Genomic DNA, 48,328 nt, shown 5'->3' with positions numbered 1-48,328 from the left:
AAACCGCAAGCTTAAGCAGATGTTTGCCGAACTGAGCTTAAAATCCCAGCTGCAGGAAGAAATAATAAAAAAGCTTTAGTGCCCGCAAAGGCACGTAAAACGTGGGCACAGCAACTACAACAAAATCATTCAGTTACTATTGCTATGAGTTGTGCCATTGTTGGCTTAAGCCGTTGTGCTTACTATTATCAACCTAAGTTACAGGATGATTCGGTGATTGTTTCGGTATTGAATGCTATCACAGACCGGCATTTACGCTGGGGCTTTCCTAAATGTTTTAATCGTATCAAAAAGCTCGGCTATAAATGGAATCATAAACGGGTGTATCGGGTGTATTGCCAATTAAAGCTTAATCTCAGGATAAAGCGTAAACAGCGCATTCCTCCACGAAGCCCAGAAAGACTATCAGCACCCAATAAACAAGGTGAATGTTGGTCAATGGATTTTATGAGTGACAGTAGTCGTAATCAGCGTCGCTTTAGGACATTCAATGTTATCGATGACTTTAATCGTGAGGCGTTAGGGATTGATATTGCAGTAAGCTTACCAGCAGGAAGGATTACCCGTTACTTAGATAAACTGGCCGAATATCATGGGTATCCATTAAAAATACGGGTCGATAATGGGCCAGAATTTACAGGAAAAACCTTTATAAACTGGGCTAAATCACATAATATAACCATTGATTATATCCAGCCCGGTAGTCCTTATCAAAATGGCTATATTGAACGATTTAATCGTACCTATCGTACTGAAGTACTCGATTTATATCTTTTTAACAATTTAGCACAAGCAAGGAGAATAACTGAAGAATGGTTAATGATTTATAATACCGAAAGACCACATGAGGCATTAAATAACATGACACCGATTGAGTATAAAACACTAAAACAAGCAGCATGATTTTCTACGTGAGTTGTGTACTAAGTTTGGGGTATTTACATTAGTCCTCTCTCTTTGAGAAATTCCTCCACTACAGGAATGACCTTTTCTTCCAGTAATTCTTTTGAAATCCCTGAAATAATAAAGTCGTCTGCATACCTAACCATGTACGTTTTATGTTGCCTGATTTTCCTGCTCGCTTTCTCACCAAAGTGATTGGCTAGCTCTTTTTCCAAGCCGTCTAACGCCATGTTGGCTAGCGTTGGCGAGATAATCCCACCTTGCGGTGTGCCCGCCTCAGTCATCTTCACCTGCCCCATGTCAACAACACCCGATTTTAACCACTTCGTTAATATCCGTTTATTCATTGGAATATTCGCTATTAACCAATCATGGCTAATGTGGTCAAAACAGCCCTTGATATCTGCATCTAATACCCACTGCGCAGGTTGGTTAGTTTTCCGCCCCTTGTGTGAGAATATTCGATGTATATGGGTTATCGCATCGACCGTTGAACGATTAATACGAAAACCATAAGAGCCTTTGTCCGCCGTTGTCTCCGAAACAGGCTGTAGGGCAAATAAATAGAGTGCTTGCATTGCCCTGTCTTTTATGGTCGGAATACCCAAAGGGCGTTTCTTCCCGTCAGACTTAGGAATATAAACCCGCCTTAATGGTTGCGGTTTATATCCTTTATTTGTTAACGTTGCAATCGCTTTCCATTTTGCCTCAGCGGTGCTCCAAGTTACCTTATCAACACCTGCCGTCCTTTTACCTCTATTTTCAGTCACTCGCCTTACCGCTAATTGCTTAGCATAAGTTGAGCGTGTCAATAATCTTTGCAAGCGTTTAACCTTGCGCCAATCATTTTCAAGTGTCGCTTTCGCAATCCGACTCTGCAATCCTTTAACATGCCTTGTTGCTTTGACCCAATCGATATTGTGCCATTGCTTCGCCATGTCAGAGGCCGCTGGAGCTAGACCACGTGCTACTTTTTTGCTATCATGATTTTGCTCTTTCATACTTACCTCTTGATACAAGAAGTAGCAGAAATTACTTGATTCTGGTTGAATAACCGCCAACGTAGCTACCCACGCTACTGGTGGCAGTTATTCAGTAAATCAAATAACTCTACCACTCTGTAACACGGTTAATGTTTGAGTTTTGAGCTTGGCGAATGTTCACAGGTGGACTATTTTCCCGATAGCCACAACTGCTCAGCATTTCGCTAGCTCATCCCTCGCCTAAAATAATTCCATTAGAAATTACCCACCAAAGGATTAGCCTAACATCTTGCGACGAAAGACCAGTTAGAAGTCTGCACCCTTTCGAGTTAGGTCATATTTCATACCCTATATCAGCCATTACAGCCAATCATTCGCTTTCTCTAACCTCCTTTACCTGCACGTTTAACAGCATTACTTACGCTCTGCCTGCCAATCCCCAATTTTGCGCTCTATATAATACGATTGCTGAATTGTGGACGGCAAACGTACAGGCTTACCAAGTTCCGTTATTATCACACGAGTAGTTAAGATGTAGACTGTTCGCCGATAGTCATATTGATGACGTATTCCCACGTTAAACGAGAATATCCGACTATATTACCTTTTGGTCAAAGCCTATCAGTAGTTTTGGCTTTTTCAGCCTTACGACGTTTATCATCTATTCACTTTACGTTCATCTGTCTACCCAGTCTAGCCCCTCATGGCATACTACTTGCCATTACTTAATGTTACCTCACGATAATCATTAACCTTGCTATTCCTCAAGGGGGTACATTGTCAGTAAGCTCCGCACCAGACCGTCGCCAGTCTCGCACTATCCCTAGACTACTGTTAGCCATATAACAGGTTGAACTCTCATTCTTGCTTATACTACTGCAATCCTGATTCAACAATGATAATAACAGCTTTTGCACTTATCACTACACACACTTCATCAATTTCAGCTTAAACTATATGCTGATTGGATTCTCTCCTCTCCTTCTACGATTACAATAATATCTATTGCATCCTGTTGGAAAGTACCAGAATTTATCAGATATGATTAATTGAAATGTCTAAAGAGAGTTAGTTCTCTATAATAGTTGAGGTATCTCAACTAGATTTTATTACCAACTGTACCTTTGGAGGGTTATATACACAGCATCCTTTCGGACACTATATATAATGTCCTACTTAGATACTGTGTAGAGACACTTAGGGCTTTTGACCCTAAGTATCCACCTAAAATATTGATAAAAATCAATAAGTTAGGCGTGGTAAGCACGACCTTGTCGCACCTAACGTTTGCTGAATTGAGGACGACGACGAGCTTTGCGTAGACCCACTTTTTTACGTTCAACTTGACGTGCATCACGAGTAACAAAACCTGCTTGACGTAACGCAGAACGTAAAGTTTCATCATATTCCATTAACGCACGAGTAATACCGTGACGAATCGCACCAGCCTGACCTGAAATACCACCACCTTTAACAGTGATATAAAGATCAAGTTTGTCAGTCATTTCAACTAACTCTAACGGTTGCATAACAACCATACGAGCTGTATCACGACCAAAGTATTGCTCTAAAGAACGCTTGTTAATAACGATGTTACCACTACCTGGTTTGATAAATACACGAGCAGCAGAACTTTTGCGGCGACCTGTACCGTAATATTGATTATCAGCCATCTTTTATCCCCTTAAATATCTAATACTTGCGGTTGTTGTGCCGCATGATTGTGCTCACTACCAGCATAAACTTTTAGTTTACGGTACATTGCACGACCAAGAGGACCTTTCGGTAACATGCCTTTTACAGCAATTTCGATGACTTGTTCAGGATGGCGCTCAATCATCTCTTTAAAAGTCGCTTCTTTAAGTCCACCGATGTAGCCAGTATGACGATAATAGATCTTATCAGTGCGTTTTTTGCCTGTTACAGCAACTTTTTCTGCATTGATAACGATAATATAATCACCTGTATCAACATGTGGTGTGTATTCTGCTTTGTGTTTACCACGCAAACGGCTTGCGATTTCAGTAGCTAAACGACCTAACGTTTTACCTGCTGCATCAACAACATACCAGTCGCGTTTAACTGTTTCTGGTTTAGCTGAAAAAGTACTCATTCGTAATTATCCAATTTTTAATTAATCTCACGTTAATAAATTATTTGATTTATTTACACTTTTTGATTGTTACCATTAATTAACTCACCCCTTCGAGTGGTTATACTAATATTGACAACCGAAAACAACGTTGGGAAGAACGTTGTCGTAACGTGGGTGGCAATATTATACAGAAATTTTATAAAAGCGCTAGAGTAAAAATAAAAAATCATAGCGAGAAGGAACGCTTACTGATAAACTAAAATCAACATTAAATAACAAAATATTTAAATAAATGAGCAATACAATTCAACTTTCAATAGAAGATTATATTAGCAGAGGATTGCACCGAAAATGTTATCGTCATCCAAATGATCCCAATAAGTGTATCAAAGTGAATTATAATGTTGGTGCTGAAGAAGAAACTAATCGAGAAATTTCTTATTATAAACATCTAATTAGACGTAATGTTTCATTCGATGCAATAGCAAAATATTACGGTCCAGTTTCAACTAATTATGGCAAAGGCCATGTTTTCCAACTCATCCGAGATTATACCGGTGAAGTAGCTATACCACTTGAAAAATACCTCGCTGATAAAAAATTAACTAAGCAATATTATGATGATTTAGTTACTTCATTAAGAAATTTAAAATCAGCCCTATTAAAAGATCGTATTATTACAATGACAATAAAAAGCAAAAATATTTTGTTTCAACACTTAAGTGCAGATAAAAGTCGCTTAATTATTATCGATAATATCGGTAATTCAACTCTTATTCCTATTGCCAATTACATTCCTTTTTTTGCTAAAGCCAAAATTGAACGAACTTGGCAACGTTTTTTAACATCCATTATTAAAGAAAATAGCAACAATAAATTAATCACTCGTTTAGTTGACGAAGTGAATCAGTAATCCTCAATTGTGCAATAGCACCTTTTACATTATTAGGTCTATTTTTTAAGGTAAATAGACCTTGATGTAATTTAGCAATACGGTTGACTATACTTAAACCAAGCCCAATACCATTATGCTTGCGATCCATACGAAAAAAGGCTTGGGTCAGTTTTTCGCTTTTAGACTCATCAATGCCATTACCTTCATCTTCTACAGTAATAATGATATCTTTTTTAATTTTGTAACAACTTACCACAATTTTAGTGTTCTCAGGACTGTAGCGATAACTATTTTCAACTAAATTACGTACTAATAGTCTTATTAAGGTTGCATCACCATTAAAAATAAGGTCTTTATCAGTCAAATACCATTCAAGCTGTTGCTGTTTTTGTGAAGTCAATTCTGTTAGTTCATCAGACAGTGGAATCATAATATCATTATAAAAATTAATATGTTGATACTGTCCTACAGTAAACTTTTGACTAGCTCGAGCAAGCATTAATAGCTGTTCTACAGTACTGACTAATCGATCTATACGATCAATTAACTCTGTGCAATCAATGTTATTGTTATTTTCTAACAATTCTAGATGTAAACGAATGCCTGCTAAAGGTGTCCTCATTTCATGCGCTACGTCGGCGGTAAAAAGACGTTCTTGAGATAATGTTGTACTCAGCCTAATAAAAAGATTATTCAATACAGATGTAATCGATTTAATTTCACGCATATTGCTAATTGGCGCAATGGGTTTTAGGTTCTCTTCAGTACGTTGATTAAGATCTTTCTCTAAAATTTCCAACGGTTTTGTGATCCACTTGATCGCTTTGTACGCTAAAAATAGTGTTACTGCCATCATAGAAAAGGCTGAACAAAACAAAACAAAAATCGCTTCTAATTCTTCTTCTTCAACAACTTCATCAATTTTATTTTGACTTAGAGTCAAATTAACCAATACATCTATTTGTTCTTTACTTTCGTGCCATAACCAAAGGACAGTAATAATCTGACAAACCAACATGATAGAACCCAAAGTAAAAAATAGGTTCCAACGAATACTGTGGCGTATATTACTAAGTGATTCTGAAATCATAATTTAATTATCTAATTTAAATTAATCGAGTTATCAACATCCATCATTAAGTTGATAACCATAACCTCGTACTGTACGAATAAAATTTTTACCCAATTTATTACGTAACCCGTGAATATACACTTCCAAAACATTTGAGCTAGGGTCACTCTGCCAATCATAAAGATCATTTTGCAATAAGTCACGGTGGACCTTTTCGCCAGCTTTTAGCATTAATCGAGATAATACAATAAACTCTTTTGGTGTTAACACTACTTCTTGGTTATTAACAGTCGCTTTTTGTTGTTTTATATCAATAGTAATAGGACCATAACTGATAAGATTATCTGCGGTACCTTGATCTCGACGAATTAACGCTCTTACTCTAGCTAATAATTCAGTTAAAGCAAAAGGTTTAATCAAATAATCGTCGGCACCATTATCTAAACCTTCTACTCTATCTTCTATGGTATCGCGTGCAGTTAAAATCAAAACTGGCGTTGAAATATGATTTTTTCGCCAGCGAATCAGTAAGTCAAGTCCATCACAATCAGGTAATCCTAAATCGAGTATAATTAAACTAAACTGCCCAAATTGAATATAATCTTCAGCTTGTTTACCATTTGTAGCAACTTCACAAACATAACCATTTGACGTTATACCATCGTATAAACCTTTCTGTAGCAAGCTATCATCTTCAACAATTAATATTTTCATTGATGATTTACCTTATATAAATGTTGGAATCACTAAGAATTCTCAATCGTATAATTATCAGTAATTATATACTTCACGTTACATATCTAAAGCTATTAATTGCGCTCAATAAGAACATACTTATTAAGAAACTTGTTAATACTTATCCAATTTTTATTAATTAAATACGCCGATAATATACTTAAAATAAATCCGACAATAATATCTAATGGCCAATGAATCCCTAGATATATACGACTCCAACATACAAGTACAGCAATTAAAGCCAATAAATATAGATCTGTTCTAAAGCGATATGCATTATCAAAAAAAACAGCAAAAAACATCGTCCACACAAATACCGCATGTTGGCTCGGTAAAGAACTTGTTTTGTCATGAAAAAGATAATTAGTACCAACTTTAACCTCAAAAGGGCGTGGAGAATAAAAACAATAACGAATAACAAAAGTAACTAATAATGCTAACCCTAAACTAAATACTATTTTTAAAATTAATTGCCTATAAATAGGCCGAATACACCAACCGATTACCATAATAATAACAGATAGGTAAACCAAATATTTAGCACAAAAAATAGCAAAAAAGACAAATGATTTAGATGCATGATCTGAAGCGTTTATTAATAAAAAAATTTGCGTATTAAAATCATGCCACATAAGCTATCTCTCTAGATTCACCCAAATTATTAATAATTTAACGTATAAACCTTAAGAGAACCTTAATATAAACTTATTCAGTAATCAGATAAATGTAAAATTTGATGTACTTTTAGATTTAAATTCGTCATTTAAATAAAGTGTAGGAAAACGCAGAGTTTTTTACACTTCATGGTTAAAATAATCCTCTAAAAACTCATAAGGCGTTTTCCCTGAAATCGCTTTATGTGGTTTAACGGTATTATAAAAATTAATAAATCGTTTAAGCTTTTGTTTTCTATCTTTTGAATTACTAAATATATGCTGATTATGCCACATCGCAATTCAAAGTTCGTATCACTCTTTTGAGCTTTCCCATTCGTTTGTGGACAGACTAGTTTCGTGAATTCTTGATGGATACGATGGTTGTTACACGTTTTAACAAATAGGTGTTCGCTGGTGCCTTGATATTCACGTCCATTATCGGAATAAATACATTCAATGGTATAAGGACATTGGGCTAATATATCATTTTGTAAAAACTGTGCCGAGCTAAATTGGGATTTATCAGGGTAAATACCCGCATAAAGCTCACGTGAAAAATCATCAATACCGACAAATAAATATTCTCTAGTTTGCTGTTTCGTTTCATTTTTAAGTAAAGGTAAACGTTTGGTATCAACGTGTAGCATTTCTCCCGGATAGGTTTTGTTATAGCGTTTAGCTTGCCGTCTTAATTTATCTTCAATCGATTTTTCGACTTTAACCAGACGTTTAATTCCATAACGAATGGTTTTATAACGTTCATTCTTACTGGTTAAAGGCACAAAAAGCTTCAATCGGGCTTTCTTTAGTACATTATAAATGGTAGGCCGACTGACCATAAAGCGTTTTGCCAAATCAGTGACCGTTATTTTTTCTTTATGATATAAGCGCCATATCTCTTGTCTGTAATAAGGCGTTAGTTTTTTATGTATATTCAATACAGTACTGTATCAAATTACTGTAAACAATGCGAAAAATCCTCACATTGCTATCACATTTCTAGCTACTGAAGCCGATATTATTGATCTAGATAACAAATATCGGTCTTGTGCACAAGATAGATCAGTTGGTTTATTATAAAATTTGGTGACAGAATTAACTGTCACCTTTAACTATTAAATATACAAAATTTAGGATAGGTCTGGTGGCCTATCCAGTCTTTTCCTACAACTAATTAAAAACGCGATTAATAAGCTTATTAACAACTCCACCAACAATAACCGAGGTTACAAAACTAGCTAATACTCGCCCTTCTGTTTTTATTGATTTAAGATCTTCATCTTCTTCACACGCTTTTGCTATTTTATCTTGCGCAGTATATACTGCTGCTGTTGTTAAAAGAAGCCCAGAACCCACACTAATTAATTTAAAAATTGACATGTATAACTCCTTATTGTTTTATAGCTAAATAGATAAGCACAACTTTAATTAGAAAAATAAAAAACTTTTGTTAAAGATATTTTCCCATCATTTTTTTAAGATCTATATTATTTTTTAATATATGATTCGTTATTTTTGCATCATTGTATTTTTTTCTTAAGGTTGCTATATATAAACAAGCTGGAATTGTTACACGATAAGCTGGTCCTGTAACATTAAATAGTAACCATAAATGGTTTATTGCCAAACAAATAGATAATACTAATTCCTGATATCGCCTCGGATAAGGTCTTGGTAACATTACTGTCATTATATTTCCTGATTTAAAACCAAAATTGTTTAAAATGCTAAATATTAAATAATTTGAAATTAAAGAAGACGAAGTCATAAAATTTTGAATCCCCATCATTACCGTGGATGGTGTAACTTTAGAATTAACATTACCCAATTCTGCTGCTATCTTTTTAAGGTCTTTTTGACTTATATTTTCTAATGATTGCTTGAGAAGTGAATTTAATAAAGCATCTTCAATTTTCTCAATAAAAAAAGATGATGGTTCATTCAATATTGTGTTAGTTTTATTGCATACATCTATTAATATTTCACGATAACATACCCCTTTACCTTGCCTTAATAAATTCATTCCTGAATTTGCACCAAATGTTTGAAGCTCTGCAGCTATAGATTTCCAATATAATTGATGGTTAGGATAATGTCGTTTATAACTTGCATCGCTTGTTAATGTTTCGGTAAACCGAAGGGTATTATCCTTAGGATCAACAGTCAATATAGAAACCAATAATTCTAAATCTTCATTAGTACATTGTTTTAAAAAAACTAGGTCTGAATCATCTCTATAAATAGCCATTTATACTCCCCTTATTAATTATTAATTATGATTACAACACTATAGCAATCAGAATTTCCTTCATGAGGAATTTAAGGTGTTTTCGTTCTAATTTTTTATTACTGGTTCATTTGTTATTTTGAATTCAAAATTTTGCATGCAATAGTGTTTATCTCGATAAACTCAGCCCAACTATATTTATTTTTATAATTGAGCTGATATTGTTTATCTACACGGCAGATATCTGGCCTTGTTTCATAAATGGTACATAATTTTGTTTGATGGTCATAATAGCGACATACCCCATTACCACTATCAAGAAATAGCGTTTCTTTCGAGCGATTAACATTGCAACAACAAGCTCCACATTGATAACAAGGAAACTGGGGGGAATTACTCATAATGATTTTAACCATGAATTTACTGACTCAAGATTACCAGCTTCAAATGGTAATTTAATGCCACGACGAGTTACTTCTTCTTTTAACAGAAAGCTACGTTCTAGTTCATCATTGGTCGTGGTGAGATGCAATGTAAACGACGCTAATTGTTGCGTATCCATATTGAACTCTAGCCTTGCTAACTCTTTTAAGTAATTATCTAACTCAGTATTTACAGCTTTAAAAAAATCGAGAGTTCTTTCGTATTTATCTTTAAATTTATCCAAAAAAGCCCAAATTTTTTGAGGAAGAGTCCCTTTATCTAGATAGTGATTAAATGCTAATGTTAAAATACCAGTCGCTAGTGCACTACAAAATGCAGATAATTCGGTACCGAATGGAAAAGCAAATAATTGCGAACAGATACTATAAATAGCAGTACCACAAACAACTGAAATTCCAGCGCTAATAATTTTACTTACTTCTTTAACTAATTGACCTAAAGGTAATGAATTAGGGTTGCAAAAGATTAATTTTATAGCTGCCGTAATATGCCCCCACATTTCCCGAATCATTTTTCCAAGCATTTTTTGTGTAGTGAAAAATATATTAGTAACAGTAGTGGTTACACTCGATAATGCACCACTAACAGCACCATCTTTGAAAGAATTAAAAAAATCTTTAAATTTTAATTTTATTCGATCCCATATAGCATTAAATACATTGTTAACATCATTTAAGAAATTTTTTATAGAAAAGTTATATTTATTATTTGCATAAATAGAAGGAAATTGATCGCGTAGTTCAAACCATGCCTCAGCAAGAATAAGCCCTAGCATCTGTCTTGTTCCCATTTTAAAACCAGAAAGGGCTGATTGATAAGCGACATCTTTAGCAAACTTACTGCTAGTATAATAGGCTATATTGACAGTTCTCTCGTATTTAGCCCGTGCTTTTTTGTCTATTTCAAGCATCTTATTGAAGTTTGCTTTTTCTTTATTTTCTAACTTTTCTAATGACTTTTTTTCTTGATCTGTTAACGATTTTTTCTGTTTTAATATAGCTATTTCTTGACGAGTTTGAGTGAGTTCATTTTGAAGTTTGTTTACAAAGTCAGACATTGAACTTGCTTTCTTAGACTTATTTAATGTTTCATTAGTGAAATATAAATTGCTACTGTCATTAGCAAGGTCAGTTCCTGATAATTCAGCTAATATTCGACCTTGATCGTGATGTATTTCATTTGCAGCAATAACGTGATCTAAATTTTTTTTATCATGTTGAGCAAATATTTCCCCTGTGTAAGCATCTTTTAAGGTATTTGCTTGATGAGCGTTTTTTCCTTGTCGATTTGTCTCAATATAATTGGCATGAGAATGATACTCATGTGAATCATATTTTGGATTTTGTTCCTTTCTTATTCTTTCTCTATCAGTTGCGTAAATGTTTTGTCGTGCATTATGAACGGTATCAACATCTCCACCTACATTATCTTTAAATAATAAAAAATCTAATCCAAATGAAGTTACCAAAGATTTGACAACGGTATTATGTAACTCTTCGCCCCAATCCATTTCCTGTTTCATCATTATTTTTAGTCCTCGTTAATATAATCAATAAAACAAAAGCCAAGTATTCTTGGCTTTTATCATTACATTTCCTGAGTAAAATCTTTATATTCTTTTTCTTTGTTAATTAATACATTATCTAATTCTTCTTGATTAAGAATATTGAATCCATCACTATCTTTTTCGACTTCAACAATACTATCTTCGGATACTGTTTTAATTTTAAAAAGTGGGGTTGTAATAATATCGGTCATAATAGCTGCCAATAAATAACCGTTATTAATAACTCTTAAGCTCTTTTCCGAATTATCGCTAATATCTTCTCCCCAACCAAGAACCACTATCTTTTGATGCAACTCTTTTAAAGCAGAAAAGTAATAATTAAAGGTCTGATTGATTTTTTCCAACGATGTATAAATTTTATCCACATAGTTATTTGTATTAGATAAATGTTTATCAATTAAATCCATTTTTGTTATTGCTGTGTCAGCTTCAGAACTTGATTTTTTTGCATTTTCTAATGCTTTTTCAGCGTGGTTTGCATATGCAAAACCAGCAATAGCAATCATTGGCGCAATGGCTGCAGCACCTAAAACCATTGCTCCACCAGCCATTCCCCAACCTCCAGCAGCAAGTGATCCACCTCCAATAGCGGCCATAGTGGCATTATATGCAGCTACGCCAGATAAAGCGGCAATAGGTGTTCCTGTTGAAGCAGCTGCAAAAGCCATCACTCCGCTATATACCGCAAAACTTGCAGCTGCTCCCGCTGCACCAGATGCTGCAACCGTACCTAAAAACCCCACTGTAGAAAAAGAATATTCTTCAATTTTATCCATCTTAACTTTAGGAACAGATAACTTAAGATCTTTATTGTCATTTTGTTTCAATTGTTTTAATAATTCGTCGGAAATTTTTTTAAATTCACCAAATGATTTACCAATATTAAGTTCTAATGTACCTAATCGCTCTAATTTCTGTTCTGAAACTTTGTTTAATACATCCAGTTCATCTTTTCGTTTGTTATATCGGCTTTTGGTTCTTTCCAAGATTTCATCAGCTTCTGATTTTAGTTGATAACCATCGTATGCTTTTTTGCCACCAACTGCTGCAGCGACTGCAGCTGCACCTGCAAGAATAATAGGTAATGCCATTGTTATTTCCTCGTTAAATTTATGTTAATTAAAATATATTATGTTTGTGTTACAACAAACTTAAGATGTGATCATTTTTGCTTGCTCTCCAAACCCTCTAACCCAAGCGTTTAACTCACGTTCACTAGATGTGGTGATAGTAAGAATAATTTCACCATTTTCGATCTCTTCGATTTTTTGTTCGTCGGACCAAATTCTTTCTTTAATATAACCAGCTGCTGATTTGGCAAATTGAATTGAAAAAGTACGAGGTTCATGTTCAGGTAAACCAAACATTGTTTTATTTTCAATTGGATCAGCTATTGATATAGAGGCTTTTTGATTAATAAAATCTAACTTTTGTATTCGGTGAATTGCCAAACAAGTACTGTGTTTTAATTCTGTCGCAACGTTATTTGAAATTGCGCCATAAACGTATAAGGCATGATTCATTGCAATTAATTTTCGCGGAACAAAATAGTGGTTTTTTCCTTGTTGATTACCGTTAGCAATGTAATGAATATGACAAAAAGTCTTATTTTCAATACATTTTAATAGGTCCTCAATAATGTTAACTTTCTCTGAATAATCAATTTTCCCTTTAGTAAAAAAAGCAATAGGTGTACTTGTTGCAAAGTGTTCTCTTGTATCTAACTCTAATAACAACATAGAAAGATGCAATAATGTTTGATCAATACGTTCACCAATCTCGGGGGGAATAAAGGGTTTAGACAATTCGCGGCACAAACTTAGATATCGTAATTCCTGATAATTTAAACCTAGTGTATTTTTATGATTAATCTGCAGACTATACCAACGACGATTTTTTTCCTTGCCAGAGCAGAAACATTCAGGGAAAGATAACTCGATCTGTTCAGCTAGTCGTATTACTGTTTGAGCAGAACAGTTTAGTATTTCAGCTAAATCCGATTGATAATGCGGTTTATTATCTGATAGCAAAATGTGATACATTTTCAACAGTTTTTGTCCTGCACTAACATTTGAATCTTTCTTCCTACCCATCATCTATTTACCTATTGTAACCTTTTCCCTAATTAGAAATATTGCTTTATTTTTAATCAATTATTTTTACAGAATAATATAGCTTTTCTTAACTTAAAGTATTAACTGAATTTACAAATTAAACTTTATGCTTGATCTGAATAAAAATCCGATATCATTTACATTAATAATGTTATATTCTGATTACGCATTAAATTATCAGATTGTTTTTCCTATCTACGGAAAAAGAAATAAAAAGAATTATTTTTTTATTTAATTATTGATGAATAAGAGAAAATTGTCATATCGGAATTTTCGATCAATTAATGATCATTGATCGTTTATTTCGATCAATATTACTCAATTCTATCTTTTTTGTGCTTATTTTGATGTAATTTCAGTAGAGATTAGTTAGCTAGTTTATTAAATATAGCTGAACTCAGTTTTGATAAGACTTTAGACATAAAAAAACCAGCTTTAAGCTGGTGTTCTTTGTGAACTTGGTGCCAGTGGTCGGACTCGAACCGACACGCTTTTAAGGGCGGCGGATTTTGAATCCGCTGCGTCTACCAATTTCGCCACACTGGCATTAAACGTGTAAATAAGTAAACGTTAGCATTATACTAAGCTTTACAATATCTGCAACAGGTATTATCGTAAAGCGTTTTGGTTGCCTAAAAAATCAACTACCACCTACGTTTCCATGCAGGTAATTTTTTAAGGATTATATAAGCAGTTTGTTTAGCTACTGCATTATCAACATTGTGATTTTGAGCATATTGTAATGTAACTTCATGCCATTTTTCATCAAATGTTTTCATTGTGCCATCTTTATGAGCACAATGTTTACAATAGTTTTTAGACATATCGAGCAACGGATAATCGGCAATAGCAGTCATTGGCATGCCACATGCAATACACATTTTCATATTTTAAATTCCAATAATATTAAAAAGGTGACTAAATAATTGCCATCTTTTATGTATAAAAATCCTACTCTGAGTTAAACAAGATTACAATATATATTAAAAATAGATAAATAGATTTAGAAATTGAGATCGAATTGAGGTGTTACTGGATTTAAGTCTTGTTGTTGTCGTTGCTGTTTTGATAATAGATAACGGCGTTTTAATGCCCGTTGTTTACATAAACGCAAAACTTTTTGCTTTTGGCTATCACTCAAGGTTAACCAACTAAATCTTTCTTCTCTTGAGCGATAACAAGTAATACAATAGCCTTGTTTATCAGTTACACAAACTCGTTTACACGGGCTTGGAATATCAAAAAATTCAATCTGATCCAATTTATTCCTCGTTTCTTAAGCAAAACGACATATTGACTAATGTTCTTTTAATCCTAACCCTTTACTTAATACTTTAAAACAGTCATCACAATCATGTGTAGCTGCATGAAGTAATGTTTGAGTCGGTGCGTGGATTAATTTATTGGTTAAGCGATGTGAAAACTCAGCAAAAACATCGTCGATGTTAGCGCCCTGCCTGATGGCATTTAAGGCTTTTATTTGTAACTCGCGCTTAATACTTTCTGCATTACTACGATACTGCTTAACATAAGCAACTGCATGTCTAGTCTTAAGCCAATCAATGAAAAGTTCAGCTTGTTCTTGAATAAGATATTGCGCTTCTTTAGCGGCAATAGCTCTTTGCTCTAAATTACTTTCAACCGTTTTTTGTAAGTCATCAATAGTATAAAGATGCACATTATTGAGTTGACTAACCTCTTCCTCGACATCGCGAGGAACAGCTAAATCAATAAACAGCATTTTACGATAATTTCTAGCTCGTAAAGTGCGCTCAACCATGCCTTTACCTATAATAGGTAAAGGACTCGCTGTTGAGCTGATCACAATATCAACATCTTTAAGTCGATTAGCGATATCAGGTAATGAAATGATTTCTGCATCAATATCAACCGCAAGTTTTAATGCCTTTTCACGGGTTCGATTGGCAATAATAACTTGATTAAATCCATGCGGCTTTAAGTAACGTGAAATAAGCTCTATTGTTTCACCCGCACCAACAAGCATAATATTTAAATTAGAGGTATCACTAAAAAGATGGCGAGCAACTAAACAAGCAGCATAAGCGACAGATGCTGTATTAGTGCCAATATTGGTTTCACTACGGACAATTTTCGCCACATGAAATACTTTTTGAAATAGTTTTTTTAATTGAACAGATAAGCAATTTTGTTCTTGAGCAAAACTATATGCTTGCTTAACTTGCCCTAAAATTTGTGGCTCACCAATGATCATAGAATCTAAACCACTTGCTACCGACATCAAATGTTCAACAGCTTGTTGACCGTCATACCAATAAAATGAATTTTGGTATAGATCAACATCAAGATGATGAAATTGTCCTAACCAACTTTCTACAGAGTGTTTTAATCTTAGATAGTCGGTTTGATGCTCATAACTAAGATAAATTTCTGTTCTATTGCAGGTAGACAAAATAACACACCCATCAACTAAAGGATGTTGGTATAAGCTGTATAGTGCTTTATCGACAATCTCATTAGGAAAAGCAAGCCTTTCCCTTAAAGCAACTGGCGCTGTTTTATGATTAACACCAAAAATTGTAATAGACATTGCATCGCTTCTTTTTTGAAGGTTATTAAATATATTATTTTATTAACAGTTCTTAAACGTCCATATTATACATAAAAAACAGTAAAGGTTCTTTTTCTTATTCAGTAAATTATCAGTTATAATACTGCACTTATTGACACAAACACTAACAACTAAGAGTTATTTTATGTCTAAAATCAGATATATATTTGTTTTCATATTACCTTTACTTATCACCGCTTGCCAAATAACAAAATCTCAAAACAACGCTTCGGTTGAACAGCTGTGGCAAATCCGCCAACAAAATCTAAAACAAATAAACACATTTCAAGTTAAAGGCAGTATAGCTTACATAAGTGATAAATCTCGTAATTATGGACGATTTTTAATAGCTCAACAATCAACTGATAACTACCAAGTTAAATTAACCTCCCCCATTGGTAGCAATATTTTAACATTAAACGCCGAACCTAATTATGCTCAACTGGTTGATAAAGACGGTAGAAATTACCAAGATACCAATATTGAAAATCTTATGAAAAAGATATCCAATGTAAATATTCCACTTAATTCTTTGCATAATTGGTTAAAAGGATTTTCAGACAACATCAATACTGACAAGTTAGATAGTTCAGGAAGATTACTTTCAACTGTCTTTATACAAAATAACAATAAATGGACATTAAAAATTCCAAGTTACTCTACTTATACTTATCAAAACAAAAAGATAGATTTACCTGCAACTATAGAGCTTACGCATGATGACGAAGTTGTTCGCTTAAAAATTAGTGACTGGATTTTACGATAAAGGATAATAGTATGAAACAGTGGTTATCACCTGCTAAATTAAATTTATTCCTTTATATCACTGGACGCCGTTCTGACAATTATCATAATTTGCAAACGTTATTTCAATTTATTGATTATTGCGACATCCTAATCTTTAATGTTCGTCAAGATAATAAAATTAACTTATTAACCGATTTTACAAATGTACCCGTTAATAAAAACTTAATTGTTGTTGCTGCTGAACAATTGAAATCCTATACCAACCGTAATGATTTAGGTGTAGATATTACAATTGATAAAAAAATTCCTATGGGTGGTGGATTAGGAGGAGCCTCATCTAATGCTGCAACAGTATTAGTAGCACTTAATCAGCTATGGCAACTTAATTTATCAACCGAAATACTAATGGATATAGGACGAAAAATTGGTGCCGATGTCCCTATTTTTATTTATGGTCATGCGGCTTTTGCCGAAGGAATTGGCGATCAATTTCACCCTGTAGATATTCCTGAATATTGGTATTTAGTCACTTGCCCTAATATTGAAATATCAACAGTCGAAATATTTAATGATCCTGAGCTAACTCGCAATACGCCAGCTCAAAGCATTACTGATTTACTTTCATTGAAGTTTAACGAATTAAAAAATGATTGTGAGGAAGTAGTTAGGAAACGTTATCCAACAATAGATAAAATAATTACTTACCTTTCCCAATATGGTACAACTCGATTAACAGGAACTGGTGCATGTGTTTTTACCCAATGTGAATCAAAGCAACAAGCATTAGCCATTCAAGGCAAACTTAATGCAGCACTATCAGTTAATAGTTTTGTCGCAAAATCGTTAAACACCTCTCCTTTATTCACAAATTAAACAAAAACCTTAATCAACAATCATTAAATGGTTAAGGTTTTATTACGTCAATATTTATATATTAAATATAACCACATTTTGACAAAGATAGAATGTGGTAATCACCAATTATATTTATAAACCATAAAAACAGTAAAATAAAAATAGTTGTCGATTTTTCGGTTGCGATGCTTACTGTTTATTTAATATGCTAACCAGATTACAAAACCCAGTTATCAATTAACTAAAATTAAGATTTTAAAAATTATGCTTATTACCAATTTAGACAAAAGAAAACAATATTATCAGGCTTTACTTGCAAAAGACCAAGGCTATATTGGGATATTCTATGCTGGAGTTAAAACAACTTCGGTATTTTGTATTGCAACTTGTCGGGCAAAGAAACCAAAATATGAAAATGTAGAATTTTTTAGCACTTTCAAAGAAGCTCTTGATGCTGGATATCGTCCTTGTAAAATTTGCAAACCAACTGAAAATTCTAACGCAGCACCATCAGAAGTCATTAAAGCTATCGCATTAATTACCCAAAATCCTAAAACAAAAATATCCGATATGATATTAAAAGAGCATCAAATAAGCCCCGAAACGATCAGACGCTGGTTCAAAAAAAATTATGGTATTACCTTCCAAGCCTATCAAAGGATGTATCGAATAAATAATGCCTTTCAAGAGCTTAAAATTGGTAAAAATGTCATTAATACCGCTTATGATACAGGATATGAGTCATTAAGTGGTTTTGGATACACTTACAAAAAAATAATGAAAAATGCCCCATCTCAAAATACTAATAACGAAATTATTTTGGTTAATCGCCTAACTACACCATTGGGACCAATGTTTATTTGCGCCACTAATCAAGGTATTTGCCTATTAGAATTCGTGGATCGTCGAATGTTAGAAACAGAATTTAAACAATTACAAACACAACTTAATACAAAAATTATTTTTGGAAAAAATAGCCATATTGTTCAAGCTAAAAATGAAATTGATGAATATTTTCAAGGAATAAGAAAATATTTTGCAGTTAAATTACATACTCCTGGAACAGATTTTCAGCGAACTGTTTGGGACAGTTTAAAACAAATCCCTTATGGAAAACTAACTACCTATAAAGAGCAAGCAGAAAACATCAATAATCCACATGCTATCCGCTCAGTTGCAAGCGCAAATGGATTTAATCGAATTGCAATTATCATACCTTGCCACCGAGTCATTGGCTCAAATGGTGAATTAATGGGATATGGCGGAGGGCTAGAAAGGAAACGATGGTTAATTGAACATGAAAAAAGACATTCTTAATTGTTCCATTATAATTGCTGTGCTAAATACAGTAATGGCAGTTTTATTACTTAAATTATAAGTATTGCTAGGTTTCAGCATGATATTACGGTTTCTTTGTTGCAACTAAAAAGTTTGCAGGTATATAATGTAAGATTAGCAACTCTTATAGAAGAACTTAGAGAGCATTTAGATGAATCAGTTACAAGAAAAACTTGCATTAATTAAAGACAGCATTCTTACTATTCCCAACTATCCAAAAGAAGGGGTTTTGTTTCGTGACATCACAAGTTTACTTGCTGATCCTGCTGCATTTAAAACCACTGTTGAATTATTAATTGATCATTATCGTGATAAAAAAATTGATAAAGTAGTAGGCACAGAAGCTCGAGGCTTTATTTTTGCTGCACCAATTGCGTTAGCGTTAGGTGTCGGTTTTATTCCTGTTCGAAAACCTAATAAATTGCCTCGCCACGTATTTAAAGAAGAATATCAGCTTGAGTACGGTACAGATACGTTAGAAATTCACACTGATGCCATTAAACCAGGTGAACGAGTATTAATTATTGATGATTTACTTGCTACAGGTGGAACAATTGCTGCAACAGCGAATTTAATTCGTAAAGCTGGTGGCATTGCCGAAAACGCCGCATTTGTAATCAACTTACCAGATTTAGGTGGCAAAACAAAGTTAACAGATATGGGAATTGATTGCTTTACTTTAGTTAATTTTGACGGCGAATAATTACTATTAAGGGCACAATTAGTGCCTTTTTTTATTTTGAATACTTTTATCTCCTTTCCTTTCTAAAATAAAATAAGTTAGTCATTTTCATTGCATAAAAAATAGATATGTACCACCACTCTATCTAAATTCAGCTAAATAAATCAAGATAAAAAACCAACAAAACCTCCAAAAACGAATAAAAATACACTTTACATCTTGATAAAGCCATAAATGTGAATTATTATTCACAAATTAAGCATAATTATTTAAAACAAAAGGAAATAGATAGAATGAAAAAATTTAACCATATTATTGCAAGAACACCAGCTAAATCACTAATTAATGGTTTAACATCATCCAACTTAGGCAAACCAAATTATCAAAAAGCCTTAGATCAGCACAATAATTACATTCGAGCATTACAACAGTGCGATGTTGATATCACTATTTTACCACCCGACGAACGTTTTCCTGATTCAGTCTTTGTTGAAGACGCTGTGCTTTGTACCCCATATTGTGCAATTATTACAAGGCCTGGAGCAGAAAGTCGCCGAGCAGAAACCGAAATTATATCAGACACCATTGAACGATTTTATCCCAATAAAGTTGAGCGAATCACCGCACCAGGCACCGTTGAAGCTGGCGATATAATGATGGTTGAAAACCACTACTATATTGGCTTATCTGCTCGAACCAACCAAGCTGGTGCTAACCAAATGATAGCTATTTTAGAGAAGTACGGATTAACTGGTTCGGTAGTTAAGCTTGAAAAAGTATTACATCTAAAAACAGGTTTAGCTTATTTAGAAAACAATAACCTATTAGCAGCAGGCGAATTTATAACTAAACCAGAGTTTCAACGCTTTAATATTATCGAAATTCCCGAACAAGAAAGTTATGCTGCCAACTGTATTTGGGTTAATGATCACGTAATAATGCCAATGGGCTATCCAACAACAAAAGCAAAAATAGAAAAACTTGGTTATCAAGTTATTGAAGTTGATACATCGGAATATCAAAAGATTGATGGTGGCGTAAGTTGCATGTCACTAAGATTTTAATCGATCTATATTAAATATTAACCGTACTAAACCACATAATAAGACAACAATATGAATACATCGGTAAGAAAAAAGCTAGGCATCCTGCCACTCACACTGTTAGTGGTTGGCAGTATTGTAGGCAGCGGTATTTTCAGCCTACCACAAAACATGGCCGAAAGTTCGGGCTCTGGCGCTATTTTAATTGCATGGATAATAACCCTATTTGGCATGTTAATGCTAACACGGATATTTCAGTATTTATCGATTCGATTTTACAAAATCAATGATGGATTATATGGTTATGTGCGTGAAGGTTTTGGCGATTATATCGGCTTTAATGCCGCGTGGGGCTACTGGATATCAGCATGGATGTCGTGCACCAGCTACCTAGTGATATTATTTAGTGCATTAGGATCTTTTGATTGCTTGAGCTTCTTTGGTCATGGTACCACATTACCTGCCGTTATTACGGCTATCATATTTTTATGGATAGTGCACTATTTTGTATTAAAAGGAATATATCGTGCTTTTTTATTAAATTGCCTAGTAACATTAGCGAAAATCGTGCCTATTGGTTTATTTATTGTTTGTGTTAGCCTTGCCTTTAAAATATCGACATTTAAGATAGATTTTTGGGGAACACCGCAATTAGGCTCAATTATCGAGCAAGTAAAAAACACCATGCTCTATACCGTTTGGGTCTACTTAGGGATTGAAAGCGCAACTGTGTATGCTGCTAGAGCCAAAAACATCATCAGCATTAGCCGAGCCACCTTTTTTGGCTTTGCTATTACCAGCTTATTACTTGTTTGCGTATCAGTGTTATCGCTTGGTATTGTGCCACAACAAGAACTTGCTCAAATGAAAAACCCTTCCATGGCACTTGTCATTGAACATGTAGTAGGCAGCTGGGGAGCAACGTTAATTAATATTGGTTTAATTGTGTCAGTCAGTGGTGGATTACTATCATGGTTAATGCTAGCGGCCGAAATGCTATTTTTAGCTGGCCAAGGCACACAACACACAGTACCAAGTTGTTTTGGAAAACTCAACAAAGCAGGCACGCCATCCAACGCATTATGGTTAACAACATGTTTAATAACCGTATTAATTATCCTTGCCCACTACTATCAATCTGGCTACAACACATTAATCCAATTATCAACCTCAATGGTGCTTATTCCCTATTTACTGGCGGCTCTCTTTGTTTTTAAATTAGCCGTTCAACAAGGTAAAGCCTACTTAATTATGATTGGCGCTTTAGGATCGCTTTATGGCATATGGTTGATTTATGCTGGTGGCACAGTTTATTTATTACTGTCGATGATACTCTATAGTATGGGACTCTGTTTTTACCTTTATGCCAGAAAGGAACGATCTTTGCCAGCATTTAGTTACTTGCATGACAAAGTGTACGCTATTGCAATCATCCTATTAGCTATCATCGCTATTTTACACTTCTACATAACACCAAATTAATTAGTTAGGCGTTATTTTCGAAATAAATAAAAGTCAGCTAATAGCTTTCTGAAGTCTTGAGAATAACGCCCATCACCATCTCGCATACACAATTGCTGCTCATCAATTTTATTAGCCTGGATAAATGAAAAAGCCAATAATGATAACGAAAAGTCTTTATCTGCACTATATCTAACATTCATCAGTTGGAATAAATATAACTGATTAGATTCACATAATAACCTAAACTGATTGGATAAATGATAAGGTAAAACTAAACAAAATTGCCCTTTCGGTTTTAGTAAGCGCTTAACTGTGTCAATAAGCTGTTGAAAGTTCAAGCATTCGGTATAACGTGCCAACTGTCTTTGGGAATTGCGACAATCAACGGCAGATTCAAAATAAGGGGGATTAGTCACAATCAAATCATAGCCCACCGCATAACTTAGCTGAAATTGATTAATATCAGCATTAATCGCATTAATCGAAGTAAACCCAGCTTGTTGGCTATTTTGCTGACATTGTGCTACCGCCTGCATATCAATATCGATGGCATCAATTTGGCTGCTATCATGTTCTAACCGCTGAGCTAACATTAACGCAATTACACCACAACCACAGCCAATATCGAGTACCTTTTGCGGAGACGAATCAATCGGAACCCAAGCCCCTAACAAACAACTATCGGTTGTTACCTTCATTGGACTTTTATCGTGCGCCACAAAAAAACGCTTAAAAGTAAAGCCACCTTTTTTTAACGGTAATGAATTATTCTGCATAAATAAACTTCTTAAACAAAGGCTTGTTAGATGCTATCGCATCAGCCCAGCGAGTCGGTTCTGGCAAACGATAGCCCCGCAAGCATAAATTAACCCATTTTAAAGCACTATCTTGACTTACTCGGTGACCTGTTGAAATAAATAAAGGATTGCAATTATTTTTACTACATAAAACCCAACCAATCTGTTCTTGCTTGTCTTGTAAAGGTGTTACATTACCTGCTTGCTTAGGTAATATTTCGTATTGACCGCAAAGCCTTTTTTTAGCAACACCAATTGTTGGCATATCTAACAACAAACCTAAATGGCTTGCAATACCTAAACGCCTAGGATGTGCAACACCTTGCCCATCAACTAACAATAAATCAGGCTTTTGTTTTACCTGCTGCCAAGCGGCAAGTAGCGCAGGGTATTCTCGAAAAGACAAATAACCAGGAATATAAGGAAACCCTGTCTCAACCCGAGCAATATGATACTCAACAACCTCGAAAGTTGGATAGCGCAAAATAACGATTGCTGCTCGAGTAATCTTGCCATTATCTTCAAAACCGACATCAGTACCACCAACGTAATTTATTGACGGATTAAAGTCATCATCGCATTTAACCTGCTTGGCTAACGCCTGCTGTGTTTGCATTAATTGTTCTAAATTGATAGACATTTTTATTCTGTTCAGTATCATTATTCCAATAGATTGATTTTATCAGAATTAGCATGCCATATACATTAGCAAATCCTACCGAGTTAACAGAAGAAATCAAAAAAAGTCGTTTTATTGTCAATGCAGCGCCAGTCACATCAGCTGAACAAGCCACCGACTTTATTAATCAAATAAGCGATCTCAACGCCACCCACAACTGCTGGGCATGGAAGATTGGACAACAATACCGATTTAATGACGATGGCGAGCCCACTAGTACAGCAGGTCGCCCTATTCTTTCAGCCATTGAAGGACAAGATTGTGACCAAGTGGTTGTAGTAGTAACTCGTTACTTTGGTGGCATAAAATTAGGTACTGGAGGATTAATTCGTGCCTATGGCGGTTCAGCTAGCCACTGCTTACAACATGCTGAGCTAATTGAACTCATTGCCCGCATAACGCTACAATTTCACTGTTATTATAACGAATGGCCAATTATCGAAAATCGTCTAAAGGAACTTGATTCCATTGTTGAAAATCAAGAGTTTGATGCTGAAGGTGTAAAAGTAAACGTCGCTATCACAAAAGACAAATCGCAACTCCTACAAAAAAATATTAGCGACATCACTCGTGGACGAGTTATTATTGAACTATAATAATCACTCAGGTAGAATATTGATTTTATTTTATAAAAGATTAATTTTTTTATTGACTATCTTTTGTTATATCAAGTTTAATTTTTAATAAAAGTGCTTTTGGACTTTCAGTCATTAAAATGCAAAGCTCTCAGGCTTTGCTATTTTGGCTGTCCTCCTCGCACTGGAATTTTATTCTTTTATTGATTATTCTTTATTAATATCAGAATATCATCAGCACCATAAAGATTAATAACTAAGTCATAAAAACTAAGGGGTGGTGCAAAGACCATAATTAATAATAGAAGTCTTGAACCAAAAAATATCACCGTTACTAGCTCCCACATCAAACTGACCACTAAACTGCCCTATTCTAGTCGTGTCACTTGTCCAATAGTTTTGGTCAACGAAGTCCGCACCAGCGTAATGATACATAAAGCCCCACTCCGAAAATAATCCAGCACCTATTGTACGCAGGTAATTATTATTTTTTGATGGAGGTGTAGCGCCGATAGAGCCTTGGCAATTCGGACCTGAGCCAATACCAGAACAAACAGCGTTAGTCAGATCCTTAACCTGTGGCACACGATAACCCAAACCACTACACCAAGTTACCATATCGGGGTAGTGATATAATTCAGCCCCCCTAACTACGAACCATTTTTGCAGGACAAATCCATATTTAATTACCTCGTTCCCCTCTCTATCTCTCCCCACTAACTCAAAGGTCAGCGGTAACCTTGGCCTAGCAATTCGACTAGAATAAGGATTGAACCATTGATTTCTTGCCTCTGGACCTGTTAGTGTAACGCGAAATTCAACATCGCATTGGGCATTACATTTTGTTTTTCTTGTTACTGTAGCGGTAATTCCATCATGCGTAATTGGCGTTCCCCATGTTAATTCATCGGCATCTCCCCTTATGATTAAATCAAAATATAACCCATTTGCGCCCGTTGTCGGAAAATTTAGGTTATATGATCCCTGATCGGTTGATTGAACTAAGAACCCATAATCTGGGTGCCATATATCAGCAGGGCCAGCAAAATGGAGTCCACCCAGCTCAAGATTGGGCTTTACAAATTTAAGCTCACCCCATTGTGACGATGGCAGTATTACGGCATCACTACGATTAATCCTTCGACCATTTTTAACGGGTAATGCCTGTAAACTCCATAAAGAAGATAACAATACCAATACTAACAGAAATTTTCGGAATAATTTTGATAATAATTTGGAAGATAACTTTGAAAATATAAACGTGGCGGGGCTAAAAATCCAACTAGTATGTTTATTTGATAAATTTAAGACATAGGTTTGCCATGTCTGGTGGCTAAAATGATAATGTATTACGGTTCGCCTGTCAAGTAAATTAATGATTTATTTTAATTTTTATATTTATTTGATTGTTTAATAATCTATTCCTTTAAGGAGGTTAAAGTATAGCCATTTTAAAAAAACTTGGCTAGTTTTTTATGCAATTTTTTAATTAGCATATGGTGTTAGGTTTTGTAAGTCTTAACTTTTGTGAATATCATGAATATTGGTGATAATTTCTAAACCAAGGAATTAGTGAATTACCTAAAACCAACGAACATATAATCCTTACCATGTTATGGGATGTATTACGCCCATAAAATTGTTCAGGTAGAGCATTGATTTTATTTAATTTTTTATTTTCATTAAAATCAACCAGTTATACAGAAATTTCTATTTTTTATACAAAATACCGCCTACACGGCGGTAAACTAAAGTTAAAGGGGCGTTGTCGTGGATCGGTCTTTTCTAAACCGCCTACACGGCGGTAAACATAAATTTTTAACACCAAAAAGTAAGGTTGTATTTCTAAACCGCCTACACGGCGGTAAACCTTCATTGGGTTTGTCCCTGCCGTTTTGGTCTTTTCTAAACCGCCTACACGGCGGTAAACGGCGTGACTACCCAAACAGTGAGGCTTGTATATTTCTAAACCGCCTACACGGCGGTAAACGGTCAGCTAAGATTTTGTTGTATTGTCCTGTTTTTCTAAACCGCCTACACGGCGGTAAACAGCCAACCCGTTACACAGGTTAACCCAATTTTTTTCTAAACCGCCTACACGGCGGTAAACCAATTAGATTATCTTTATTGTGATGCCATTCATTTCTAAACCGCCTACACGGCGGTAAACATTCGTCTGCCGCAAATACAACTCAAGATAGCTTTCTAAACCGCCTACACGGCGGTAAACTAGAAGCCAATATACTATAATTCCATTTAGCAAAAGGCAAACAGGATTTTTTCTGTCAAAAACCCTTTTTTACAAGATATTATTAACATTTTGTTTTTATTGATTTTAATTTATTGTTAAAAAAAAGGGTTAGCTAAATTTTATATTTTGAGGCAATTTTTAAATTGTATTTTCAAAAAATTCATCTAGTGAATTGATTTTATTTTAAATGTGAAATATTACTACCTAGATTATTTTTCTCACTATAAAAAATATGCTTTATTGCCAATAAACAATAATAAAATTACAATAATTTCACTTTAAACCACTTAAAGCAAAAAACATGATTACTTACCACGATGCTACATTAGAAGATTTATCATTTATTGTTGATGTTTATAATTCAACAATTGCTGGTCGACAAGTTACTGCCGATACAGTGTCTGTTTCTGTTGAAAGTCGATTGGAATGGTTTTACCAGCATAACCCTAACAATCGCCCAATTTGGTTAATTAAATATCAAGATAGACCTTGTGGTTGGATTAGTTTATCTTCGTTTTATGGTCGTCCCGCTTTTTATAAAACCGTTGAAATTAGCTTATATCTTCATCAAGATTTTCGAGGCAAAAAAATTGGTCAATTTATGGTGGATAAAATCGAACAATTTGCTAAACAAGCTGGAATTGAGGCAATTTTTTGCTATGTGTTTCGACATAACTTACCTAGTGTTAATTTATTTAAAAAAATGCAGTATCAACAATGGGGGCTTCTTCCAAAAATTGCTGAATTAGATAATGTTCAGCGTGATTTAGTGATATTAGGTAAACGGTTAGATTAACTGACCTCTATCGATAAAATTTACCTATTCAAAAGGATTTTTAATGAGCACCTTTAATGATATTAAATATTACGCCAGTCAATCTAAAGTCACAACAACGCTGGTAGTAATCAATATTCTGTGTTTTTTTGCATTTCGGCTAGTTGATAGCCGTGGGTTTTCGCCATTATATGAAAATCATTTTTTGATTGATTGGGGAGCCGATGTTGCGGAGTTAACTTTTTCTGGCCAATATTGGCGCATGTTTACTAATTTATTTATGCATGTCAGTTTTACTCATTTAGCTATGAATATGCTGGCATTATGGAGCATTGGTCCTATTTTAGAACAGCGCATTCCTTGCCTTGCTTTTGTTGGCATTTACTTTTTTTCAGGGCTAGTAGGAAGCTTATCAAGCGATATTGCCACCATCAATCAAAATGTGATTAGCTGTGGTGCCTCGGGTGCTATTTTGGGTATTATTACCGCATTGTTGGCTTATTGTTTGGTATTTAAAACCAATATACAAGAAATGCCAGTCAAAGCAATGCTGGTGAGTTTAGTATTAACTGCTGGGTTAGGGTTATTGCCATCTATCGATAATATGGCGCATATTGGTGGTGCTTGTGCTGGTTTTGTACTTGGTGGGGTTGTTTCGTTATGTATTAAAATGTTCAAATACCCAAGTAAGTTAACTCTGCTTATTATTGGTCTTGTATTTATTGTGACTGCATTGGGGATCTATGTGCAATATATGCACTATGCTTTACCTAATGGTTATTATGTCTATTATTAATAATAAAAAGGCGCTGATTATCATTAAACAGCGCCTTATTTATACAAAAGCTATTTAAAAGCTATTTAAAATCCGTGCAGGCTCAATCTTACAAGCACGTTTAGCTGGATAATAGCTAGCAATTAAGCTAAGTAACATGGCAGTTATAAACACTATCACCACATCAAACAGATGAATTTCGGATGGTAAAAAATCGATAAAATAGATATTGCTATTTAAGATTTTATGCCCCATTAATGACTCAATAAAGCCCATGATGTTAGAAAGTTGCCATGACAGTATTACGCCTAAAATAACTCCAATTAGACTGCCAATTAACCCTGAAATCACCCCATACCATATAAAAATATGTTTGATTAAACGATTAGTTGCGCCTAGGGTCTTTAATATGGCAATATCACGCTGTTTATCTTTTACGGCAATGACTAAAGTGGATACAATATTAAAACAAGCCACGCCAATGACCACAATCATGGCCAGATACATGATTTGCCTAATCATTTGAATATCACGATACATAAAGCCAAACGTCTGTTCCCAACTATTAAATAACAGATCTTCGTCAAGCCTTAATGCTGCTTGACCAATAAGGTTATTGGATTGATAAACGTCTTTTACATTTACCATAATACCTGTAACGCTATCGCCCGTATTTAGTAATTTCTGTGCATCTGTTAATGGAATTATTGCCATATTATTACTCAAGCTGCCACTTAATTCTAAAATCCCTACTACTTGCAAACGGACTCTTTTAGGTGGTTTGAGTTGATTTGGACTACTCGAAACAGGAATTAATAAAGAAACCCATCCCCCTTCACTCACTGATAAATTTTTAGCAAGCCCAGCACCAATAATAATTTGTTGACTATCGGGCTTAAAATCTTGCCATTTTTTATTCAGTACATAATTCGGTAGTGAACTAAATTGCATTTCTTGTTCAGGGTCAAGACCTTGTACTTGTACTGCACCAAGCTTACTACCGTTTTCAATCAATCCAGTAAAATTAACAAATGGCAAGGCTGATACAATATTATTATTGTTTTTAAGTTCTTGTTGAACGTGTTGCCAATTATCTAAATTGCCGTATTTGGGATAGAATTGTCCATGTGGCACTACCGATAACACTCGATTGTGTAATTCACGTTCAAAGCCATTCATGGCACTTAAACCAATAATTAATGCCGCAATACCAATAGCAATGCTGAGTGTTGAGATAATCGAAATTAACGACACCATACCACTTTTACGACGCCCTTTTCGAAATTTTATGGCGGTAATTAAAGATAAATTCATATTAATTATCCATTAATTGTTATCTGATGATGCGCTATCAGAAAGTTGACCATCTCTCATCACCATTTGTTTATCAAGTTTATTGGCAAGCTCAAGATCATGTGTAACAACCAAAAACGCAGTTCCGTGTTCACGATTTAATTTAATCAGTAGCTCAAAAATAGAATCGGCTGTTGATTTATCAAGGTTACCTGTTGGCTCATCAGCCATTACTAAAGCGGGGTTATTAATTAATGCACGCCCTATTGCCACTCGTTGGCGTTCTCCACCAGACAACTCGGAAGGACGATGATTTGCTCGTTTGACTAAATTAACCGACTCTAGCATTGCCATAGCCCGTTTTTTAGCTTCGTTGGGTAAAACGCCGCCAATTAATAGTGGCATGGCTACATTTTCAAGCGCGGTAAAGTCAGGCAATAGGTGGTGAAATTGGTAAACAAAGCCAATTTCTTGATTACGTAGACGTGCCTTTTCTTGTTCAGATAATTGATTTAACTGATGTGATTTAAAAATAATTTCGCCAGATGTGGGATTATCTAAGCCACCAAGCAAATGCAATAAAGTGCTTTTACCTGATCCTGAACTACCTATAATGGCGAGTAATGATTGTGAATAAATATCAAACGAGACATTTTTTAAAACCTCGGTCACCATTTTGCCTTCGTTATAAGTTTTATAAAGATTTTTGGCACTTAGTAATATTTGTGAATTATTCATAACGTAAAGCCTCGGCAGGTTGAATATTGGCTGCACGATATGCAGGATAAAGTGTTGAAATTAGCGATAACATAAGCAATCCAATAATAATTAAAATAATTTGCGATGGTTCAACCAATGAAGGTAGCAAGATACCAGCTAAAGATAAACCTAACAATTGCATGATTTCGTTTAAGTTAATAGCAAGTAGCAGTCCTAAGGCGCTACCTAATAACGTGCCAATTATTCCTGAACTTGCACCTTGAATAATAAAAATTAACATAATTTTAAAGCGAGACAGACCTTGTGTTTTTAAAATAGCGACTTCGCCTTGCTTTTCCATCACCAACAAGCTTAATGAAGTAATAATGTTAAAAGCCGCAACAATCACAATCAGGCTAATGAGTAATCCCATGACATTTTTTTCCATTTTAATGGCTTGAAATAATTCACCGCGTTTAGCTCGCCAATCTTTAAAGACTAATCCTTCAGGTAATGGGGTATTGGTTATCGAGGCAATATCCAGTGGTTTATCTAAAAATAGACGCCAACTGCTAATCATATTAGGAGGATAACGTAATAAGTTTTTAGCGTCAGATTGATTGACATAAATAAGCGTTTGATTGATATCGTGGTTAACGGTAAACAGTCCTACAATATTAAATAAACGCTGGGAAGGTATACGCCCAACTGGGGTAATTTGACTTGCATCTGTTACCATTAAACGTATTTTATCGCCAACGGTTACACCTAATTGATTAGCTAACGTTTGCCCTATGATAACATTGTATTGCCCTGCTTGAAGATCTAATAACGATCCACTATAGATATAATCATTAATAGGATCATCATCTTCTGGGTTAATGCCCATTAGTGTGCTTACAGTGATACTTTGCTCACTTTGCAAAACCACATCACTCGACACCAAAGAACTAATACGATTAACACCTTGAATCTGATTAAATTGCTCACGAGTAATGACCTTAGGATCTATCCTACCTTGTGGTGTTGTGATCTGGGCTTGAGGTAAAAACTTTAAAATACTACTTTGCATCTGATCTTCAAGCCCGTTCATGACTGATAAGACCACAATTAGACCAATTGAACCTAACATAATCCCAATCATCGACAACCATGATACAAAGCGACCAAACCCATCCGTTTTTTGCCCGTATACATAGCGCAAACCAATAAAAAATACTAATGGACGAAATATTTTTGACATAAACGTATATATTACCTGAAACTTTTTTACAAAGTTTTGCTAGTTAAATGCAAGGTGCTTATCATACAGGATTAAACAGTTATAGAAAACAACCTCATACTTACGTTATAATCTGACAATAAATTTTCAGCGAAATCAACGAACTCATCATGTCTAAAACAGTTAATATTTTAAACTTAATTCCTCAAAAATCAGGTGAAGTAAAGCAAATTGGGCAGCTAGTTGGCTCTTCCTTATCACAATTTTGCGCTCAAGCTATAGATGCACATGAAGGTATAGTTGTGATTGTCACTGATGATATGCAACAAGCTTCGCGCATTCATGAAGAACTAAAGCAGTTTACATCCTTCCCGTCTATTATCTTTCCAGATTGGGAAACATTGCCTTATGACAGCTTTTCTCCTCATCAAGATATCGTATCAGAACGCTTATCTTGCCTTTATCATCTTGGACATTTAACCAAAGGGGCGTTAATTTTACCCATTAATACCTTAATGCAAAAAGTCTGTCCACAAAGTTATTTGGGTGGACATGTTTTTATGATGAAAAAAGGCTTACAAATTAGCCGAGAACATTTACGCCTTCAACTTGAAAATTCTGGCTATCGTTCAGTCAGCCAAGTTATGGAGCATGGCGAATATGCTACTCGTGGAGCGCTTTTTGATATCTACCCCATGGGCAGTGATAAGCCTTATCGTATCGATTTTTTTGATGATGAAATCGACAGTATCCGTACTTTTGATGTCGAAACTCAACGTACCTTTGGTGAAATTGCTGAAATACAATTGCTACCAGCCCATGAGTTTCCTTTCGATAAAACAGCTATTGAGTTATTTCGTAGTCAATGGCGAGAACAATTTGAGGTTAGATTAGACTCAGAAAGCATCTATCAACAAGTTAGTAAAAATATTTTGCCAACTGGTATTGAATATTGGCAAGCCTTGTTTTTTAAAGAACCATTAACACCTCTATTCTCTTATTTTTTAGCAAATAGCTTAATTATAAATACAGTTAATATTGAACAATATGCTAACAAATATTGGCAAGATATTACCCAACGTTATGAAAGTCGCAAAGTCGATCCTATGAGACCATTACTTGCACCAAATGTTATTTGGTCTAAAACTGACGAGATTTTTGCCAATTTCAAAAACTACCCAAGAATGGTTTTATCGCATGCAATAACGACTGAATCAAATAAAAACGTTAATTTGCCTTATGTAGCATTACCTAATATTGCTATTGAGATCCAACAAAAAGATCCTTATTTGCAATTTCAAAAATTTGTTGAAAATTTTGCAGGGACAATCATCTTTTCGGTTGAATCAGAAGGACGTAAAGAGGCTTTACAAGAAATTCTTGGACGAATTCGTATTCATCCCACTACCATCAATTTACTTGATGAACGAAAAAACAGTGATAGCCGATTTTATTTAATCGTTGGAGCTAGTGAACAGGGCTTTATCAATCAGCAAGATAATTTTGCCTTTATTACTGAAAATGAGCTATTAGGACGACGAGTAGTTCGTCGCAAAAAAGAAAATAAACAAGCTATCAATACTGATTCACTTATTCGTAGTTTAGCTGAGCTAACACCCGGCAAACCCGTTGTCCATTTAGAACATGGCGTTGGTCGATATGCAGGACTTACCACATTAGAAACAGGTGGGATTACGGCTGAATATCTTATTCTATTATATGCCAATGATACCAAGCTTTATGTTCCTGTTTCATCATTAAATCTAATTAGCCGTTATTCTGGCGGCGATGAAGAAAACGCACCACTCAATAAATTAGGTACTGATGCTTGGAGTAAAGCACGGCAAAAAGCGGCCGAAAAAGTACGAGATGTTGCAGCTGAATTACTAGATATTTACGCTGAACGTGAAAGTAAACCCGGATTTGAATTTAAACAAGACCGAGAGCAGTATGAACTATTTTGCCAAGGGTTTCCTTATCAAGAAACTGATGATCAACAAAATGCCATTGGGGCAGTAATTGGCGATATGTGCTCTCCTTATGCCATGGATAGATTAGTCTGTGGTGATGTTGGATTTGGTAAAACAGAAGTAGCGATCCGTGCTGCTTTTTTAGCTGTTATTAATCATAAACAAACAGCAGTTTTAGTTCCTACAACTTTACTTGCAGAACAACATTACGAAAGCTTTTGTGATCGCTTTGCAAACTGGCCAATTCGCATAGAAAGTCTGTCTCGATTCAAAACCGCCAAACAACAAAAAAGTATTATAGAAGCTCTTGGTGAAGGCAAAATTGATATTGTAATTGGCACACATAAATTGTTACAAGAAGATATCAAATGGAAAGATTTAGGCCTGTTGATTGTTGATGAAGAACATCGTTTTGGCGTCCGCCAAAAAGAACGAATTAAAGCAATGCGAGCAAACATTGATATTCTAACACTAACCGCAACGCCAATTCCAAGAACCCTCAACATGGCAATGAGTGGTATGCGGGATCTTTCTATTATTGCGACTCCTCCAGCTCGCCGTTTAGCAGTGAAAACCTTTGTTAGAGAATATGATGATCTCGTGATTAGAGAAGCCATTTTGCGTGAAATTTTACGTGGTGGTCAGATTTATTACTTACACAATGATATTTCTGATATCGAAAAAGTAAGCGAAAAACTGGCAGAGCTGGTGCCCGAAGCACGCATTACCATTGGACATGGGCAAATGCATGAACGCGATTTAGAACGTGTGATGAATGACTTTCATCATCAACGTTTTAACATACTTGTTTGTACAACCATTGTTGAAACTGGTATCGACATTCCTAATGCCAATACCATTATCATTGATCGTGCCGATAAATTTGGTTTAGCCCAGTTACATCAGCTCAGAGGACGAGTTGGACGTTCTTATCATCAGGCTTACGCTTATCTATTAACCCCACCCCCTAAATTACTCACTAAAGATGCCAAAAAACGCCTAGAAGCAATTGCCTCACTTGAAGATTTAGGTGCAGGTTTTGCTCTAGCCACACACGATCTTGAAATCCGAGGTGCTGGGGAGTTATTAGGCAGCGATCAAAGCGGTCAAATTGAGACTATTGGCTTTAACCTTTATATTGAGCTACTTGATGAGGCCGTCAAATCACTAAAAGAAGGTAAAGAGCCAACACTTGAATCATTACTCAATAATCAACAAACAGAAATTGAGTTACGCTTACCAACACTTATTCCTGATGATTTTATTCCCGATGTTAATACACGTTTATCACTATATAAACGTATTGCGAGTATCACCGATCTTATCGAACTCACCGATATTCAAGTTGAAATGCGAGATCGTTTTGGTAAATTGCCCGATGCAGTGCTTTTTTTACTAGAAACTACCAAAATCCGTTATCACGCAACTCAATTAGGCATTACTAAGATTGAATTTGGTGAAAAAGGCGGCTATATTGAATTCGGTAATAATAATAAGGTGTCAGTCGATTACTTAATTGAAATAATTCAAAAAGAACCAAAAAATTATCGCTTAGAAAGTTCAAATCGATTAAAATTACAAAAATCAGAATTGCAACGAATCGATCGCATTGAATATATTAAAAATTTGTTGTCTGATTTTGCAAGTCATCAAGAATGATAACTATAATTACAATAAACGACTAAGAGAGCCACAATGAAAAAAAGCACACTTACTATAGGAATAATTGCTGTATTAGGTATGGCTTATGCAGGTACATCATGGTACAGCGGTAATATGATTGAAGAGCATATTGATGACCAATTAGCACTAATCACAAACAAAGTTAACCTGTCCCAAGATCTTTTCACATTTTCCGTTACTAAAAACCATTATGACAAAGGTATTTTTTCAACAAAAGTACATCTAACAGTGACCGTATCACCACGTGAATCGACTATTCAAGGTAGTTATCCAAAAAACTTATTTGATGACGATGTCACTATCCATCATGGTCCTTTTCCTATTGCTGCGCTTGCAAAAGGGACTTTTTCCCCACAATTGGCTTGGTTACAATATGAAATGAGTCAACAAGCAAATCCAACACTTTGGAAACTAGCGGGCAATCGACCGTTTATTAGTGGACATACAAGCGTGAGTTATGACGAATATATTACCGTTAATCTAGCAAGCAAAGCGATTAAAGCCTCACAGAACGAAATCCAGTCCATTCATGATTGTATCTTAGATATCAGTAACGGCAGTTATACCTTTAGTAGCTATACCAATGGTTCTGACATTAAGGCTGAAATCAAATTGGATAAATTAGTTTTTCTTTCTGACGATACCCATCATTTTAACTTTGATGACTTTAATCTGTCATTAAAGCCACTCAGTACCACTGAAGACATCGATTATGAATTTAATATTGGCAATATTAAATACAGTTTTGATAGCTTTATCTCAAAAGGGAATTTTGATGTCAACAATTTCAAATCCAAAGGTCGGGTTAACTACAAAAATCAAAATATTGATGAGCAAAGCAGTATTGATAAAATTACATTAAATTTCAAATCATCCACTCCGAAAAACGAATCAGTGATTATTGACAAAATTGTGATGAGTCAAAAAAATATCTTAAATGACAGCAATAATACAATTGAAGGTTCGCTTGTAAGTCGTATTGGTTCGATTATTTACGGTCAACAAAATCTAGGTAGTGGATCATTTGATATTGACTTCAAAGGGGTTGGTAGACAATTTTTCGATCCTCACTTTGAAACAACTGATCCTGACATAAGTGAGAGCGACAAACACAATATTGAATTTTCGTTAAATAAATTGAATTGGCACAATGCTAGTGGCGACATTAATGTTAACTTATTGTTTAATATATCAGAAATAAATAGCTCAAATACTGATGTAGAAAACTATGACAAAATAAATACACTTAAATTCAATCTCGAAGCTCCGTTTGATGTTTTAGCTAGTTTGTCCGCACAAATCCAAAACCCTAACACTAAGCAAGTTACAGCAGAACAAATTGCAAAAGAAAGCGCTGTAATAAAAACCAATGCCAAAATGTTTTTTAGTAGATCACCATTTTTTATCTTTAATAAAGATCAAACAGAAGGTATCTATTCTAATGTGGAATATACAAAAGGCAATCAAAGCGTAAAGGTAAATGGACAATTACTAGATAAAAAAGATTTTTTTGGAAATTTCTAATTTATTTTAGCGACACTAAAAAAATTATAAAATGTTTCAATGATATTGGTTAATTTGGCGATTATTTTAGATTCAAGCGTAGTAGTTAACAATATATGCACCATAATATGCTAAGGTACTTATTTAAACTTGTATAGGTGCATTTTACAAAAAATCAAAAAACTATCGCCTAGAAAGCTCAAATCGATTAAAATTATAACAACTAGGATTACAATTAATTTATCACTTTGAATATATTAAAAGTTTGCTGGTTGATTTTATAAATCATCAGGAATGATAATTTAAAATATAATAAATAACTAAGAGAACTATAATGAAAAAAAACACACTTGCTATAGGAATATTTGCTGTATTAGGGGTTGCTTACGTAGGCACTGCATGGCATACAGGCAACATGATCGAAAATAACATCGATAATGAATTGGTACAAATTACAAACAAAATTAATCAAACTCAAAACGATTTCACGTTTAATATTATAAAAAGTAATTATGAAAAGAATATCTTTTCAACTAAATTGCATTTAACTATTACAGCATCACTCCAAAATGCTACAGGCGACGATGCTCAACCTAAAACCTTATTTTCTGATGATGTTACTATTCATCATGGTCCATTTCCTATCGCTGCACTCGCCAAAGGAAGTTTTGCGCCTAAAATGGCTTGGTTAGAATATGAAATGAGCGAAAAAACTAATCCGACACTTTGGAAGCTAGCGGGCAATCAGCCTTTTATTACAGGACATGCAGGTATAAGTTATGGTGAATATATCACCGTTAAACTAGCAAGCAAAGCAATAAAAGTTACCCAAAATGAAGTTCCATTCTTTCCAAGAATTGATAGTGCATTAGAACTTGGTGAAGGCAAGTACACCTTTGGTAGTTATACTACTGGCTCTGACATATCAACTAAAATTGAAATTGATAAAATTTTATTAACCTACCCTGCATCATTTAATTCAAAACCAGTTTCGGTTGTTATTAATAAATTCGTTATGGACGAAAAAAATGTCCTAAATGACGTCACCAATACTGTCGATGGATCATTTTCAAGTAGTGTAGATTCAATTATTTATGGACAACAAAATCTAGGTTATGGCTCGATAGATATTGATTTTAAAGGACTTGATAAGCATCTATTCACTAATCAATTGGGAATAGGTTATCCTGACTCAGATGATACAGAACAAAAGCATTATATTAATTTTTCGTTAAATAAATTGAATTGGCACAATCCTGCAGGCGATATTAATCTTAACCTAATTTTCAGTATGTCTGATGTAGATAGTACAGCTATTGATGAAGCTGATTACGATAAAATTGACTCACTAAAATTAAAACTTGAAGCACCATTTGATGTATTAGCGTATACGTCCGCACAGATCGAAAACCCTAACTCTAACACGGTAACACCAGAACAAATTGCTAAAGCAAATCAAAACCTACAAATGATGTCCGCATTTTTCATTAGTAGCTCTCAATATTTTACTTCAAGCAATGGTAAAACCAAAGGTATCTATTCTGATATAAGCCTAACCAAAGATAGTGATGAAGTTAACGTAAATGGTAAAAAAGTAACAAAAGAAGAATTCTTTGAACAATTATAATTAGCTAATTTATTATTCAAATTAACCTATTTAGTTCCGCCACTAATTTTGGCGGAATTTTATTATTTTTAACTTAAGCAAAAAAATTTATGAATACAAATTCATCATCCACAACAGAAAACCAATTTAAACGAACCATGAAAACCCGTCATTTAATTATGTTGTCACTGGGTGGCGTTATTGGCACAGGTTTATTTTTTAATACTGGTTATATTATTGCTACTGCTGGGGCTATTGGCGCTATTATTGCTTATTTAATTGGTGCATTAGTTGTTTATTTAGTGATGTTGTGCCTAGGCGAACTGGCTGTCGCTATGCCTGAAACAGGTGCATTTCACACTTATGCTTCTCGCTTTATTAGTCCTGGCACTGGTTATACCGTTGCTTGGCTGTATTGGTTAACTTGGACAGTGGCACTTGGTTCAAGTCTAACCGCAGCTGGCTTATGTATGCAGTATTGGTTCCCTACTGTTTCGGTCTGGATTTGGTGTTTAATTTTTTGTATCGTAATCTTTGCATTAAACATTATAACCGCTCAATTCTTTGCCGAAAGTGAATTTTGGTTTTCAATCATTAAAGTCATCACTATTATTATTTTTATTGTTGCTGGAGCTGCTGCTATCTTTGGTTTTGTTCCTATGAAAAATGACATGCCAGCACCTTTTTTACACAATATTACCGATAATGACTGGTTTCCTAATGGTATAACACCAATTATCATGACGATGGTTTCAGTTAATTTTGCCTTTTCTGGTACCGAGTTAATTGGTATTGCTGCGGGCGAAACTCATAATCCCGAAAAATCGATTCCACTTGCCATTAAAACAACAATTTTAAGATTGATTCTCTTTTTTATTGGAACCATTATTGTGTTAGCCTCTCTACTACCTATGGATCAAGCTGGCGTTATTACTAGTCCATTTGTAATGGTATTTGAAAATATCGGTATTCCATATGCTGCTGATATATTTAATTTTGTTATTGTAACCGCTATTTTATCAGCCGCTAATTCAGGACTTTATGCCTCTGGGCGTATGATGTGGTCGTTGTCTAATCAAGGTACACTACCAAAGTGCTTTGCTAAATTAACCAATAAAGGTATTCCAATGATCGCTATTGCAGTAAGTATGCTTGGTGGATTGTTAGCGTTATTTTCAAGCGTGATAGCTCCTGATACTGTATTTGTAGCATTAACCGCTATTTCTGGCTTCGCCGTGGTAGCAGTTTGGTTAAGTATTTGCATTTCACATTACTTTTTTAGAAAGCAACTATCCGAAAATCAAAAAAATGCCTTAAAATATAAAGCACCATTTTACCCTTTTGTGCCAATTTTAGGGTTTATTCTGTGTTTGATTGCTTGCATTGGTTTAGCATTCGATCCAGAACAACGCATTGCGCTTTATTGCGGTATTCCTTTTGTAATTGTCTGTTTTATTGCGCATCACTTTACCCAATCTTATCAAAAACGAGCAGTAAAAAATGACAAGTTATAATCCAATTAGTGCACTATTCAAACAAAAAAATCACATTATTATTGATGGTGCACTAGCCAGTGAACTACAACGCCGTGGATGCGATCTTAATGATAGTCTATGGTCGGCAAAAGTATTAATTGAAAAGCCCGAACTGATCTATCAAGTTCATTATGACTATTTTAAAGCTGGCGCCGATTGCGCTATCACCGCCAGCTATCAAGCCACACCAGTAGGGTTTGAAAAAAAAGGAATTACGTTTGATGAATCTATCAAATTAATAAAAAAAAGCGTTGAACTTGCACAGCAAGCTAAACAGCAGTATTTGAATGAAACAAAACAAAATAAAACATTACTGATTGCTGGGTCAGTTGGTCCCTATGGAGCATATCTTGCTAATGGGTCAGAATATACTGGCGACTATCAACTAACTGAAGCTGAATTTATTGATTTTCACCGTGATCGCATTCAAGCCTTGATTAAGGCCCAAGTTGATATCCTTGCTTGTGAAACTCTACCTTCTTTTGCTGAAATTAAAGCGTTAGTTAAATTGATACAGCAGTTTCCAACTATCAATGCATGGTTTTCGTTTACATTAAAAGATGCCCAGCATCTTAGCGATGGCACACCATTATCACAAGTAATAGATTATTTAAACAACTTCGAGCAAATTGTAAGCCTTGGTATTAACTGCATTGCGTTAGAAAGTGTTACTCCAGCATTAGAAGTGCTAAATAAGCTTACAACCAAACCATTAATTGTTTATCCAAATTCAGGTGAACAATATGATCCAATAACAAAACAGTGGCACAAGAACCATCAACATGATTGCACCTTCAAAAATCAACTACCAATCTGGACAAAATTAGGTGCAAAATTAATTGGCGGTTGCTGCCAAACAACACCGAATGATATTAAAGAGATTGTGAGATTATTAAAGGATTATTAATTTTATTGTGATTGGATTTTGAGCATGAAGAACTATTGTAGTTTTGCGATAATATCTTAAACGGCTTCAAATCCAATCAAATTAAACCAACAAAACCATCAGTTAAACACTTGATTTTTATCTTCTATCAAGTTAAAGCCTGATAGTCCAGTCAATAATTCCCTAGTACAATGAAAAGCTACTGAACAATTAATTATTGAACTTAATTCATTTGATTATAAATCGCAATTAATAGCACTACAAATAAGTGCAATGTTCCATCCTAAATTTTTACTATCTATCATTTGAAGATAGCAATTAACTTTTCTAAAATAAACCGACTCGTTTCACTTTTCTTGTTTTGGATAAATATGTCCATTTTTTAATAAATTACCGTATTAAGCAACTTATAAATAAATGAATACACAAATTTAATTGTAAGATCAGATTAAATAATATTTAATTGAATAATATCATTAAAAAGGCAGCTATATTAAAAAGCCGCCTTAAAATTATAGACAAAATTAAATTTACTTAATAATTAAAAATTAACCTCAGTCCCAACAAAGTATCGTCTACCTTCTAAGGTTTTACCAAAATCATCGTTAGTTACATTTTTATCAAATAGATTATAAACACCGGCATAAACCTTAGCTTGTTTATGTATTTGATAAGATGCACCGATGTCCCAGAAAGTATAACCAGGATATTCAACTTTTGTGCCATCACGGTTATTAGACGATTCCATGCCATAATAGGCCATTTTTGTCCATAAATCCCATTGTTGGGTGACATACCAATCTAATTGAGTATTGAATTTTTGTTTAGGGGTTCGATTTAAAGATCGTCCTTTAAATTGCCCACTTTTTTGTTCTGTTTTTGTCCAAGAATAGTTAGATGTTAATAGGAAATCAGTAAATAAAGGCGTTTTAAATGAAAATTCAAAGCCTTTAAGATCAGCTTTGCCAACATTTTCACGGCCTTGTATAAAGTCAAACTTTTTACTATAACCATTCAACAAGCACTTGCTTCCTTTTTTACGATTACAAATATAATATGATTGAATTTTGTCTTTATATTTTGTGTAAAATGCAGTTGCAGAGGCATCAATACCATAATCATTGGTATAACCTATACCAATTTCGAAATTATTTGTTTTTTCTGGTTTTAAATCTGGATTTCCAATGATTACACCATCAGAATATCCACCACCAGTAACTTGCCCCCAATCTGTGACCACATAACGTAATTGTGGTGTAGCATAACCAGTAGAATAACCGCCTTTTAACGTAAAGTTATCATCAATATTCCACACACTGTAAACTCTTGGGTTCCAGTTGCTACCATAATTTTCATCTTTGTTATAACGTAATCCTAATGTTAAACTCCAATTTTCTAAAATACGTAACTCATCTTCTCCAAATAACGCATAATTCCAACGATCAATTTTAGATAATGTCGTTTTTAGTTGATTTCCTTCGTCATGCAACTCTTGATAATTATATTTTCCGCCTAAAGTCAGCATATTAATACTAAAAGGAATAGTAACACGTGTATCTACATCCGTATTACGAATTTTCATGTTCCTTTTTGGGTTATTATTTCCTTCATAAGAGACAAATGAAGTTGTAGAGACATCACCAAACAAACCATTATGTGTTAAAGCAAACGTATTTCGTCTATTATCTCTATTAAAATCACTTCTAGATTTATCTCTTGTTTTTCCTGCAGTTGCATTACTATTTTGTAAAGCTCGTCCAAAATCGAGATCAAATTTTTGTGTGTCTGTAGCATTTAAAGACAATTTACCATTTAAACTACGTAATTTTTGTCCTGCATGACCAGCAAGAAATTTATCTTCATGACGATTTGAATACTGCCCATAAAGTTGTATACCTAAAACGTCATCAATAATCGGTCCCATGGTCGAAAAACTGCCAGTATATGTATCTTTTTCTTTTGAACGATAAGGAATAACCGATTCTAAACGTATACCACTTTGCCATTTATTTGACACTTTTTTGGTAATAATATTAACAACCCCTCCCATCGCATCAGAACCATATAATGACGACATAGGGCCTCGCACAACCTCAATACGTTCAATTGCCGTTAATGGTGGTAACCATCCTTGTTCAAATCCTGAATTATCACTATTTGGTCTTGTTTCGCGGGTACTAACCTTTTTGCCATCTACTAATATTAGGGTATATTTGGCATCCATGCCTCGAATACTAATATCAGTAGAATCACCACCACCAGTAATATTTACTCCAGGAATATCCTTCAACGCATCTGTGACATCACGATAAGGTTTTTTTTCAATTTCTTCTGGTGTAATTACCGAAATGGTAGCCGGCGCTTCTTTGACTTGTTGAGAAAACCCCGATGCAGTAACAACCATGGTGTCAGTATCTGAATTGCTAGCTGCTATAGCAGCTGTCGATAATGACAACAAAATACTAGTATTAATGACATTTGTAGCCAATTTAATCTTCTTTTTTGCTTTCATTGTTATAACCCTATTATTTATAATGACATTTATAGATTTATAAGATATATGAAGACTACACTATATGAGAATGATTATCAATATCTTTAAAAAATTATTTATAGCTAGACAAATCCTTTTTGTTAAATGATAATAGTTATCATTTATATAAAAACAGGAAAATTGAGATGAATAAAAAGAAAAAGATATTTTTAAGTAGTATTGCATCGATTATATTAAGTTTAACTGGTTGCCAATCAACGACAACAATGAGTGTAACTGCCAACAACCAAACGGTACAAGTTCCTAAGTCGCCCGAAAAAGTTGTTGTCATGAACTATGGGGCATTAGATACTTTAGATGCATTAGGTAAAGGTTCGATAGTTGTTGCAACTCCACTATCAGTTATCCCTTCTTATTTGCAACAATTTAACAAAACATCAATTACCGATACAGGCAATATGAAAGAACCCAATATTGATGCAATCAGACAAGTTAAGCCAGATTTAATTATTATTGATGGCCGTCAAGCTAGTAAAACTGAAGATCTATCTAAAATTGCACCAGTCATTAATTTAAGTGTTAACGCTCAAAATTATGTTGAATCAACCAAAAATCATATCCACTTACTGGCAAATATTACAGGCACAGAGAGTAAAGCTGATAATATTATTCAGTCATTAGATGAAAAAATTCAACATGCCCGAGCAGTAGCCGAAGCTAGTTCTAAAAAAGCTATTGTTGCTATTCATAACGATGGGAAGATGATTCTTATCAATTCAAGTTCCAGCGCGGCATTGATTCACGATGTACTAGATGTTAAACGAGCGGTACCACTCACCGTTATGCCCGCAAATAACTTAATAGGCAAACCAAAACCAATTTTTATTGATGATAATTACATTAAATCAGTCAAACCTGATATTATTTTTGTTGTTGATCGTAGCAAAGCAATCGGCAATCAAGGTATGGCTGAGCACTTTTTTTCACAAAAAGTATTAAACAAAAGCAAAACACAGGTTGTTTATTTAACTCCTGATCTTTGGTATTTGTCGGGTGGTGGTGCTGAAAGCATAGATCGTCAAATTGACGAAATCATTAATGCATTAAAATAATATAACTTGATTGTTAACTTTCTATTTTTTAAATAGCCTTTATTGTCAATAAAGGCTTTATTTTATACTGATAAATATCAGAGAAATACTTAATAAATAATTCTTTTTATTCAAACGAACTACTTTCCGAGTTATTACTAATACTTAATAGATAAGCCAAAGCATTGCTAATGTAAATTTGAAATTAGAAAATCGGTATATTAACTATGATGAAATGTGATAAAATGCCAACTTTATTTTGATTTGTAAACGATAATTAACAAATATAGTTTATTGAATTCTCAAACAATACCTCTTTAATATAACACACTATTATAAATACTATGAATATGTTACCCCCTACAATTGGATTTGTGAGCCTTGGCTGTCCTAAAAATTTAGTTGACTCTGAACGAATTTTAACCGAACTGCGTACACAAGGTTATCAAGTCGTACCTAGCTATGACAATGCCGATCTGGTCATTGTAAACACTTGTGGATTTATTGACAGTGCAGTACAAGAATCTCTAGAAGCAATCGGCGAAGCTCTTAATGAAAACGGCAAAGTCATTGTAACTGGATGCCTTGGTGCCAAAGAAGATCAAATTAGGACTGTACACCCAAAAGTACTTGAAATATCAGGTCCACACAGCTATGAAGCGGTACTAAATCATGTTAATAAATATGCACCAAAACCTGCTTATAATCCATTTACCAGTCTAGTCCCCCAACAAGGTATAAAACTAACACCAAAACATTATGCTTACCTAAAAATTTCTGAAGGTTGTAATCATAGTTGTACATTTTGCATTATTCCATCATTACGAGGTGAAATGATTAGTCGCCCTATTGGTAACGTACTTGATGAAGCAAAACGACTAGCCGACAGTGGTGTTAAAGAATTATTAGTTATTGCACAAGACACTTCAGCTTACGGCGTTGATATCAAAAACAGGACCAGTTTCTGGAATGGAATGCCATTAAAAACTGATATTCAAACGCTTTGCGAACAATTATCAAGTTTGGGAATTTGGGTCAGATTGCATTATATGTATCCTTATCCAAGTGTCGATAATCTAATTCCATTAATGGCAGATGGTAAAATTTTGCCTTATTTAGATGTGCCATTACAACACGCAAGTCCAACAATTTTAAAATCAATGAAACGACCTGGAACCATTGAAAGAACCTTAGAACGTATCCATAAATGGCGAGAAATCTGTTCTGATATCACGTTACGTTCAACCTTTATTGTTGGTTATCCCGGCGAAACAGAACAAGATTTTGAATTACTGCTCGACTTTTTATCACAAGCGCAATTAGATCGCGTTGGCTGCTTTCCATACAGTCCTATAGAAGGTGCTGAAGCCAATAAACTTGCCGATCAAATTCCTGAAGCAATAAAACAAGAACGTTTTGATCGCTTTATGCAATTACAACAAAAAATCTCAACGCAAAAATTACAAGCCAAAATTGGCAAAACGCTAGCTGTCATTATTGATGAAGTTGATGAAGAAGGCGCAATTGGTCGTAGTATGGCTGATGCCCCTGAAATCGACGGCGTTGTTTATTTAAACGAAGAAAACCAAGTCAAAGTCGGTGATATTGTTCAGGTTAACATTGAGCATTCCGATGAGTACGATCTATGGGGAACGGTTAAACGTTAATTAACACCATGAAACAACATTATAAACACGAAGTAAAAAATCTGGTTAAATTGGCAGTTCCGGTGCTAATTGCGCAAGTATCACAAACTGCGATCACCTTTGTTGATACTATCATGGCGGGCAATTATAGTAAAACGGCACTTTCTGGGGTAGCCATTGCTGTCTCGATATGGCTACCTACCATCTTATTTGGGCAAGGTTTACTCACTGTTTTAACGCCAATTATTTCAAACCTAAATGGTGCAGCTAAACGAAACCAAGTTGCCGATCATACTCGGCAAGGCGTTGTCATCGCATTGGTATTATCAGTGCTTATGATGTTAGTTCTCTATCATTCCGACCTAATAATAAACTTAAGAAGCTCGGACGATCACCCTATTGATCCAGAAATGATGGACGTGGCAACCAAATTTTTACGTGCCATAATGTGGGGTGTGCCAGCATTCTTGCTTTTCTTGGTCTACCGCAATCAATGTGAAGGGCTATCAAACACAAAGCCAGCCATGGTGATTATATTCATTGCCCTTCTTGCCAACATTCCAATTAATTACGTTTTAATCTATGGAAAATTAGGCTTACCTGCTTTTGGTGGGGTCGGCTGTGGCATTACAGCGACAATCATCTTTTGGCTCATGTTTATATTAATACGCTTATATACACTCACTAGCGCAAGCCAACGCGACATTCGCCTAACACCAATCACCAAACTAGTTGATTTTGCTATAATCAAAAAAATTGTTATGCTTGGTACTCCTCTTGCTCTCGCTTACTTTTTTGAAATGAGCTTATTTGCTGTGATTGCATTATTAATTGCCCCATTAGGTCAAATAACCGTTGCTGCACATCAAATTATATTCACCATCAGCAGTTTAACCTTCGCTATTCCATTATCTCTTGGGGTTGCTACTAGTATTCGTGTCGGTTATTTACTGGGCAAAAGAAAACCAGTTTTAGCCAAACAAACTTCTTACATTAGTTTAGCCATATCCTTAGCTATCGCCATTATAGTTGCATTAATTTTAGTTATTTTTAGTTCACAAATCATCACCATATTTACACAAGAAAATGCTGTAATTGCTATTTGTATGCAACTTATTATTTTACTCGCTATTTATCAAGCGTCTGACTATTTACAAGTAGTAGCTAGTAATGTGCTTCGAGGTTATAAAGACACTAAAAGCATTTTTTTTATTACTCTACTTTCTTATTGGGTAGTCGGATTGCCAGTTGGTTATGTTTTAGGATTAACCGACCTAATCATTCAACCAATTGGCGCAGCTGGTTTTTGGATAGGTATTATATCAGGACTTGCTGTTGCGGCATTACTATTAATAGCTAGGATGATCTATATTCAAAAACAACCCGTTGAAGTTATTTTAGAGCAGGCATCAAGATAAAGTTATTTATTAAAGACATTCAATAAAATAAAAAAGATTAACCTCATTTTATTAATAACAACTTATTGATTATTCAATAAATAAACATAAATAGGTTAATCTTTCAATAATTATGGACAAGCAGCCATCCCATCGAAGTTCTAACATTAGTCCATGGTGGTAAACCCTAGACATAGGAAACTTCATCACTTTCTCCTCGTCGATACTAATACTCACAATTAAAATATTGGATATTTTTTATCAAAACCTATTGTCAAATATTTGAATAAATTTATAATTCTTGAAACCAAAATTGTAAATACCCCAAACTTAGTACACAACTCACGTAGAAAATCATGCTGCTTGTTTTAGTGTTTTATACTCAATCGGTGTCATGTTATTTAATGCCTCATGCGGTCTTTCGGTGTTATAAATCGTTAACCATTCTTCGGTTATTTTCCTTGCTTGTGCTAAGTTGTTAAAAAGATATAAATCGAGTACTTCAGTACGATAGGTACGATTAAATCGTTCAATATAGCCATTTTGATAAGGACTACCGGGCTGGATATAATCAATGGTTATATTATGTGATTTAGCCCAGTTTATAAAGGTTTTTCCTGTAAATTCTGGCCCATTATCGACCCGTATTTTTAATGGATACCCATGATATTCAGCCAGTTTATCTAAGTAACGGGTAATCCTTCCTGCTGGTAAGCTTACTGCAATATCAATCCCTAGCGCTTCACGATTAAAGTCATCGATAACATTGAATGTCCTAAAGCGACGCTGATTACGACTACTGTCACTCATAAAATCCATTGACCAACATTCACCTTGTTTATTGGGTGCTGATAGCCTTTCTGGGCTTCGTGGAGGAATGCGCTGTTTACGCTTTATCCTGAGATTAAGCTTTAATTGGCAATACACCCGATACACCCGTTTATGATTCCATTTATAGCCGAGCTTTTTGATACGATTAAAACATTTAGGAAAGCCCCAGCGTAAATGCCGGTCTGTGATAGCATTCAATACCGAAAC

42 protein-coding genes, 1 tRNA gene, 1 pseudogene and 1 CRISPR repeat array are annotated in these 48,328 nt (G+C 34.6%); of the genes and pseudogenes, 19 read left to right on the top strand and 25 right to left on the bottom strand.

Annotated features, from left to right (window positions below; all coding sequences use genetic code 11):
* Positions 1-78: 78 nt before the first annotated feature.
* Positions 79-903, top strand: coding sequence for an IS3 family transposase (locus A9G32_RS01465; RefSeq protein ID WP_081296703.1), 825 nt, complete (start codon positions 79-81; stop codon positions 901-903).
* A 41-nt stretch (positions 904-944) separates the two neighbouring features.
* On the opposite strand, the pseudogene A9G32_RS01460 reads toward A9G32_RS01465, so the two are convergent.
* The 3 genes and pseudogenes from A9G32_RS01460 to rplM all read right to left on the bottom strand — a co-directional run.
* Positions 945-1,904: pseudogene (locus A9G32_RS01460) on the bottom strand (reverse transcriptase domain-containing protein); the annotation flags it as partial.
* Positions 1,905-3,166: 1,262 nt separating this feature from the next.
* The gene (rpsI, locus tag A9G32_RS01455; protein WP_034915459.1) at positions 3,167-3,559 is read right to left on the bottom strand and encodes a 30S ribosomal protein S9; all 393 of its coding nucleotides are present in this window, start codon (positions 3,557-3,559) and stop codon (positions 3,167-3,169) included.
* A gap of 11 nt (positions 3,560-3,570) precedes the next feature.
* On the bottom strand, positions 3,571-3,999 hold the full coding sequence (rplM, locus tag A9G32_RS01450; protein ID WP_034901369.1) for a 50S ribosomal protein L13: 429 nt from the start codon (positions 3,997-3,999) through the stop codon (positions 3,571-3,573).
* Between the two features lie 274 nt (positions 4,000-4,273).
* Here rplM and A9G32_RS01445 point away from each other — a divergent pair, with 274 nt between their 5' ends.
* The gene (locus A9G32_RS01445) at positions 4,274-4,894 is read left to right on the top strand and encodes a YrbL family protein (RefSeq protein WP_065590432.1); all 621 of its coding nucleotides are present in this window, start codon (positions 4,274-4,276) and stop codon (positions 4,892-4,894) included.
* On the opposite strand, the gene pmrB is transcribed toward A9G32_RS01445, so the two are convergent.
* The 14 genes from pmrB to hemA all read right to left on the bottom strand — a co-directional run bounded on the left by pmrB (position 4,863) and on the right by hemA (position 16,263).
* The gene (gene pmrB, locus A9G32_RS01440; protein WP_034915454.1) at positions 4,863-5,966 is read right to left on the bottom strand and encodes a two-component system sensor histidine kinase PmrB; all 1,104 of its coding nucleotides are present in this window, start codon (positions 5,964-5,966) and stop codon (positions 4,863-4,865) included. The genes A9G32_RS01445 and pmrB overlap by 32 nt on opposite strands.
* 33 nt (positions 5,967-5,999) lie before the next feature.
* Entirely contained in the window at positions 6,000-6,662 is a 663-nt protein-coding gene (gene pmrA / locus A9G32_RS01435) for a two-component system response regulator PmrA (RefSeq protein WP_065590433.1), read from the bottom strand.
* 95 nt (positions 6,663-6,757) lie between these two features.
* Complete coding sequence (locus tag A9G32_RS01430; protein WP_065590434.1) at positions 6,758-7,318, bottom strand: phosphatase PAP2 family protein; 561 nt, start codon at positions 7,316-7,318, stop codon at positions 6,758-6,760.
* 162 nt (positions 7,319-7,480) lie between these two features.
* Positions 7,481-7,636, bottom strand: coding sequence for an integrase core domain-containing protein (locus tag A9G32_RS13515; RefSeq protein ID WP_411630497.1), 156 nt, complete (start codon positions 7,634-7,636; stop codon positions 7,481-7,483).
* An 876-nt stretch (positions 7,637-8,512) separates the two neighbouring features.
* On the bottom strand, positions 8,513-8,722 hold the full coding sequence (locus tag A9G32_RS01420; protein ID WP_034914571.1) for a hypothetical protein: 210 nt from the start codon (positions 8,720-8,722) through the stop codon (positions 8,513-8,515).
* Positions 8,723-8,792: 70 nt separating this feature from the next.
* A complete protein-coding gene (locus A9G32_RS01415; protein ID WP_065590435.1) occupies positions 8,793-9,590 on the bottom strand; it encodes a DUF3944 domain-containing protein in 798 nt (265 codons plus the stop codon).
* A 113-nt stretch (positions 9,591-9,703) separates the two neighbouring features.
* Entirely contained in the window at positions 9,704-9,970 is a 267-nt protein-coding gene (locus A9G32_RS01410; protein ID WP_065590461.1) for a YkgJ family cysteine cluster protein, read from the bottom strand.
* The gene (locus A9G32_RS01405) at positions 9,967-11,538 is read right to left on the bottom strand and encodes a cobalamin adenosyltransferase (RefSeq protein WP_065590436.1); all 1,572 of its coding nucleotides are present in this window, start codon (positions 11,536-11,538) and stop codon (positions 9,967-9,969) included. Before A9G32_RS01405 ends, A9G32_RS01410 begins: the two co-directional genes overlap by 4 nt.
* A 62-nt stretch (positions 11,539-11,600) precedes the next feature.
* Positions 11,601-12,671, bottom strand: coding sequence for a hypothetical protein (locus tag A9G32_RS01400; RefSeq protein ID WP_034914564.1), 1,071 nt, complete (start codon positions 12,669-12,671; stop codon positions 11,601-11,603).
* A 60-nt stretch (positions 12,672-12,731) separates the two neighbouring features.
* On the bottom strand, positions 12,732-13,676 hold the full coding sequence (locus tag A9G32_RS01395; RefSeq protein ID WP_065590437.1) for a WYL domain-containing protein: 945 nt from the start codon (positions 13,674-13,676) through the stop codon (positions 12,732-12,734).
* Positions 13,677-14,153: 477 nt separating this feature from the next.
* A tRNA-Leu gene (locus tag A9G32_RS01390) sits at positions 14,154-14,240 on the bottom strand.
* Positions 14,241-14,338: 98 nt separating this feature from the next.
* Positions 14,339-14,581 carry a zinc ribbon domain-containing protein gene (locus A9G32_RS01385; RefSeq protein ID WP_065575322.1) on the bottom strand — a complete coding sequence of 81 codons (243 nt, stop codon included), beginning with the start codon at positions 14,579-14,581 and terminating at the stop codon, positions 14,339-14,341.
* 116 nt (positions 14,582-14,697) lie between these two features.
* Positions 14,698-14,955 carry a DUF1289 domain-containing protein gene (locus A9G32_RS01380; protein WP_065590438.1) on the bottom strand — a complete coding sequence of 86 codons (258 nt, stop codon included), beginning with the start codon at positions 14,953-14,955 and terminating at the stop codon, positions 14,698-14,700.
* Positions 14,956-14,991: 36 nt separating this feature from the next.
* Positions 14,992-16,263, bottom strand: coding sequence for a glutamyl-tRNA reductase (gene hemA / locus A9G32_RS01375; RefSeq protein WP_065590439.1), 1,272 nt, complete (start codon positions 16,261-16,263; stop codon positions 14,992-14,994).
* 166 nt (positions 16,264-16,429) lie between these two features.
* Here hemA and lolB point away from each other — a divergent pair, with 166 nt between their 5' ends.
* The 6 genes from lolB to A9G32_RS01345 all read left to right on the top strand — a co-directional run bounded on the left by lolB (position 16,430) and on the right by A9G32_RS01345 (position 22,431).
* Positions 16,430-17,050 (top strand): lipoprotein insertase outer membrane protein LolB, encoded by a 621-nt coding sequence (gene lolB / locus A9G32_RS01370; protein ID WP_065590440.1) that lies wholly within the window; start codon positions 16,430-16,432, stop codon positions 17,048-17,050.
* A gap of 11 nt (positions 17,051-17,061) precedes the next feature.
* Positions 17,062-17,904 (top strand): 4-(cytidine 5'-diphospho)-2-C-methyl-D-erythritol kinase, encoded by an 843-nt coding sequence (gene ispE / locus A9G32_RS01365; protein WP_065590441.1) that lies wholly within the window; start codon positions 17,062-17,064, stop codon positions 17,902-17,904.
* Between the two features lie 246 nt (positions 17,905-18,150).
* Positions 18,151-19,203 (top strand): bifunctional transcriptional activator/DNA repair enzyme AdaA, encoded by a 1,053-nt coding sequence (locus A9G32_RS01360; protein ID WP_065590442.1) that lies wholly within the window; start codon positions 18,151-18,153, stop codon positions 19,201-19,203.
* Between the two features lie 172 nt (positions 19,204-19,375).
* On the top strand, positions 19,376-19,927 hold the full coding sequence (gene apt, locus A9G32_RS01355; RefSeq protein WP_065559991.1) for an adenine phosphoribosyltransferase: 552 nt from the start codon (positions 19,376-19,378) through the stop codon (positions 19,925-19,927).
* Positions 19,928-20,199: 272 nt separating this feature from the next.
* On the top strand, positions 20,200-20,970 hold the full coding sequence (ddaH, locus tag A9G32_RS01350) for a dimethylargininase (RefSeq protein ID WP_065590443.1): 771 nt from the start codon (positions 20,200-20,202) through the stop codon (positions 20,968-20,970).
* Between the two features lie 51 nt (positions 20,971-21,021).
* A complete protein-coding gene (locus A9G32_RS01345; protein ID WP_065590444.1) occupies positions 21,022-22,431 on the top strand; it encodes a basic amino acid/polyamine antiporter in 1,410 nt (469 codons plus the stop codon).
* Between the two features lie 11 nt (positions 22,432-22,442).
* Here the strand turns inward: A9G32_RS01345 and A9G32_RS01340 are convergent, their stop codons facing one another.
* Positions 22,443-23,189 (bottom strand): tRNA1(Val) (adenine(37)-N6)-methyltransferase, encoded by a 747-nt coding sequence (locus A9G32_RS01340; RefSeq protein WP_065590445.1) that lies wholly within the window; start codon positions 23,187-23,189, stop codon positions 22,443-22,445.
* Entirely contained in the window at positions 23,179-23,844 is a 666-nt protein-coding gene (nfi, locus tag A9G32_RS01335) for a deoxyribonuclease V (protein ID WP_411578675.1), read from the bottom strand. The genes A9G32_RS01340 and nfi overlap by 11 nt, the downstream gene beginning before the upstream one ends.
* A 59-nt stretch (positions 23,845-23,903) precedes the next feature.
* On the opposite strand from nfi, the gene A9G32_RS01330 reads away from it, so the two are divergent.
* A complete protein-coding gene (locus tag A9G32_RS01330) occupies positions 23,904-24,485 on the top strand; it encodes an IMPACT family protein (RefSeq protein ID WP_065590447.1) in 582 nt (193 codons plus the stop codon).
* 249 nt (positions 24,486-24,734) lie between these two features.
* Here the strand turns inward: A9G32_RS01330 and A9G32_RS01325 are convergent, their stop codons facing one another.
* Positions 24,735-25,655, bottom strand: a complete 921-nt coding sequence (locus tag A9G32_RS01325) for a hypothetical protein (protein WP_065590448.1) — start codon at positions 25,653-25,655, stop codon at positions 24,735-24,737.
* 591 nt (positions 25,656-26,246) lie between these two features.
* Positions 26,247-26,694: direct repeats of the CRISPR family, unit length 28 nt; unit sequence TTTCTAAACCGCCTACACGGCGGTAAAC.
* A gap of 322 nt (positions 26,695-27,016) precedes the next feature.
* On the opposite strand from A9G32_RS01325, the gene A9G32_RS01320 reads away from it, so the two are divergent.
* Complete coding sequence (locus A9G32_RS01320) at positions 27,017-27,511, top strand: GNAT family N-acetyltransferase (protein ID WP_065590449.1); 495 nt, start codon at positions 27,017-27,019, stop codon at positions 27,509-27,511.
* A 43-nt stretch (positions 27,512-27,554) separates the two neighbouring features.
* Positions 27,555-28,286: a rhomboid family intramembrane serine protease gene (locus tag A9G32_RS01315; RefSeq protein WP_065590450.1), complete on the top strand. Its 732-nt coding sequence runs from the start codon at positions 27,555-27,557 to the stop codon at positions 28,284-28,286.
* 54 nt (positions 28,287-28,340) lie between these two features.
* On the opposite strand, the gene lolE is transcribed toward A9G32_RS01315, so the two are convergent.
* From lolE to lolC, 3 genes are read right to left on the bottom strand one after another with little or no spacing between them, the layout of a single operon-like run.
* On the bottom strand, positions 28,341-29,579 hold the full coding sequence (gene lolE, locus A9G32_RS01310) for a lipoprotein-releasing ABC transporter permease subunit LolE (protein WP_065590451.1): 1,239 nt from the start codon (positions 29,577-29,579) through the stop codon (positions 28,341-28,343).
* 12 nt (positions 29,580-29,591) lie between these two features.
* Entirely contained in the window at positions 29,592-30,296 is a 705-nt protein-coding gene (gene lolD, locus A9G32_RS01305) for a lipoprotein-releasing ABC transporter ATP-binding protein LolD (protein WP_065590452.1), read from the bottom strand.
* A complete protein-coding gene (lolC, locus tag A9G32_RS01300; RefSeq protein ID WP_034946138.1) occupies positions 30,289-31,491 on the bottom strand; it encodes a lipoprotein-releasing ABC transporter permease subunit LolC in 1,203 nt (400 codons plus the stop codon). The genes lolD and lolC overlap by 8 nt, the downstream gene beginning before the upstream one ends.
* A gap of 158 nt (positions 31,492-31,649) precedes the next feature.
* Between lolC and mfd the strand changes: the two genes are divergently transcribed.
* The 5 genes from mfd to mmuM all read left to right on the top strand — a co-directional run bounded on the left by mfd (position 31,650) and on the right by mmuM (position 40,683).
* On the top strand, positions 31,650-35,108 hold the full coding sequence (gene mfd, locus A9G32_RS01295) for a transcription-repair coupling factor (RefSeq protein WP_065590453.1): 3,459 nt from the start codon (positions 31,650-31,652) through the stop codon (positions 35,106-35,108).
* 36 nt (positions 35,109-35,144) lie between these two features.
* Complete coding sequence (locus A9G32_RS01290) at positions 35,145-36,656, top strand: YdgA family protein (protein ID WP_065590454.1); 1,512 nt, start codon at positions 35,145-35,147, stop codon at positions 36,654-36,656.
* A gap of 313 nt (positions 36,657-36,969) precedes the next feature.
* The gene (locus A9G32_RS01285) at positions 36,970-38,262 is read left to right on the top strand and encodes a DUF945 family protein (RefSeq protein ID WP_065590455.1); all 1,293 of its coding nucleotides are present in this window, start codon (positions 36,970-36,972) and stop codon (positions 38,260-38,262) included.
* Between the two features lie 89 nt (positions 38,263-38,351).
* Positions 38,352-39,755: an S-methylmethionine permease gene (gene mmuP, locus A9G32_RS01280; RefSeq protein ID WP_065590456.1), complete on the top strand. Its 1,404-nt coding sequence runs from the start codon at positions 38,352-38,354 to the stop codon at positions 39,753-39,755.
* The gene (gene mmuM, locus A9G32_RS01275) at positions 39,742-40,683 is read left to right on the top strand and encodes a homocysteine S-methyltransferase (RefSeq protein ID WP_065590457.1); all 942 of its coding nucleotides are present in this window, start codon (positions 39,742-39,744) and stop codon (positions 40,681-40,683) included. The genes mmuP and mmuM overlap by 14 nt, the downstream gene beginning before the upstream one ends.
* Before the next feature lie 520 nt (positions 40,684-41,203).
* Here mmuM and A9G32_RS01270 read toward each other — a convergent pair.
* A complete protein-coding gene (locus tag A9G32_RS01270) occupies positions 41,204-43,174 on the bottom strand; it encodes a TonB-dependent receptor domain-containing protein (protein WP_034911754.1) in 1,971 nt (656 codons plus the stop codon).
* Positions 43,175-43,341: 167 nt separating this feature from the next.
* Between A9G32_RS01270 and A9G32_RS01265 the strand changes: the two genes are divergently transcribed.
* From A9G32_RS01265 to A9G32_RS01255, 3 genes are all read left to right on the top strand, one after another.
* Positions 43,342-44,268: a siderophore ABC transporter substrate-binding protein gene (locus tag A9G32_RS01265; protein WP_065590458.1), complete on the top strand. Its 927-nt coding sequence runs from the start codon at positions 43,342-43,344 to the stop codon at positions 44,266-44,268.
* Positions 44,269-44,597: 329 nt separating this feature from the next.
* A complete protein-coding gene (gene rimO / locus A9G32_RS01260; RefSeq protein ID WP_442902813.1) occupies positions 44,598-45,914 on the top strand; it encodes a 30S ribosomal protein S12 methylthiotransferase RimO in 1,317 nt (438 codons plus the stop codon).
* Between the two features lie 8 nt (positions 45,915-45,922).
* Positions 45,923-47,311, top strand: a complete 1,389-nt coding sequence (locus A9G32_RS01255; protein WP_065590460.1) for an MATE family efflux transporter — start codon at positions 45,923-45,925, stop codon at positions 47,309-47,311.
* Between the two features lie 333 nt (positions 47,312-47,644).
* Here A9G32_RS01255 and A9G32_RS01250 read toward each other — a convergent pair.
* The coding region (locus A9G32_RS01250; protein ID WP_141672857.1) for an IS3 family transposase at positions 47,645-48,328 on the bottom strand (684 nt) is incomplete at its 5' end.

The organism is Gilliamella sp. Gris3-2 (genome assembly GCF_001690345.1).
Taxonomy (GTDB): Bacteria; Pseudomonadota; Gammaproteobacteria; order Enterobacterales; family Orbaceae; genus Gilliamella; species Gilliamella bombi.
Note: the sequence above shows the minus strand (reverse complement) of the source record. Positions and strands in the feature narration are given on the sequence as shown.

Excerpts from the sequence above, each read along its gene's own strand:
- mfd (WP_065590453.1), top strand. The coding sequence starts at position 31,650 with ATGTCTAAAACAGTTAATATTTTAAACTTAATTCCTCAAAAATCAGGT.
- A9G32_RS01265 (WP_065590458.1), top strand. The coding sequence starts at position 43,342 with ATGAATAAAAAGAAAAAGATATTTTTAAGTAGTATTGCATCGATTATA.
- mmuM (WP_065590457.1), top strand. The coding sequence starts at position 39,742 with ATGACAAGTTATAATCCAATTAGTGCACTATTCAAACAAAAAAATCAC.
- rplM (WP_034901369.1), bottom strand. The coding sequence starts at position 3,999 with ATGAGTACTTTTTCAGCTAAACCAGAAACAGTTAAACGCGACTGGTAT.
- ispE (WP_065590441.1), top strand. The coding sequence starts at position 17,062 with ATGAAACAGTGGTTATCACCTGCTAAATTAAATTTATTCCTTTATATC.
- rimO (WP_442902813.1), top strand. The coding sequence starts at position 44,598 with ATGTTACCCCCTACAATTGGATTTGTGAGCCTTGGCTGTCCTAAAAAT.
- A9G32_RS01255 (WP_065590460.1), top strand. The coding sequence starts at position 45,923 with ATGAAACAACATTATAAACACGAAGTAAAAAATCTGGTTAAATTGGCA.
- mmuP (WP_065590456.1), top strand. The coding sequence starts at position 38,352 with ATGAATACAAATTCATCATCCACAACAGAAAACCAATTTAAACGAACC.
- A9G32_RS01405 (WP_065590436.1), bottom strand. The coding sequence starts at position 11,538 with ATGATGAAACAGGAAATGGATTGGGGCGAAGAGTTACATAATACCGTT.
- A9G32_RS01290 (WP_065590454.1), top strand. The coding sequence starts at position 35,145 with ATGAAAAAAAGCACACTTACTATAGGAATAATTGCTGTATTAGGTATG.
- A9G32_RS01315 (WP_065590450.1), top strand. The coding sequence starts at position 27,555 with ATGAGCACCTTTAATGATATTAAATATTACGCCAGTCAATCTAAAGTC.
- A9G32_RS01430 (WP_065590434.1), bottom strand. The coding sequence starts at position 7,318 with ATGTGGCATGATTTTAATACGCAAATTTTTTTATTAATAAACGCTTCA.
- A9G32_RS01345 (WP_065590444.1), top strand. The coding sequence starts at position 21,022 with ATGAATACATCGGTAAGAAAAAAGCTAGGCATCCTGCCACTCACACTG.
- A9G32_RS01340 (WP_065590445.1), bottom strand. The coding sequence starts at position 23,189 with ATGCAGAATAATTCATTACCGTTAAAAAAAGGTGGCTTTACTTTTAAG.
- A9G32_RS01270 (WP_034911754.1), bottom strand. The coding sequence starts at position 43,174 with ATGAAAGCAAAAAAGAAGATTAAATTGGCTACAAATGTCATTAATACT.
- lolB (WP_065590440.1), top strand. The coding sequence starts at position 16,430 with ATGTCTAAAATCAGATATATATTTGTTTTCATATTACCTTTACTTATC.
- A9G32_RS01420 (WP_034914571.1), bottom strand. The coding sequence starts at position 8,722 with ATGTCAATTTTTAAATTAATTAGTGTGGGTTCTGGGCTTCTTTTAACA.
- A9G32_RS01285 (WP_065590455.1), top strand. The coding sequence starts at position 36,970 with ATGAAAAAAAACACACTTGCTATAGGAATATTTGCTGTATTAGGGGTT.
- pmrA (WP_065590433.1), bottom strand. The coding sequence starts at position 6,662 with ATGAAAATATTAATTGTTGAAGATGATAGCTTGCTACAGAAAGGTTTA.
- lolD (WP_065590452.1), bottom strand. The coding sequence starts at position 30,296 with ATGAATAATTCACAAATATTACTAAGTGCCAAAAATCTTTATAAAACT.
- A9G32_RS13515 (WP_411630497.1), bottom strand. The coding sequence starts at position 7,636 with ATGTGGCATAATCAGCATATATTTAGTAATTCAAAAGATAGAAAACAA.
- A9G32_RS01320 (WP_065590449.1), top strand. The coding sequence starts at position 27,017 with ATGATTACTTACCACGATGCTACATTAGAAGATTTATCATTTATTGTT.
- A9G32_RS01330 (WP_065590447.1), top strand. The coding sequence starts at position 23,904 with ATGCCATATACATTAGCAAATCCTACCGAGTTAACAGAAGAAATCAAA.
- A9G32_RS01410 (WP_065590461.1), bottom strand. The coding sequence starts at position 9,970 with ATGAGTAATTCCCCCCAGTTTCCTTGTTATCAATGTGGAGCTTGTTGT.
- pmrB (WP_034915454.1), bottom strand. The coding sequence starts at position 5,966 with ATGATTTCAGAATCACTTAGTAATATACGCCACAGTATTCGTTGGAAC.
- lolE (WP_065590451.1), bottom strand. The coding sequence starts at position 29,579 with ATGAATTTATCTTTAATTACCGCCATAAAATTTCGAAAAGGGCGTCGT.
- A9G32_RS01360 (WP_065590442.1), top strand. The coding sequence starts at position 18,151 with ATGCTTATTACCAATTTAGACAAAAGAAAACAATATTATCAGGCTTTA.
- A9G32_RS01415 (WP_065590435.1), bottom strand. The coding sequence starts at position 9,590 with ATGGCTATTTATAGAGATGATTCAGACCTAGTTTTTTTAAAACAATGT.
- A9G32_RS01445 (WP_065590432.1), top strand. The coding sequence starts at position 4,274 with ATGAGCAATACAATTCAACTTTCAATAGAAGATTATATTAGCAGAGGA.
- hemA (WP_065590439.1), bottom strand. The coding sequence starts at position 16,263 with ATGTCTATTACAATTTTTGGTGTTAATCATAAAACAGCGCCAGTTGCT.
- ddaH (WP_065590443.1), top strand. The coding sequence starts at position 20,200 with ATGAAAAAATTTAACCATATTATTGCAAGAACACCAGCTAAATCACTA.
- A9G32_RS01395 (WP_065590437.1), bottom strand. The coding sequence starts at position 13,676 with ATGATGGGTAGGAAGAAAGATTCAAATGTTAGTGCAGGACAAAAACTG.
- apt (WP_065559991.1), top strand. The coding sequence starts at position 19,376 with ATGAATCAGTTACAAGAAAAACTTGCATTAATTAAAGACAGCATTCTT.
- A9G32_RS01400 (WP_034914564.1), bottom strand. The coding sequence starts at position 12,671 with ATGGCATTACCTATTATTCTTGCAGGTGCAGCTGCAGTCGCTGCAGCA.
- rpsI (WP_034915459.1), bottom strand. The coding sequence starts at position 3,559 with ATGGCTGATAATCAATATTACGGTACAGGTCGCCGCAAAAGTTCTGCT.
- A9G32_RS01385 (WP_065575322.1), bottom strand. The coding sequence starts at position 14,581 with ATGAAAATGTGTATTGCATGTGGCATGCCAATGACTGCTATTGCCGAT.